Genomic DNA, 44306 nt, shown 5'->3' with positions numbered 1-44306 from the left:
GCCTAACGCTTAGATTTAAACTAAAATGCCCGAACTATTCACAGACGACTGCAACCTTCTCACTTGCTGCAGTATTGGCTGGAACTGGATGGTCGATCAGTCGGATAGGGGACTCATACAGTGCTGACAAAGCCTCTTCATCGAGTAACTTATCCGCGCTGCCTTCAAACGCAATCTGACCTTTTTTCAGGGCGACAATGTGCGTCGCGTAACGAAGCGCTAGGTTCAAATCGTGCAAAATAACGATCACCCCAACATCTTCTTTTTTGTTGAGTTCAGACAGTAAGCCCATTAGCTGAAATTGATGATGAACATCCAATGCAGAGGTCGGTTCATCAAGGATCAATACCGGTGACTGCTGAGCTAATAACATAGAGACCCATGCTCGTTGACGTTCTCCTCCTGATAGATCATCCGCCAAAGCTTGTGAGAATTCAGTGACACCGGTTCTTTCCATCGCTTGTTGGATAATCGATTTGTCTTCTGAATTCCAACGACCTAGTACGCCTCTCCATGGGAAGCGTCCTAAACGAACCAGCTCTTCGACTGTTAAGCCAGCAGAGGCTGGGAGCTTTTGCGGTAAATACGCAATCTGCTTGGCTAAGTCTTTGCTTTTGAATGAAGAGAGGGAAGCGCCGTCTAGTTCCACGCTGCCATGATCCGGTGACATCTGCCCTGAGAGTAAATTAACGAGTGTAGATTTACCTGAACCATTATGGCCAAGAACGACGGTCAGTTCGTTGGTCGGAATCGTGAGGTCTTCGATTGAGAGAATCGTTCGTTCATCACGAACAATTTTGATGTTTGAAAGCTGAAACATGTCAGTCCTGTGCCTAGACCAATAAAGCGCTTCAGTGAAATTAAACGAGCTTTATTGGCTTTTAAAAATAGAGGGTGTTATTGAGCTGTTTTTTTGTTGTCGGGGTGTCTTGGGCAATCGTCGCAATACTTTCTAGAGTCGCACTTATAAACTAAGCAGCAGCTGATTCTGATCAGTTTTAGCATCCCCGAATCAGCGTCTATTTTAAGGCTGTCTAAATGATTTTCAGCTAACTGGCATGCTTCTAACCAAAGCTTAGCTTGTTCAGTGATATAATCGTTGGTTAGGCTCGGCTCGTGCTGCTGTAGTTTTATCAAGCTGCCTAGTAACAGATCAGCAAGTAGATGATTGGTAAACCCCGGACGAATACGTGTCCACTCACTAATCTGGCTACGATAAAACTCTGTGAGTGCAAGAATAGCTTCGCCTGCTTGTGGAATCAGTTCTTCTGGTGAACCGTGTTGATGATCACCGTTAAAGAAACGGTAGCCTGTGACAAATTCTTTGTACCTAAACTGGCCGATGTTCTTAATATCAGGCAGTGAGTGAAGGCCGTAGATAGATATAAAGGTCACGTAGATTGGTTGCCAGCAAACCAGATCCCACGTTCGGGTTAACCAATAGGCTTTGCCTGCTTCAGGGTGGCTTTGTGCAAGGCCATCGTAAACTCGTTTGATTTCTTTATGGCTATCATCATTCGTTATTGCAATGCTCTTGCTATGCAGAGTACCAAAGCTTCCACTTAAATAAGGTGTCACTTGTTTTGAGTGAGCGAAGATTTTCTGATGTAGAGACGGGGCTCTCCGACGAGTGATAATATTGTGCAGCTGGGAAAGCATCATAAACCATTAAATGAGAATCAGTAGCGTTATCATAACGGACATAATCGAGGATAACCATACAAAATGGAGCATCTACTCGGTGCCTCTGTCTTTTGGTCATTTTATAGAACACACATGAGTGCTTCTTTTTTTGAGTGATAAAAGCCGCTTTAAATGATAAAAGTATTGGTGAATCGAATATGTCGCTGCTAACTATAGAGAATATGAAAGCTTAAATATGAACACACCTGCATTTGGTCGTATCAGTCGCGTTTTGACCTATATCCATTCGAACCTTAGCTCCTCGCTATCGTTAGAAGATATTGCGACACAAAGCTGTTGGTCTCGTTGGCAGCTTCAAAGAGTGTTTCAAGCCGAAACAGGGCTTACTGTGGCTAACTATGTGAGAGAGCTAAAGTTAAGCCAAGCTGCAGAACACCTGCTTGATGGAAAAGAGCGCGTGATAGATATTGCTCTTGGGCTCGGGTTCAATTCAGAAATAAGCTTTAGCCGCTCGTTTAAGCAGATGTTTGGGTCTAGCCCAAGTCAGTATAGAAAAGCAGGCAAAAGAGTCGGACTAAGAAAGCCGATACAAGTATCTGAAACAGCGAGTACTTCTGAAAAAGGGGCGTTAAGCTTTGTGGAAGTGCGCATTGATGAAAGAGAGTCTTTCCTAGTGAAAGGCATGACATCTGAAATCAGTGGTTTGTTTTCACTCACGCAAGACTTCGCTCAGAAAGTCCCTCAGCTATGGTCACGTTTAGAAGGTGAAGTTGAGATCCCTGACGACAACGTGCTCCAGTTCATTGGCGTGGTTGACCTGACTCAGTCTTGCTTTGACGGGACTAATATTCACTATTGGGCAGGGGTAGAACTTCAGGAAGGAATTTCAATCCCGCAACTACCGAGTTTAATTTCTGAAAAGTTAGAAGTGCTGACCATCCCCAAGCAAACCTATGCGGTGGTGAAGCACTGCGGGCCTATCGAGAACCTGCGACATACCTTGAGTTGGTTTGTGCTGAATTGGATGCCAAGTTCCGGCTATCGTGGTCTTGATGGTTATGAGCTTGAAGTGTACCCATTTGGCTATCAAGCTCATGCCGCTAATGCAGAAATGGAGTACTGGATCCCTATTATTAAATCGTAGTCATATCCTCGTCATTCCCTTCTAGCAAAGCCTTCCTATCAATAGGGTCAATTGTCTTTTTAATCACCAATTGACCGTTTTCTACTAAAAATAGGTCAAGTTCTTTTTGAATTTGCACCAAATTGTTAATTATCCCACCTCTAGATACATACAATGCAAATGAGATTTATTATTATTTATATTAAGCATTGGTACCGAGGGAATTATGACCACTCACACTCGTTTTAAGTATTCATCATTGGCAGTAGCGTTGCTGACTGCGTTCTCAGCGCAAGCATTGGCGGAAGAAACCGTTACTGCGGCAGATTCGAATGTAGAAACTGTCACTATTATGGGTAAAGCCTATCGTAATACAGCAACTAAATCGGCACTTGAGCCAGAAGAAACACCTCAAGGTATTACAGTCATTGATGAAGAACAGTTAGAGCAACGAGGTGTAAAGTCTCTTAACCAAGCGCTTAGATACGCGCCGGGTGTTGTGACTGAGCAAAAGGGCGCATCAGTAACCATGTACGATACGTTCTCGATTCGTGGGTTTAGTAACAATCAGAGTTACTACGATGGTTTGATTCTGCCGTTCCTGACTGGATGGAACCTGCAACCTCAGATCGACCCTATTGCGATTCAGCAAGTTGAAGTGTTTAAAGGCCCTACGTCTGTGTTGTATGGATCGATGCCGCCGGGTGGTATGGTCAACATGATCGCGAAGGCACCGCAAGAAGACGGGTCGACAAAAGTGGGTGTATCTACAGGCTCAAGAAACTTGATGGAAGCGTCAATTGATACTTCAGGTCAGTTAGGTGACAGTGACTTTTCATATCGTTTAGTTGCACTCGCTCGTAAACAAGACAGCCAAGTTGATAACGCTGAAGAAGAGCGTTATGTGATTGCTCCATCGCTAGATTGGCAGGTATCTGATAGAACACTTATTAACTTCAATCTTTACTATCAGAATGATCCGTCAATGGGTACTAACTCTGCAATGCCGCTCGAAGTATTGAAGGCAAGTGATCCATCTGTGTCCATGGGCGACAAGAACTGGAGTACTTTTGAACGTGAAGTCTTGATGTTAGGTTACAAAATTAACCACCAAATCAATGACAACTGGACTTTCCTTCAGAACGCTCGTTATTCCGATGCGTCGCTATATCAAGAAAACACCTACCATCGCGGTACGAATTTTAACGCCGCAACTGGTAGCTTAATTCGAAATGTGTATAGCACGGATGAAGACTCTCAAAGCTTTGTTATCGATAACCAAGTTTCAGGCCGCGTCGAAATTAGTGGCTTAGAGCACAATTTACTATTCGGTGTCGACTACCTAAAGCTAACAGGTGACTCTTTGTACAAAGAGTTTGATGCAAACAGTAGTTTCGGTGATTTCAACGCATACAATCCAAATAACGACCTTTTGGATAAAAGTCAGCTTCAAGAGAATTACCGTGAATCCCACGACATCACGACCGAGCAACTGGGCTTGTATTTCCAAGATCAAGTTCGCTACGACGCGCTGGTTTTACTTGCTGGTGGACGTTACGACATGTTCAAAGCGAGTGACGATAAAACGAGCACTTACCCAACAAGCGATGGCACAGAAAAAGCGGATCACAATCAGTTCTCTTACCGCGTAGGTGCTTTGTATGAGTTAGATAATGGCATCTCTCCATTTGTAAGTTACGCGACGAGTTTTGAACCAGCTGCTGGTACTGATATTAACGGTAACTCGTTGAAACCTCAGCTGGGTGAGCAAGTCGAATTCGGTGTGAAATACCTGTCTGCTGATATGGCACAGCAACTTACAGCATCATACTTTTACATTACTAAGAAAGATTCAATTGCTGCCGATCCATCGGATCCAACGTATCGCTCTAAGATTCAGTTAGGCGAAGTGCGTTCTCAAGGTGTCGAAGTCGAAGGCAGATGGTTTGTAACGGAAGATTGGGATGTTAATGCGAGCTATACGTATGTCGACATGGAAGTGACTGAAGATGCGAACCCAGATCTAGAAGGCACTACACCAATCTATGTACCGACACATGCCGCTAATCTATGGAGCAATTACTATGTCTATGGTGGTGCTTTATCAGGAACTCGCTTCAGTGCAGGTGCTCGTTACATGGGTGAAATGGAGATGGATGCAACGAATACTCAAGGAAAAGTACCATCATATACGGTTGTCGATTTATCCGTAGGTTATGACCTAGGGGAAGCAAGTGAAACTCTGTCAGGTGCAACGGCTAACTTGCTGGTTAACAACCTGTTTAATGAAGAGTACTACACCTGCTACGACCAATCGAACTGTTGGTTCGGTGCAGAGCAGTCAGTAGAACTCAGCGTGAACTACGAGTTCTAATTCATTTGAATACATAAATCTAAGCAGCCTGTGTAGGCTGCTTTTGTCGTTAAATAAACACTTAAAAAGTGACAGTGATTATATGAAAGCCAACTATTTTACTTCTCGTTTTCCTAAAGTGAGTTCGTTCATTGTCTCATTGAGCTTGTTGTTATCAGCTCAAGCGATGGCCAACTTTCAAGTTGAAGACAGTGAGGGTGTTAAAACCCTTGAAGCTCAGCCTGTTAGAGTGGCTGCGCTGAACTGGGACATTGCTGAACAAGTGATTGAACTCGGTGTAACACCAGTGGCAGTGCCTGATATCGCTGGCTATACCGATTGGGTTGTTCAACCTGCGATTCCAGAAGGCGTGGCGGACATTGGCACTCGAACTGAGCCTAATTTCTCTGCTTTGAAGAAGCTAAACCCTGATGTGATTCTTATCGCTTCACCGCAGAAAGATCTCCAAGGTCGCCTCTCTGAAATTGCGCCCGTGCTTTACTACCAAACGTACAGCGAACAGCACAGCAATGCAGCGGCTGCTATTGAGAATTTCAAGAAGATCGGCCAGTTGCTTGGTAAAGAAGAACAAGCGAACCAAAAGCTGGCCGCAATGGATGAGCGTATCGCTGTTCTAAAAGCTGAGTTAGATAAAGCGTATCCGGGCGACAAACCGAAAGTGACCTCTTTCCGTTTTGCGAGCACTACATCGGTGTTCATTTATGGCGATAACTCGATTCCACAATATGCACTTGAGCAGCTTGGCTTTGATAATGCGATGGATCTTCCTGCAAGTCAGTGGGGCATCAGTCAAAAACGCATGACCGAGCTCAAGAACGTGAAGAACGGTATTGCACTTTACTTTGAACCTTTCCCGTATCAAGACAAGTTAGATCGTTCTCCGGTTTGGAAGAGCATGCCTTTCGTTCGCAATGGTCAATTTAGCCCAGTCGCAGCAAGTTGGAGTTACGGCGGTGCCATGTCGATTTTGTATAACGCAGAAGCCATGGCGCAATCGCTGCTGACGTTAGCGGAGCAGTAATGAAATCCAGTGGTTTTATGATGGGGGCTGCGTTGCTTTGTGCTGCCCTTGTTCATTTATGGTTAGGGCAGTCGGAATTTGGCCCTATTGGTGCGTTGCTTCAGCAAGTCTCACAGATCAGTGACATCGCTACATTCAACTCAATGGTCGATGATTCATTCGAGCTGATGGCGTTAGCCTATGTCAATTTACCTCGCTTGGTGATGGCAATCTTGGTTGGCGGCACACTTGGCACCATCGGCAGCTTGTTTCAACAACTGACGCAGAATCGCATGATGTCTCCACTGACACTCGGTACATCATCGGGTGCATGGCTTGGTTTGGTTATTCTGAATGTGGTCGCGCCGATGTTGGTCGCTCAGTATTCAGTTTGGTTTGCACTAGTCGGTGCGCTGTTTGCGATGGGGCTGATTGTTTCAATTGTCGGCATCAAAAATATGAGCGGCTTGCCAATTGTATTGGCGGGTATGGCGGTCAACTTATTGCTAGGGGCATTTGCAACGGCGATTATTCTGCTTAACGACCAGTACGCACAGAATCTGTTTGTATGGGGAGCGGGCGACCTAGGGCAAAATGGCTGGGAACAAGTGCTGTGGTTGATGCCTAAGCTGTTGCCGATTTTTGCCATATTCTTGTTGGCGCCACGAGTTCTGACTCTGCTTTCCATCGGCACAGAAGGGGCAGCAGCGCGTGGCCTTAACATCGGAACGACATTCTTTGTATTGATGGCGGTTGGCGTTTGGTTGGTGTCTGTGTCGATTACCTCAGTGGGCGTGATCAGCTTTATCGGCTTGATTGCTCCGAACATTGCTAGGCATCTCGGTTTTCTAAAGGCGAAATCTGAACTCATCGCAAGCTGTGTATTAGGTGCGTTACTGCTGTGTGTCACTGACAGCTTGGCGATCTTCTTGGCGCAATGGTCTTTGGATATGATTCCAACAGGGACGGCAACCGCAGTGATTGGTGCTCCAGCTTTGATCATTATTGCTCGCAAGCAAATGTCTGCTCAAGATCAGCTGTTTTTCTCAATGCCTAAAGGACCAAAGTCTATTTCATCTTTGGCTTACTTCTTATTGGGCACGATGATTTTCGGGTTGCTGGCGTTGAGTTCATTGTCTCAGCCTTCTTCTGATATGGGCTACTTTGTGATTCCAGACGCATTTGAATGGTCTATTCGTTGGCCTAGAATGTTAACCGCGATATTCGCTGGTGGCGGCTTAGCGGTGGCGGGTGTGATTTTACAAAGATTGGTCTACAACCCGCTCGCAAGCCCAGATATTCTTGGTGTGTCGGCGGGTGCGGTTCTGGCGTTGATTTTCAGTAGCTTATTCATGGGCTATTCGATTCACTCGCTAAGCCCGTGGGTTGCGTTTCTGGGCAGTGCGATTGCACTCTGTTTGTTATTGTTCCTTGGCAAGAAGCATCAGTTCGCGCCATCGATTTTGATCCTCACTGGTATTTCGCTGACCGCGGTATTGGAAGCTTTGGTGCAATTCTCTCTAACGCGAGTGGGTGAAGGGAAATACACATTATTGGCTTGGTTAGCAGGGTCTACCTACCGTGTGGAGCCTGAGTCTGCCACTATAATGGCTGTCGTGATAACGGCTTGTATTGGTGTTGCTCTGTTACTGAGCCGTTGGGTGACCTTAATTGCGACTGGCCGACAGTTCGCGAGTGCCAGAGGGCTGAATATCAATATCGCCTACGTGGCATTGTTGTGTATTGTTGCGATCTTATGTTCGGTCGTGACAACCACCATGGGGCCAGTCGCTTTTGTTGGCTTGTTAGCTCCGCATATCGCTGCAATGGTGGGGGCTCGTTTGGTTCGAGAGCAGATCATCTTGTCGTTTTTAATTGGTGCTGCACTCATGCTATTCGCAGACTGGTTAGGGCAAGTGGTGGTATTCCCAGCGCAGCTTGCAGCAGGCACCTTAGTTTCAATTATTGGTGGCAGTTACTTCATATTCTTGTTATTGAAATCTCGAAGAACATAGCTTCTCCCAAAACTGAGAGTCCTTGACTATCAAAGCTATTGGTATTCAAAACTACTGGTAATCAAAGCTATTGGCGAAAAAGATACGAATGAAAAGCAGTGAATGGAGCGATCCATCACTGCTTTTTTATTGATGTCGTTTGTGTAAGGGGGCGGTGTTAAGCAACACATGTCTCGCTTCTTAATGTGCAAGTTTGGCATATGTTAATAAAATGTATAACCTAAAGGTCTGACCACTTATAAGGTAGCCACCATGCCAAACCTCGATCGTATTACTTGTTCTATCGATGAAAACCAAATTGCGACGGTTGTGTTGAATCGACCCGATAAGCTCAATGCTATTGATATGGCAATGTTTGAAGCCGTTAATGACATGATAAGTGAGCTCAAGAAGAACAGAGATATTCGAGCTGTTATTGTTAAAGGCAGTGGTTCAGATTTTTGTTCTGGTTTAGATGTTAAATCGTTATTGAACAGTAAAGTTGGGGCGATGAAGCTTTTGTTCAAATGGTTACCGACATTACCTAATGCTGCGCAGCACTTTTCGCTTGGTTGGCGAGAGATCCCATGTCCTGTCATTTTTGCGATTCATGGTCGTTGTTGGGGAGGCGGCCTTCAATTAGCCAGTGGTGGTGATTTTAGGATGGCCAGTCCAGACGCGACTTTCTCGATATTGGAAGCCAAATGGGGTTTGATTCCTGACATGGGAGGCGCCATCGCATTTCGAGAGTTAATGCGTAAAGATCACACCTTAGAAATGGCGATGACCGGTAAAGAGATCGACTGTGAAACAGCGAAAGACTATGGCCTGGTAACCAAGATTGCCGAAGACCCTTACGCTGAAGCTTATGCGTTGGCACTTGAGTGTGCGAATCGGTCGCCAGATGTCGTCGCTGCTAATAAGAAACTCTACAACAAGACTTGGTGGTCAAGCCCTGGCATGGCCGTGTTTTACGAGACCTGGTATCAGATAAAGGTAGGGTTAGGCAAGAATAGAGCAATCGCTGCTCAACGTGAAATTCATCGAGACAAGCCACGTCCATACGTCGCGAGAAAGTTCAAATAGCGTTTGTACAGGAATAACGGATATTCCATTTGTTTATGGGGCTTTGCGGTAACCTTAGAGCAATTTAATGTCTAAGGCTAAATGAGCAATCTGATGAACAAAACTTTTATTTACTCGCTAGCTGCCACCGCAATTTTTACAAGCTTAAATGCTTTCGCAAGTGGTTTGTTTTTACAAGAAGCTGTCGTCGCCAATGCTGGTACTACCGGCGCTGGTGACGGTGTTTACACTCGCTCTGCCGCGGCGATGTGGACTAACCCAGCAACCATGTCTCACATGGGTGAAAGCAAAACCACGATCAATACCATGGCGTTCGATCTTGAGATGAAATATCAAGATAACCAAGATTCTAGCGATGATGGAAAAGGGCACTCAGTTCTTCCCTCATTTGGTGCCTTCCACGCGCATCAAGTCACAGACAAATTACACCTTGGTATTGCGCTTGGCGCTGTTGGTGGTTCTAGCCTCGATTACGGCAGTGAATGGGCAGGCGCCGCCCTTCTAGAAGATATCACGCTCACTGCAATGCAAGTGAATCCTGCCTTGAGCTACCAAATTAACGAACAATGGTCTGTTGGCGCGGGTATTCAATTGAGTTGGGCTGCATTACAACAGTCATCTTCTCTTTTTACAGCTAAGCAAGATACAGACTGGGCTTATGGTTATAACCTTGGCGTAATGTACACGCCAACAGATAAACTAAAGCTAGGGGCAAGCTATCGCTCTAAGCTCGAACATGAATTTAACAATGACGTAAATGTGTTTACTGGTGGACAGCGTTCATTAAGCACTGGTCTTGATGTTCCTGAACTAGTTGATGTCAGTGCAAGCTATGCATTGAATTCTCAATTAGATTTATTGGCAAGCATCCAGTTTCACCGTTGGAGCCAATGGGATAGTACGGTTTTAGATCTAGGTACAAACCAAAACGGCAATCTGCCGATTAGCCAGACTTTAGAGCGCGATTGGGATGATGTTTGGAAATTTGCGGTTGGTGCTGATTACCAACTTAACTCAGACTGGCGTTTAAAAGCGGGCTTCTCTTACGAGACCTCGCCACAAGATGATCCGTCAATGCAATGGGTTGACCTCCCTGTTGGCGAACAGTATCGCTACTCAGTAGGTGCTTCAACGTATTGGGATGATATCTTGATCGATGTGTTCTACGAATACGCTGACTTGGGTTCGGTTGAAATGGATCGTCTAATGGTTGATGGTTCGTTCGATGGCCGTATCCACTTCGTTGGCGTTAGTGCGACCTTCTAATGACATTACGTAATCTATTACTTGTTGCTGCGGCAATGCTTGGTTCGACGGGTGCTTTTGCTGAAGAGAAGCACCCTGATGATCCGACTAAAATCGTGACAAAAGCTGGCGTTGCTTATAACGAAGATTTGCAGTTCTCAGGCTCTATTGGTTTAGATGAAGCGCGAATGATCAATGCTCGTGTCAATGCGGACGGTGAAGAGTGGCGATTAGGCGGTTCATGGCTGTTGCCGATGGGTATCGTGAATTTCAACTTTAGCCGTTCTGAATATGACAACGATGCTTTTAAGAACAACTACAGTATTGGCACATTTATACCACTGAGCTATTTCGATATTGAGCCGTTCGGTTGGCAAATCTTCCCTATGGCTGGTTACAGCTATAATGACGGCGAAGTAGCTGTTTTCGATGACGATAATGTTGGTTCTGACTATGTGTTGATGCCGAGTTCAACACACGGTGGCTACATTGGTGCGTTTGGCTTAAAAACGATTACTGATGAATGGTCTATCATGGGCTTCGGTGGCGGTTCAATGGGCTCTGATGATTATTCAGGGTATTGGGCAGGCGTCGGTGCTAGCTACAAGTTGAGTGACGCTCAATCATTCAACTTCTTCACTATTTTTGCTGAGGATGACTTTGGTGAAAATAACAGTGTTGGTGCGTCTTACACCTATGAGTTCAAATAGTTATTCTCATATATCGTCTTAGATAAAAAGAACTGAGTGTAGGCTCACTAATTTAGGGAATCTACACTCAGAATTTATCGCTTTTCTATGAGCTTTCTAGTGTTGAGGTCGTGTTAGCAAGCCGCTTCGTAACGTTCAAAATAGCTCTGCATTACCGCGTTCATCGCTTTAGTGATATTTGCGTATTGAGCTTCTTCTAGGTTCGCGAGAGACACACGCAGAGACCACGTTGGCGCATCAAAACCCGCACCCGGCATCACAATCACGCCATGTTCTTCTGCAAGGCGTACCAAGAAATCAAGCGGCTCATACGTTTCTTCTAACCATGTGAAGAAATCGTTGCTGTGAATCGTTTGAGCAATCTCTTTGAGATCAATCTCCACGTAATAGAACGCACCGGTTTGATCGCCTTCAGCAACGATTGGCGCGGCTAAGTTCTTCTGCATTAGAGTGTGGTAGCGACGACGCACAATTTGTTTTGCGAGTCGCTTGTACTCTTCGCCATCCTTCATCAAAGACAGCAGCGAGAACATTGTCATTTGAATCTGCTGAGGTGTTGAAAGACCGGCGGTATGGTTCAGTGCTACTGCACGGCTGTCTGCCACTAAACGGTCAATGAACTTAATCTTACTCGGCTCAAGTGCAATGCCTTGGTATCGCTGAGATAACGTGCTTCGAGTGTCTTCTGGAAGATCTCGAATCATGCGGTCGAAATTATTGTCTTCGTGTACGCCAATCACGCCTAAACGCCAGCCTGTTGCACCAAAGTACTTAGAGTACGAATACACTAGAATCGTGTTCTTCGGAGCTAGCATCGCTAGTGATGTGAAGTTATCAGCGAAAGTGCCATAAACATCATCAGTAAGAAGGATGAGGTCAGGGCGGCGGTTAGCAACCTCTGCAATCTTATAGAGTGTCTCATCGCTTAATCGAACCGAAGCAGGGTTGCTTGGGTTAACGAGGAAGAAAGCTTTAACACTTGGATCGTTCAGTTTTTCTAATTCAGAGTCTGGGATTTGCCACGCAGACGCTTCATCCGCCATGATTTCTACTTTGTTGAGCGCGTAATCTTCTAACTCTGGCATTTCAATATACGGGGTGAAAATCGGCGCACCAATCGCGATGGTGTCACCAGGGTTCAATAGTCGGTTACTCTTTAGCGTGTTGAATATGTAAACCATGGCCGCTGTGCCACCCTCAACAGCAAATAGGTCAAACTTCCCAGCAGGTAATGGCTGCGACCCCGCCATTTCTTGCTCAATGTATTTACGAGCAATGAGTTCCGAATATTTGAGCATACGATCGGGCACTGGGTAGTTGTTACCTAGAATCCCCTCAACCCATTCATAAATAAGCGCATCACCGTCTACCTGATATTGATCCGTAATAAACTGGAAGGCTTCAATGAGGAATTGTATACCTTCTTGGTCTTCGTATTTTTCACAAAACTGAAGAAAGCGTAGGCTAATATCCTGTTGAACTCCCATTCCACCAAAGCCTTCATACCCTGAGAAATTCGATTTTGATTCTTCTAGTGCAAACATACCTAATTGGAAAAAGGCTTCACGTGGCGCTGTCGCGACCCAGTTTGGGTTACCACGACCAGCGTTGATCATGGTTTTTTCATGTGAATGCTGAGCAAGGTCGATCAGTGTGTTTTTTACTTCGAATGGGCTTAGTGTTTCTAGGCGTTTTTCATCTGTGCGTTTCATAGTCGTTTCTCTTTAAATTTGTTTAAGATCCAAGCTTGTTGGATAGATAAGTAAGTTAATTTCTTTGAGCAGCTAGCCTGCTTGGCTAGCTACTGTGTTAAATCGTTAATTAATAAGTTGAATCATCAATTGGCTGATTCGATGTTGATTACGAAATTTTGGTAATTAGGTTGATGATGATCGGACCCCATAAGGTGAGGAAGATATTGGCAACCGCATAAGTCATCGTGAAACTCGGTACTGGTGTGCTGTTTTGTGTTTTTTCTAGTAGCGATGCGAATGCAGGGTTTGCACTGCGGCTACCCGCGATAACCGCTAGCGCTTCTACTGGGTTTTTGATTTTGAGTACGTAGTAGTTGAATAGGAACGTCAGTACTTGAGGAATTAGAGTGACCAACACACCTAGCAGTAAAAGCGTTACGCCATTCTCTTTGATTGCCGTCAGCGCTGGAGCGCCTGCATTAATACCAACAACCGCAACAAATACTGCAAGGCCGAATGTCTGCATAAAGTTGGCTGCGCCGTGGTTAACACTGCCTAAACGAGGTGTACGCATTCTTAGGTAGCCCACAAGTAGGCCGGAAACCAGACAACCTAAACCTGAACCTAGAGCGATATGAGAACCACCGATAGTGAAACCAATCTCTCCAATCAGATAGCCAAGCACCATGCCGAAAGACATTGTTACGAAGTCAGTAACACTAGGCAGTGGGCTGTTGTAGCCAATTTTTTTGATGACTTTAGCTATGTCTTCTTTTTGTCCAACTAAGGTGATTTCGTCACCAATGTGCAGTTCGGTTTCTGGCAAAGTCGAAATATCATGGCCCATGCGTGATAGCTGAGTGATATAAACACCACGACGAATACGTGCATTCGTTTCATCGTGAAGCTTACGTAGCGTAATACCCGCTAGTTTCTTATTCGTGAGTACGACCTTCTGTTGTGTTTGGACAACATTGCTTTCTTCACTAAATTCACCGAGTTCGATACCCAGCGAGGTCACTTTAGGAAATGCTTGAGTCAGACCAGTTAGGTAAACTTTGTCATCCGCCGCTAAAATAGGGTTCTTCGCCAAATCTAACGTTGATTCTGTGTCTTTCTGTGAGCGGTAGATCGCTTCAATAGTGAGGTCGGCATCGAATGCTTCTTCTAACTCGACAACACTTTTTCCAACAAACATAGAGTTCGCGGTCACTTGATAAGCACGAGAAGATACGCGATTCAATGCAGAGAATTCACCCTCGTTCAGCTGCTTGCTGCCTGCGCCCATTTTTTCCGCAAGCTTCTTCGCTTCTTTGGTTATGTTCCAACCCATTACCATTGGAATGAGTGACATCATTAGAATCGGACCAAGAGAGCCGAAGATGTAGGTGATCGAGTAACCCACAGCCACGTTTGTTTTAAGTGTTGAGGTGACATCTGGCGCTAGGTTCAGCTGATCGATAGCATTACCTGCAGTACCTATGATTGCCGATTGGGTTAAGCCACCAGCCGCAAGGCCCGCCGCTAAACCTTTATCTAGTCCTGCCCATTTAGAGAGCAACACAACCGTGATTAATCCTACAAACGTCATCACAAACGAAGCGAATAAGCGTGTTAGCGATGAAAGGCGGAATGACGAGAAAAACTGCGGACCGCCGTTGTAACCCACCATAAAAATAAATAAAGCAAAGAAGATGCTTTTTACTTCGTTAGAGATCGCGATACCGCCGATCTGACCAAGTGCTACAGCAACAAGCAGTGAACCTGCGATTCCACCTAATTCAAACTTACCGATTTTAATTTTACCGATTAAGTAACCGAGACCGAGTGATAAAAAGAGCGCTATAAACGGATAGTCTCTAAGTTGTTCAATAATAAATGACATAGTAATCCTTGAATGAAATAGCATCATCATTGACTCGCTATTTCATTTTTTAATTTGGTTTAACGTTTGATTAAGCATTAATCAACATTTGGTTGATGAACTGATCTAATGCTTTATTTTTAATAATCTGGGCTTCATCCAGTCTTCTACTTTTTATGATGCAGTCGCGATGGTTTTTTATGGTCATGCATTTTATCTTTGTGATGTTTATCATGATGACCATCAGAATGGTGATTGACTAAATGCTTATGACCTTCTGGGTCGCCACCATGTTGACCAGAATGAGAGGGTTGATGTTCTCTATATTCTAAATGGTCTTTATTATGTTTATGGGTAACATCTTCTCCATATATACGTTTCATCTTTTCTTTAATAGCGACTTTAGTGTGATTAATTTGATTCGACATAGTTAACTCGTTTATTTGTTTAAGGAACGATGAGAATTATATCGATCGAGAAAATAGATAAATCATGTTCAAATAAAATAGCAATAAAACAAAAATTGAGTGCCGATTGATGTTTTTATCTTAAGCATTTGATTTTTAAGGTTTGATTTTTATTTTATATAAGATTGGGTGGATGTTATATGAGTTTGATTTATTGGCAGTGTCGATAGGTAGAATGACCAGACTTAAAAAACAAGGTGAACACATGAGTAAGTATAAAGGCGTTATTGTCGGGTCGGCTCTTTTTATATTACTGTCTTTTGTATTTGGCTTTCATTATGTAAAAGGTGAAATGATCAAAGAGAAGGTCGCTAATTTTAAATTGCCAGCTATATCTGTAACAACGGAAAAAGTAAATCAAGATACTTGGGACAAAAGTTTAAAAGTCATTGGTAACATTCATTCTAATCAATCTATTGATGTGACGAGCCAAATGTCAGGCCAAGTAAAAGAGATTCTCTTTACTTCAGGTCAGAAAGTAAATAAGGGTGATGTTCTTATTAAATTGGATGATGCGTTATTGAAGTCCAACTATAAGAGCCAGCTATCCAAAGTTGAATTGGTAAGAGTCGAATTGATGAGAAATAAATTGCTCCTTAGAAATAACAGTGTTTCAAAAAACTCGGTTGATAAGCTACAAGCTCAATTTAATGCTGAAGGTGCAAAGCTGGAATATATTGCTACGCAAATTGACTACATGAAAGTGAAAGCGCCATTTTCTGGCAGCGTTGGGATTCGTAATATCGATGTGGGTGACTTTATTAATTCAAGCACAGCGATTGTCGAGCTGGAAGACAAATCAAAGCAATATGTCGATTTCTCTATTCCAGAGCTTTATTTACACGATGTGAAGGTAGGGCAAGATTTACAGTTTTATTCAGAAGCAACGAACGACGAAGTCTTTCACGGCACGATTTCTGCCATTGAACCGAGCTCAGACAGCAACACGCACAATATCGAATTGAGAGCCATGGCTAACCAAGCCGTGCCGTTAGAGGCGGGTATGTATGTCGACGCTACGTTAATCACATCAGAATCGGACACTATCGTGGCAGTACCTTCTGTTGCGATCAGTTACACCTTATACGGAAACACCGTGTTTGTGTTGGATACGTCGACTAAAAAGGCCAGCGAACATTCGAGCAACGATGCATCACCATTTTACGAGTACAAGGTTGTGCAGCGCACTGTTGAAGTCGGCCCTAAACAAGGTGGCTATGTTGGCGTGGTTTCGGGCTTGAAAGAGGGGGATGTGGTTGTGACTTCAAACCAACACCAACTCAAGAATAGTGGATGGGTTCTGGTTAATAACCAACATCCGTTGATTACTGACAAAAGTACTAAGCAAAGTAACTAGGAAACTCCCATGACATTTACTGATGTATTTATCAAACGTCCAGTTTTGGCTACGGTATTAAGCCTTGTACTGTTGGTGTTAGGCCTTAAAGCCTTCACCTCACTGCAAGTGCGTCAATATCCAGAAATTGAAACAGGCGTTATTACCATTACAACGAGTTATCCAGGTGCCAGTGCATCCAGCGTTCAAGGGTATGTGACGCAGCCACTGCAGGCAGAAATTGCTCAAACAGCGGGCATTGATTACATGACATCGGATAGTGCTCTGGGTAAGTCGGTTATCACGGTTTATTTGAAGCTAGGGTATCCGTCGGATAGTGCTTTGACCGAGATTTTGTCTCTCGTGCAGCAAGTGAAATATAAGCTGCCGTCGGGTGTATTGGACCCGAGTATTCTTAAATCGACGTCTCAATCTCCGATCTTATATGTTTCATTTTCGAGTGACACATTGAAGACGGAGCAAGTCTCGGACTATGTGAGCCGCGTAGTTAAGCCGACTTTCTCTACTGTTGAGGGGGTGTCAAAGGTCGACATATTGGGGCAAGAAGATTTTGCAATGCGAATCTGGCTGAACCCACAACGGCTGGCTTCATATGGTCTGACGGCTGAAGATGTTCAAAACGCGCTTCGTGCAAATAACATTGTGAGTGCGGCGGGCAAGTTGCAAAACCCTTATATCGAAGTTGATATTAACGCCCATACCGATTCAAGTTCAGTAGACGATTTCAAGAACATGGCTTTGAAAGCGCACGACGGGCAACTGGTGCACTTAAAAGATGTGGCGACGGTTGAACTAGGCGCAGCAAACTATGACTCAGACGTTGAATTCAATGGTGTGACTACCGTATCAACGGCGATCAGTAATACGGCAACATCGAACCCATTGACCGTTGTTGAAGGCATTTACGAATTGCTTCCGCAGATCCAAGCAGGCTTACCTGAAGGTATTAAAGCGGATGTGATCTATGACTCGACTAAGTTTATCGAAACCTCAATTGATGAAGTAGCAAAAACCTTAATCGAAGCCGCACTGATCGTAGTCATCGTTATCTTCGCCTTTTTGGGCTCAATGCGAGCGATGTTGATACCACTTGTAACGATTCCTTTGTCATTGATTGGCTCTATGTTCTTCATGTTGAGCATGGGCTTCAGTATTAACCTGTTGACGCTGCTTGCCATGGTATTGGCAATATCGCTGGTGGTTGATGATGCCATCGTTGTAGTAGAAAACACATTTCGTCACTTAGAAGATGGCACCAGCCCAATTAAGGCCGCAATAGACAGTGCCCGTGAAATTGCAGGCTCGGTTATCGCGATGACCATTACATTGGCCGCAGTGTATGCGCCGATTGGTTTCATGGGAGGACTCACCGGCAAGCTGTTTACTGAGTTCGCATTCACTTTGGCGGGTTCAGTACTCATTTCGGGTTTCATCGCCTTAACACTAACGCCGATGATGTGTTCAAAACTGCTTAATAAATCGGTTCTCGACGGAAAATTGGTTAAGAAGATCGATGCAGTGATTGAAGGCGTAACAGAGCGCTACCGAAAAGTGCTCGAACATGTGTTGAACAACCGTGTTTATATTTGGCCAGTGGTAGGAACGTTACTGATCAGTCTGGTGTTCATGTTTATGAATACTTCATCTGAGCTAGCACCTGAAGAAGATCAGGGCGTGATGATTGTTATGGGGCAAGGTCCTGCACAAGCGAATACCGATTACATTCGCCACTTTACTCCGGCTCTTATTGACTCTATCAGCAAGAACGATGAAGTCGAAATGACCATGCTAGACAACGGTTACATGAACAACAATGCGTTCTTTGGCTTGGGTGTTTTGAAAGATTGGGATTCGCGCGAAGCAACAGCAAAAGAAGTAATGCAACGTTTCGAAAAAGAGAGTTCTGTATTACCGGGTTTGCAGGTGTACACCTTCTCTCCACCTGACTTGCCAGGCACACCGCAAGGCTTGCCATTCCAGATGGTTCTGAAAACGCCAACGGGTTCTTATCAGGATCTTTATCAGTACGCTGAAAAACTGAAAGAGTACGCACAGAAGAGTGGCAAATTCATCTATGTACAAAACGACCTGAATTTTAATAAACCACAGGTAGAGATTCGCATCGACCGCGATAAAGCTGCTCAGATGAACGTGAACGCACAAGACATCGGTACCGTGTTGTCTCGCTTTATCAGTGAAGGCTTCGTGAATTACTTCTCGATGGATCAGCGCAGCTACCAAGTTATCACTCAGGTACCTAACGAGAACCGTAACTCTTGGGATGACTTGAAGAACTACCACGTACGCTCTAACACCAATGAGATGGTACCGCTGGCGTCATTGATTGAAATTAGCCAATCAGTACAGCCATCGAAAGTGGATCAGTTTCAACAGCTTAATAGCGCCATGATTGAAGCGAAAATGATGCCAGGAATCAGTATCGGTGAAGCCTATAAAGTGATGGAAGAAGGGGCAGCGAAGATATTGCCTAAGTCTTATACGACGGACACTTCAGGCCAATTGAGACAGTTCCTACAAGAAGGCTCTTCACTGGTTACGACGTTCTTCCTTGCTCTTGTGATTATTTACTTGGTGCTGGCGGCTCAGTTTGAAAGTTTGCGAGACCCACTAGTGGTATTAACCAGTGTGCCATTGTCTATCTTTGGTGCCTTAATGCCACTGTATTTGGGCATTGATACGCTCAACATATACACCGAAGTGGGGCTGGTGACCTTGATAGGCTTAATCAGTAAGCACGGTATTCTGATTGTGGAGTTTGCAAACCAAATGCAACAGGAATTGAAATGTAGCCGACGCGAGGCCGCTATTCGTTCAGCGACTGTTCGAATGAGACCAGTATTGATGACCACAGCTGCGATGGTTGTCGGTGTCGTACCGCTGCTCATTGCAAGCGGAGCCGGTGCTCAAAGCCGTTTCTCGATTGGTTTGGTTATCACGGTTGGTATGTCGGTGGGCACATTGTTCACTCTGTTCGTTGTACCAACGATATACACCTACTTGGCTGCGGATCACCGCGGGCAAGAGCAAGAAGTTTAGTCCGTTATCTGGCTGCTTACTTTACGCGGCCAATAAACATAAAAGTTTAATCAACACGAGTCCCATTTTATGAGCCTTATCGCTCAGGGATTCGTGCACTCAAAATTTAGAAAACTAGAGGTTCACATGAAACTACATTACCTATTCCCATTGTTCGTTTTATTCACTGCTGGCTGTTCAAGCAACATGCCAGATAAACAAGAAATCCAGAGCGTCGACTCAAATCATTATTTTATTGATAGCCAGTTTGATGATGATAGGAAAGGCGTTTCTTGGATAGCGAAAGACAGCGCGTCACTTCACTTTAATCAATTTGAATTTACAACCGTTAGCATGAAAAGCTCGGGTGTTGATCAGCATGTATCAAAGGAGGTTCAGTCTCAATTTAAAGCACAGATCCATAAGAAAATGGATGAGAAGTTGGCTGAGAAATTACAGGGCTACAAGAACGTAGTTTTGGAGAACAAGGAGCTTGATATTAGCGTGAAGTTATATGATATCAATGACATTCCTGAAGACATGCGTGTGACTGAGTTTATCCCAGTAGGTTCGGTTATCGGCGCTGTAAAATACGCAGCAGGTACTCGTGATCGCTCTATTCGTATATTGGCGAGTGTGGATCTGAAAGATCATGATTCATCTCAGCTCATTGGTCGCCGTATTTTCGTCGTGAACGATAATGGCGTACTTGAGAACGACAAATCAGAAATCACCATCGAGATGCTTGATAAAAACGTTGAGCAAATTACTCAGCAAGCGGTCGACTTTGCGTTTGAAGTGACTTACCAAGATAAAGACCAAGGGTAGAGTGATGCGAGCTCGTAAACAGAACAGCGCTAGTAAACGCCTTGGGGTTGGTGAAAGGCTAGCTGGACACAAAAACACGCTTGCTCTACTGGTTATCGGCCTCGCTGTGAATGCTTCAGCGTATGCCAATACTGGCGGTGTTGATGAACGAGCAAGCTATGAGCAATGTATTTTGTCTTCATTGGCCAAAGCAACCAATCAACAAAGTATTGAGTGGTTAAAGCAGCAATGCGCATCCCAAGAAGCCGTTACATCAAACAAAACACCCGAAAATAAGTTCTCGGGTGAAACCAGCGAAGTCGGTTTAGACTCAATCAGCGAAAGTGCACTTGAGTCTAAAGTCCCGCGATTGAAGATGGAGTACACAACTGAAGATAACCCGTTTGTTATAACGCCTTATCGTTTGAACTACATTTTGCCAGTGACTCATATGACCAACGTGAATACACAGCCCTATGGGGATGAGCGATTCGGAGGTAAAGCGGATGACCTCAGCGATGAAGAGATCAAACTGCAGTTAAGTTTAAAAATTCCAGTGGTTGATGATGGTGTGTTTAATCAAGCGGACAAAATCTATTTTGGTTTTACGCTCAAATCATTTTGGCAGGCGTACTCTTCTGATATCTCGGCACCATTTAGAGAGACTAACTATCGCCCAGAGATCTTTTACGAAACGCCTTTGAACATCGAGTCAGCTGATGGTGTTTGGTTTTCGCGTTTGGGTTTAGAGCATGAATCTAACGGACGAACGGCAGAGCTTAGTCGTAGCTGGAACCGCGCTTATGTTGGACTAGGGTATACCGAAGATGACTTTGCGGTTTATTTCCAGCCTTGGTATCGAATCCCAGAATCGAGCAGTAGCGATGATAACCCTGATATTCAAGATTATCTCGGTCACTATGAATTGTCTGGCGCCTACAAATGGGATGGTTTTGAGGTTTCAGCATTGGGTCGCTACAACTTTCAAACCGGGTATGGTGGAATACAGACATCACTCAGCTTTCCTCTGTATGGCCGGTTACAAGGGTATGTCCAGTACTACAAAGGCTATGGAGAAAGCTTGATTGATTATGACTACAACAGTGAAAGAATTGGTGTCGGTATTCTGCTAACCAATGCCTTATAGCGGTTATCGCTTTTTTATCAACGATTGAGCGATTAACGATTAACGATTAACGATTACTGATTTCTGTGAGAACCCAAAAACACACCGCCTGAGTAAGCGGTGTGTTTGCTATATTAATAGCTAACGGCTAATAGCCTATAGTTAATAGTTAAGAGCTGTTAATCATTGGTTGATACCTAATTTGGATTCAATCTCGGTGATGTTACTTTTGAAAAACAGTGTTTGAGCGACTTTCAAAACCACAGGGTGGCCAGATTCTAATATCGCTTCATAGTAATACTCTTCCGCCATTGAAGGGTTGCCTTGAGATTCTTCAATTTTTGCCAAGATAATCATAGACATCACACTGTATTCATTCCTCGGAATCAAGCTTAGATAGTATTCGGCTTGGTCAGGGTTATCTTCAGTGAGGAAGTAGGCTGCTAACGCGTCATAGACTCGATAAGAGTTAGCATTGTTCTGAGCATTGAGTAACTGTTTTTTGAATTTCTTATTGAGCGCTTCAACCTGCTTATTCTTATTCTTCGATCTCATTATAAAAATGTCGGCAAGCTCATACATGTAACGGTTCGACATAACGAAGTGGTTGTCGGGTTCTAGCTCATTGGCTTGAGCGATCTTAGACAAGGTGTCGGTTCTGTCTAACGTCATGAAGGTGAGCCCGAGCGCTTCAAGGGTGAGCTTTAAGGCCTCTTCTTGTTTGGGTAACTCAGAGATTTGCTGCTTCAATATCGATTTTTGAATATCCAAATTAAATGAATCCAATAGATCATCGAGCATTGAACGCATGGTCGTGTGGAGTGAAGCTGGGTCAATCAGGTAATCTCGACCTAGGTGTCTGAAGTTAGAAATTCGGTTGAAGTAGGTGATATCAAGGTATTCTCTGTCGCCATCAATTTCACTCTTGAAACTGATCACGTTGGCTGAATTCGGCACCAAGGTTTCATCGACTACGACACGGAAATCGCGATAGGTGGTCAAGTAGCTCATTAATTTATGGATGATCCCACGCTTAAAGGCATCCGTCTTCAAGTTGTCATCGATACTTACGTAAATGTATCTAGGTTCTAAAGATAAGTAGTGCACAGATTCGTGTGCTTTGTGGGCATCTAGGTTTTGACTGTCTGCTGTTTGATTAAGACGATTTTGTTCCGTTGATTGATTTGAGTAAGCGAGTGGTTGGTTTGATTCATTAGCGGCGGTATTTAAACTGCTCAAATCGAAGGCGTCCGATGTAGGGCTGGTCGGTTTTAACGTCCACCAAATAAGTCCAAGCGCAATAACTATAGCGCCCCCAAACATCACAGCACGAGACGTTCTTTTCTGAGGTTTATTTTCTGCGATAGGCGCTTGTTTGTCGTTAGCCGTCTTATTTACAAGTGGCTGTTGAACGGACTGTGCTGTACTCGAATTGGTATGGCTTGGATCGACATAGCTCGAATCGCTAGGTTGCGGATCAATAGGCTGAATAGGCTCTTGTGAAGCAGGTTTTTCTGAGGTTGCATCGATTGAACTCTCTTCAGATTCTTCGAGTACGGTTTTGGCCTCTGAGCCTTGATCGCTTATTAGGTTCTCACCAGTAACCGATTCTGCTTTTGGTTCAACTTGTTGTTTTTTATCCTCATCCAAAACTGGCGATGTATCTGGTGCGTCTGATTGAGTTGAAGGAAAGGAACCAAAAGCATTAGGTGCATGATTCATGTCTGCAACTGACACGGTATTTGTGGTGACACTTGCAGGTACTAAGATGGTTTTGTGGACATCAACATCGAGTTTATAACCGCGTTTGGGCACGGTGATGATGTGTCCCATTGAATGTCGTTCAGCCGCTTTGAGTATTTTGCGCAGTTCAAAAATGGCTTGCGTGATCACCTGATCCGTCAAGATTGAGCCATTCCAGACTTCATTAATCAGCTCATCTCGTGAGAATACGATCTTAGGGTTTTGGCAGAAAAAGTTGAGTAGCTTGGACAAGCGATTGTCGATGATCACGTCTTCATCATTCATGATGAGTTTGTCTTCATCAGGAATAAATAACCACACGTCGAAAGAGTATTGAATGCGTTCTTTTTTCATAACCACCGAGACTAAGTCATTGTATTAAAATTACTTTAGTAGACATGTTTGGGCAATTCAATTAACCAATGTCTAATTATGATAAGTGGACGTGCTTTTGAGCGGATTAGTGAGAGCCAGCAAAAAAATAAAAATAATATTGAGACTTATTCTCATTTGTTGATCTCGATAAAGGAACGGTTTAAATTGTCTGGTTAGTATCACTACAACATGAATATTATGAGGTTTTTTATGAGTACGGTCGTTGTATGGGGAGCAGGAAGTGGACTGGGTGCTGCAATTGTTGAGCATTTTCACAAACAAGATTATCAAGTGATAGCGATTGCGAGAAACCCAGAGAAGAACACGCGCTTGGCTGAACTTGGTATCACCACACTGCGTTGTGATGCTACCGATAAAGAACAGCTTGAATCTGTGGTCGCTCAGTTACCTAAATCGACACTGGTCGTTTCTAGTATGGGCAGCTTCAGAGCTGACATTCCCGTTGATTACATTGGACACCGACATCTGACTGATGCGCTTGAAGCCAATGGTATTGCTCGATTTGTGCTGGTAACGTCGTTAGGTTGTGGTGACTCTTGGCAGTATTTGTCGGAGCGATCTAGAAAAGGGTTTGGCGCAGCGGTTCGTGAAAAGTCGTTGGCCGAAGCTTGGCTAAACTCGAGTTCTCTGGATTACACCATCTTACGTCCGGGTGGCTTGTTAGACGGCGAGGAGACTGGCAACGGTGAGCTGTCCCAGCAGGTCGAAGTTCATGGTGTGATTTATAGACAAGAAGTGGCGCGCCTTATTGAAGCCTTGTTAACCAATGAAGCGAGCATTGGGCAGACCTATCAGTGTGTTGATCCTACGGTTCAATATGGATAACGCTGTTAAGTCTGATTTTTAGTAAAGCCTTCAAGCTATAAATCTATAAATCTATAAAGCTATAAGCTTATAAATCCCTGAAGTCGTTTAGCTAAACTAAGCGGCTTTTGTTTGCTTCCTCAGTTTTCTCTAATTTCTCTTTTCTCATCTTTTGCTGTCTCTTTCTGCCTTTTTCTCATCTGAGAGTGGCGCTCTCTTAATCTAGATTAAGTTTTCCCTAGTTTATTCTCTGTAGTATCCGCCTGAATCAGTGCCCATGCTTGATGGGTAACTCGCGTAACACGATTTTGAGAGGAAGACACTTGAGCACTTTGTTTACAGAAACCCACATTGGCAAGATGACACTAAAGAACCGCTTCATGAGAAGTGCAACGTGGGAAAATATGGCCACCGAAGATGGGCATATGACAGATAAACTGTACGCTATCTACGAAGAGTTGGCTCAAGGTGAAGTCGGCCTGATCGTGACGGGTTACGCGAACATCGTTGAAGAAGAAAAGCCGAATGCGGGCATGATGGGTATGTATAACGATTCATTCATTGAAGAGTATCAGAAGCTGACTCAACTGGTGCACGACAACGACTCTAAAATCGTGATGCAGTTGGCTTATGGTGGCACCAAAACCACACATGATCTTGGTGAACGAGTCATCTATGCACCAAGTGAGGTTCCAGAAAAAGGAACTCAAACACTAGGCAAAGCGATGACCAAAGGCGAGATCAACTACATTGTTGATGCCTTTGCTCAAGCGTCATTAAGAGCACAGAAGTCAGGTTTTGATGGCGTTGAAATTCATGCCGCTCACACTTACCTGATTAACCAGTTCTTAAGCCCTTATTACAACCAACGTGAAGATGAATACGGCGGTTGCTTAGAAAACCGCATGAGATTTTTGTTAGAGATCTATACCGCGACACGTAAGCTGGTGGGTGATGATTTCCCTATCTTAGTTAAGCTTACAGCTTCGGAGTTTTTTGAAGGTGGCGTCACCTTTGAGGAAACACGTATTGTGTGTAAAAAGCTTGAACAAGTGGGCGTGGATGGCATTGTCGTGTCAGGTAATATTCATGGTAAAGCAGACACTATGATTGGCGAGTCGCACGATGGTTTTACCATTCAAGCTGAAGGCTATTTCCATGAGTATGGTCACGCGATCAGCCAAGACGTTAATATCCCAGTGATCACGGTTGGCGGCCTAACGGATTTTGATGCTATCGAAGCGATTGTAAACAACACGGGCATTGAGTACTTCGCGCTTTCAAGACCGCTGCTTTCTGAACCCCATTTAGTTAAGCGTTGGAAGGAAGGGGATAGAAGCCCTGTTGAATGCGAACGATGCTCTAAATGCCGTACTAAGCGCGGTAACTTTTGTGTGGTGGATAAAGACAGAAAAGCACAGCTTGCTCGAATGTAGTCGCTGAACCCAGCTCCAAGCGTGAGCCGAAATTTATAGCCGAGTCTAAGTTTGAGCCTGTGTAATCGCGCAGGCTCTTGTTCATGCCGTATTCTACGAAACGATATTTGAAACCTTATTAATCACATCTTCCTGTCAAATTGGCGCGATTAAACAGATACACTACGTCTGTAAATTATCCCACCAAGTTATCGATAAAAACTGAGCAAACTTTGAAACTACTTCCTCTTCTTAAGCAACCTCGAATCCACTGACGTCTCTTTAGTTTTAGCGACATTGCTATGATTTAAGCGTGATACTCACTATTCATCCCAGTGAACCCTGTGTTTATAGGGCGTTAGTTTGTGCACCTTGGATTTGCATCGTCGAACATTTTGATAGTTAACGAATAAAACTAAATAGATCATTCAGAGGTAAAAATGCAAAAGAAGCATTGGTCCAAATTCGAGTTGCTGCATGAAGTCGTAACCAACCCCAATATTTATGTAAAAGGTCAACACAGTTATTACAGCGATTGCTGGGATAATGGTTTTGAACAATCGGTAGTGCGCTATTTACACGGCGACGAAGTCAGCCGCCAGTGGGAGCCTCGATGGGAAATCGACGAACTCTATATCGGTGATTATGTCTGTATTGGCGCAGAGGTCGTGATTTTGATGGGCGGCAACCATACACACAGAGTTGATTGGTTTTCGCTGTATCCATTTATGGATGTCATCGACGATGCCTACATTGGCAAAGGTGACACTCACATTGAAGATGGGGTGTGGTTAGGCATGAGAGCGATGGTGATGCCCGGTGTGACGATTGGCGAAGGCGCTGTGGTTGCAGCGAATAGTGTGGTGACTAAAGACGTCGCTCCATACAGCATTGTCGGTGGTTCTCCAGCTAAAGTCGTCAAATACCGCTTTGATGAGTCCGTTATTGACGAACTCATGTCATTCAAAATATACGAGTGGCCCTCAGATAAATTTGAAGCGCTGAAACCGTATTTATGTAACTCAGACTTTTCAAAATTAAAGCAGGCGATAACGGATTACGACAATTGTTTGTAAGGAGCACTTGTAACGAGCGTTTTTAAGGTACGGGTATAGCCACAGATTTGTGTAGAAAGATCTGTGTCATATTTATATTGAAAAACACGTTAAATCAGTCCGTTACCTTGCAATACTGAACATGGTGTACCAATCTTATTTCATAAGCATGGATAAGGATTGTGTATGCCCGCAAGTTCAATGAAAAACAAAGGGGTGGTGGGGAAAGTCCTACTGCCTTCTTTACTCATAAATCTTCTCTCTCTCGCCGTTCCGTTAACGGTTTTACAAATTTACGATCGTATTTTACCTAACCAAAGTTACGGTACTGCCACTTTGTTGTTGGCGGGTGCAGCGTTGGCTGTTGCCATGGAAGCATTGATCCGGTTTGTGCGTACTTGGCTTTTGTCAGCCGCGGCCAGCAATACCGAGAAAGCGACCTATCAAACCTTGGTTGAAAGAGTAACAACGGCTTCATCAGGCCATCTTCGCCACATTGGTGTTGGCGGCGTGGAAGAGGGGCTGGGCTCAGTATCAAAAGTCAAAGATTGGTATTCCGGTGGTGTGATTGCAGGCTTTATTGATTTGCCTTTTGCATTGATCTTCTTGGGCTTGGTGGCTTACATCGGTGGTGAGCTGGTGGCGATACCTTTGGCAGTTTGGCTGATTACTCTTGGAATCGTTTGGTTATCTTCTATTCGCGTTAAAAGCTTAAGTGAAGAAGCTTCCCAAGATGAGCAGGAGCGAAAAGCGTTCTTGATTTTACTGAGCCAAACCATTCAGGGAATCAAACGCCAGGCCGTTGAGTCTCGAATCTTCAATCAGTTTAAATCCCTCAATAATGTTCGCTCTCAGTCTAAAGCGAGAGAAGAAGAACAGAATGCCTTCGCCCAAGAATGTATTCAGCTTGCTGCATTAGCCACGTCAGTTTTACTCGTGATTACGGGGAGCTTGTGGGTGTTGGATGGCCAGTTAACCACTGGTGGATTGGCGGCATGTTCTATCTTATCGGGCAGAGCCGTCGCACCTTTAAGTGCTCTGGTTGGGGTTAGAATCAAGCTTAATTCAATACACAGTGCCAATCAGGCAATAGAAAAATTGAGTGACTTATCACTATCGGACTCTTCAGATTCTGAGCAAGTTGAGAACCACTTATCTGACTTTGAGACGTTGGAAATCAAGCAAGCGACCGTTGAAAGATACGGTGAACTTGCTCATGCAGATGTCACACTGAATAAAGGTGAGTTGATATTGTTAGAGAGTGAGGATCGCCACACCAACAGTCATTTATTGTCGTCGATTGCAGGTATTGATGATCTAAAAGCGGGTGAGTGCTTCATTAACGGAGCTGCAGTTTCAATCGCATCCGTAACCAATATTGCGGCCTACTGTGGCGTTAAAGGGCAGTTGGTGTCGGGTACTATTCTCGACAACTTGTGTGGCTTTGACCCTGAGAAAACGCAAAGCGCCAGTGACTATGCAAAGCGTTTGGGTTTAACCAAGGAGATTACTCGATTACCCGATGGACTAGAGACACAAATTGGCCATACGAGTGCTTCTTTGTTGAGTATGGGTAACGTGAAAATGCTCAATATCGCGGCTCAATTGGCAAGTGATAAACCCATAATCATGTTGGAAAGGCCGGATTCTTCACTTGATTTAGACGCCCTTGGGAATCTAGCTAAGGTGTTGGAAGAAGAAGTAAAGGCAGGACGCACGATACTGATGGTGAGCTACCATTCGAAGCTTCGCGAATTGGCTAATCGAATCATTACAGTGGAAAGTCGAGCTATTACGGTCGACAGCGAGAGCAATCAGGAGGCCGTCGTATGAATCGTTTAGATATTGGTAACCCTTCAGGTACGAACAGCCGTGCAGATACCAGCGGTCGACAAGAGGTGATGAATCATTTAGAAACCGAGAGCCTTTCCGTTCTTAAGCAGTTGGAAGTTAATGCTAATATCCAGTTGTTCGCACATCAATGGGTCGATGAAAATGGCATTGAATCAATCGACGATATGTTTGCCTTGTTCGACAGGCTTGCACTGCCTTATCGCTTGGTTGCCAACCTAGATGAAGTTGGTGAACATAAATTGGTCTTACTGGTACTTGGTGAACATGAGCTGGTCTCTGGTCATTTAGAATCCAAGCAATTTGTTGCCTTTAATGCCAATGACGACATTACCCAGATCCCACAGTTTTGCATCGTTATCGAAGGGCCACCATTAGAGAAGGCCTCTCCTGATTGGGTTGGCGAAAGGTTACATGCGTTTCGTCCCATCATTCCTAAATTGTTGTTGGTCAGCTTTATCACTAACTTATTTGCGCTTGCCGTTCCTTTCATCACGATGTCGATTTATGACCATGTGATTGGTGGTGATGCAGGGCATGAGTTGCAAGGTATCGCCATTGGCGCGGCGTTGTTGTTTGTGATGATGGGTTGGTTGAGAACATTGCGCAGCCGAGTGTTTGCTTCAGTTTCGAACCGAGTAAGTCGTGAGATTTCTCAATCCCTTGTGCAGCGTCTGCTTCGTAATAGCTATGCTCAAAATCAGCAAACAGCTTCTTCTAGTCAGCAAAACCAAGTGATGTTGTCAGAGCGTATTTCAGGTGTGCTATCGGGGCTATTAGGAAATGCGTTATTTGACCTACCATTCATTCTTATTTTTGTACTTGCGATAGGTGTTTTAGGCGGGTGGTTGGTACTGGTTCCAGTCGTCTCTTTAATCCTTTATTACTTGCTAGCAAAACGCTCGATACGCTCTAGCAGTAAGCGCTCAATGCAATCGACAGTGGCAGGTACGAATCGTCAAAACATGACCAATGAACTGTCATCCAAACTCGCCTTTATTCGCAGTGCTGGATTCTCAGAGCACTGGATTCAACGCTTCAAAAAGGCCAATCTTCTTGCTTCAACAGTGACCTTTAATCAATCGGTTCTCCAGAGTCGGTACACCTCGATTTACTATTTCATTGGTGTGGGTTCGACACTCGCCGTGATGGGGTTAGGAATAGGACTTATTTTTGAACAAGTGATGACGCCCGGTGGTTTGATTGCTTCAATGATGTTGATATCTAAGGTGACGGGTCCTGCTCAGGTGTTGGCAAACAGCGCGATGCGTTTTAATAGCTTTAATCAATCCAAGTTGCAAGTGAACCGTATCTTGTCTCAGCCGTCTGAGCGTGAATTCAGTTACCAGCATCACCCGTTACCTGTCGTAGCGCCTAATTTGAAATTAGACCAAGTGACACTGCGCTATCCCAAACAGAGTCGCCCGGCCTTGAATGGTGTGAGTTTTGATATTGAAGCCGGTGAAATTGTCGCGATTACCGGCCCTTCTGGGAGCGGTAAATCAACATTAATTGAAGTGCTGTCTGGCTTGCAGCCTATCCAAAACGGGATGGTCGAGCTTGAAGGCGTTAACCTCGTTCAATACGATCCGCAGCTTTATCGCCACTGGTGTTTCATTCGAGCCGCATATCCTGATTTGCTTACGCTGAGTATTCGAGAGTGGCTAAACGACGGTCACAAAGTCGAAGATCAGAAAATGATCTCTGCAATTGAAATGGTGGGCGGAAAGCGTTGGTTCGAGACATTATCAGGTGGGCTCGATACTTCCATCAGTAGTATTCAGCCGGACAGCCTTTTTGACATGTTGTCTGGCAGCGTCGCGCAGATCCTCATTGATGCAAAAGCGCTGGTTTATGACTACCCAATGTTCTTAATGGATAATCCTGTGCCTGATGCTCACCCAAATGCTAAACGTATATTTGGTGAGTTTGTGCAGTCGAAAAAAGGAGAAGCAACGGTGATCTACACGTCCCACGATCCGGATTTAATCAAGCTTGCCGATAAAGTGGTGGTATTAAATGAAGGTGCAGTGGTTTATGCCGGTCCATTAGAGCCGGAGCAGTCTTCGAAGCAGGAACAGCCTTCAGAGCCTCAAGCTTCTCAAGAACCGCAGTTATCTGAGCAACCGTTATCTCAAGAGCTACAGCCGTCAACTCAAGAGGCGTCTGCTCAACAAAATGCAGCCCAACAAGAACAATCAGAGTCTAAGCAAGGAGTCGCTAATGACTAAACAATCTATCGAGAAGGGCAAGCGCTACGGTGAACTTGTTGAATCACAAAATACGGCTCGTACATTGGCGCTGGCTACATGGTCGGTTGCCTTATGTGTTATTGCTTTTGCCACTTGGTCTGTAGTCACTCAAGTTGATGAAATCGCCAAAGCCAAAGGTGCTGTGATTCCGGAAGGCGAGAAGCAAGTATTACAAAGCGCGATTGGCGGTAAGTTAAAGCAAATTCTCGTTAAAGAAGGCCAGTTGGTAGAGAAAGGCCAGCCGCTTGTTGAGTTTGATGCCACTTTCCAGCGTACCGCCCTTGAAGAGCTAAAGTCCCAACAAGTGACGCTTCTAGCCAGTGTGGAACGTATGAATGCGCTGCTTGAGCAGCGTGAGCCTAACCTTGCTGAGTTTGAGGTCGATTACCCAGAGATCGTCAGCCAACAAAAAGCGCAGCTGAACGCGCAAAAAGCCCTCTACTTCCAAAAGCGTGTGGTGCTTGAGAAAGAGAGCGAGCAAATTGCAGAGCAGCTTCGTAGTGTAGAAAAGGCCTTGCCGAGTTATGAGAAAGAGTTAAATGCGACTAAGCAAGAGTTGAACATACTAGAAAAGGGTTATAAATCGGGCAACATTTCACGTTTACGTGTGCTTGAAATGCGACAAAAATTGGCCAGTATCGAACAGAAAATCGAAGAAGCTCGTGGCAAGAAGTCGGTATTGATTAGACAAGCTGACAGTAATGACCAAAAAATCATACAGCTTCTGGCGGAAGCGAAAGCTAAAGTGAGCGATGATCGTTCTAAAGCCGTATCTGACTTATCAGCATTGAATGCTAGAGTTCGTTCAAGCCAAGCTAAATTGACCAACACCATGTTGGTGTCACCGCTACAAGGCTTGGTGCAAAGCCTGCCAAGCACACAGAACGGAGGTGTTATTCAGCCGGGTGGGACAGTGGTTGAAATTGTTCCTGTTGGTGGGAAAGCAGACTTTAAAGCGCGTTTGTCACCAAGAGATATTGGTTTTGTGAGTGTAGGGCAGCCGACTCGTATCAAGATTGATGCGTTCGACTACAGTCGCTTTGGCGCATTGAAAGGCATAGTAGAGAGCATCTCTCCGACAACCAGCAAGAATGAGCGAGGCGAAATTTTCTACGAGGTCGTAGTCTCGGTCGACAAACCTTACTTTAGAGATAACCCGGAAACATTCGCAATTTTGCCTGGCATGACAGGAGAAGTCGACATTACCACTGGCGAGAAGTCCGTATTCCAATACCTTTGGAAGCCGATTTACACCAATGTCAGTGTCGCGTTTGGTGAAAGATAGTTACCTTAGTCGTGAAGGTTGATTTTTAACGTCACTCTCAAAGTAAAACCAAAAGGAAGGGAGCACATTATGTGCTCCCTTCTGTTTAGTATCGTTATCGGTTAACTATTTGGATCAATATCCGGCAGCCCATCTACGTCGTTGTGATGATGGTGTTCATCATCTTGATTGTGGTTGACGTTCGCATCATGATGTTCAAGCGCATCTGACATGTCCAAGTGCGCTTGGTCATGTGTCGTTGCATCTTGATGGTCAACTTGCGCTAGTACGATGTCCATGTCCGCAGGTTGATCGTGAACCGTTGTCGATGTCGGATCGGGTGTAATGCCCAATGCATCCAGATAAGCGGCTGCACCATGGTGGCTGACATCGTGATGCTGAGAATCAGCGGCACCAACATGCTGCTGCTCATTTGGAGTATTGCTGTCATCTACGATGGTAACAGAAGCCTCAAACGTTAGAGGTGAATCCGGTTCATCGTGCTGAACTGGCGGCGGTGGTGGAGGCGGTGGGTTTACATGGCTTTGAAGATGCCCTTGTAAGTCTTCAGTGGTCACAGCGGTGACACCCGTGACTGAGTTGTGCGTTGTTACCTCTGTCTCGAAGTAATGATGTCCATTGTTCATTGCATGATCTGACACTACCACAAGGTGACCATTGGCCGGTACTGTGTAACTGCCGTCATGGTTAGCATTTATGTTATGCCCATTACTTTGCAGTGTTAGCCCTTGTTGTAAGTGGGTGAGTCGAATACTGGAAACAGACTCATCACCTGAAGATAAGTGCGCTTGAATATTAACTGGTACTTCATAGTGGTCATGAGTGACTAGAGGGAAGTTTGCTGGCAAATGACCTTTTAGCACCGTACCGTCACCAAGAATGATGTTTTCGATGCTTTCCAGCTCCATCTCTTCGTGCCCATCACTGATTTTCTCACCATGGTCATGTAAGCGTGGGGCATTATTGCGATTGTAAGCACCTAAAATGAGGGTATCGCTACCATGTCCACCTTCTATTTCCTTATCAGTCAGTCTTCCTCCTAGGAATAAAATATCATTTCCACCTTCTAGTTCAGCCTCCTCATGAAGTCGTCCACTTACGATGATGATGTCGCTATGACCATGACCTTTTATCTCATGGCTACCGCTAACTGTCGTTGCATGTGCCCTTATAGAATGTGCGTAAGCTTGTAGGGTGCTTGGGGTAATACCAGCAGTAACATGGTGAGTATTTCTTGTATCGACCGTGACACTGATTGTTGGTGGGGCGTAGGGTACAGGGTCGGTATGACCATTAATGGTCATCGTAATTTCTTGCGGTACTTTTTGGCCATGGCCATCATCCACAAGCAAGGTAAACTTGTCTTGCAACGTGTCATTATCATTGAGGGCATTAACTGTAGGGTTACTGTTATCTAAGTGATACACCCAAGTGCCGCTATGCGCATCAAAGACAACATGGCCATAGGCAGCACTATGTGTTGGATCTAGTGCAACGCTGGTTGTGTCTCCATCTACGTCGTTGATTATTAACTGGCCTGCAGGGTTTAGGTTCGAATCTTCATCGACTGAGTGTTGGCCTGTAATATGACCCGCTTGCGGCTTTTCTGATACTGTCGGTAAGTCGTTGGTTCCGGTAATGGTGATCACGATATCGTGCTGCGTTCCATCTGCAGACTGAATTGTGATGGTTTCAGTATCGGTTTGCCCTTGACCGAGCTGCTGAACGATAGGGTGTTTATTGTAAAGGTCGTAAGTCCAGTGGCCATTGCTATCAATGTGCGCATGCCCATAACCTTTACTTCCTACTATTCCCACACCGCTTTGAACCGCGATAAACCCAGCTGTTCCATCAGGGTTACTCGCTGTCAACGTACCTGACGCTTGAAGTGTTGTGTCTTCTTGTGCCGCCCCTGTGGAGTCTCCACCGAATGTTGCAGGGTCAGCAACATCAGCAATATTAATGAATATAGAGCCTTCTTTTGAATCTATATGACCATCGTTTGCTGTAAATTGCACCGCACCCAGCCCGTTGGTATTAGAACTAAAATAGTTGTGAGTTGGGGTGAAGATGAGTGATGAAATATCGGATGCACTGACGTCGTCGCCAACATTCACCGTGGCGCCATTCAGTGTTAACACGCCATGGGCGACATTGGTAATCGTGATATGGTTTAACGCATCCCCATCAATATCGGAATATTTAAAGTCTGCAGCGGTGAACGCATGAGGTTTATCTTCTAAAGAGCTAATGAAACTCGAGCCAACGATAGGTGCATCATTCACTGCATTGACGTTCAATATCATCGTTGCACTTGCCGAGTTTTGATGACCGTCATTCGCAGTAAACGTAAATTGCGCATAGTTGGTGGCGTTTTCATTATTGATCGGCGTGAAGGTTAAATGGCCAGCGTCTAATTCAGCCTTGCTGATTTGCTGGTTGGCGATTACAGCTTTCCCGTTTAGAAGTAATAATCCATGACTCGGTATGCTGTTAATAGTCACGAACTGCAATGCGTCGCCATCCTGATCACTGTAACCAAATTCACTGGTCGTAAATGTTTTGGAGGTGTCTTCATTTGTAGAAACGGTTTGCCCTGTGACCGCAGGTGGATGGTTGTCATCAGTGCCTTGAATGGATATGGCAAGGTGAGCGGTTGTAAGGTTTCCGTGGCTATCGCTTGCTGTATAAGTGATGCTGTCCACTAGAGGCGTTGATGTAGAATTAAGTTGCTGAATCGTACTCAGTTGGTTATCCAGCGTGTAGGTATAGCTGCCGTCTTTGTTTAAATGGAATAGTCCGTAAGTGCCTTGAATGTCGCCAGTTGTCGTGACAGTAGCGGCATCGGCGTCGTTACTTAGTAGGTTACCGGATACTGGAATTGTAGAATCTTCGATTGCCGTGTTGCTGTCGTCACTCGCACTAGCTGTTGTGTCTAATACATAGTTCGAACTAGCTGATGATTGAGCTGTGACGGTATTACCTGCAGTATCTGTACCTGCTACGCGAATAATCAAGTTTCCATCGGGTAGCGAAGATAAGTCGATGCCAACAAACTCTTGATACTGATGGTCAGGGTGGCTAACGCTTGTACCCGTCCCTTGTCTCTGCACCGTTTTCAGGTCAACAAGAAGAGGCGCGCCACCGCCGTCACTGGTAATTTCGAGAAGCGTTACTTCTGAATCTTTAGGCAAGTACACTTGCACCATCATACCTTGACCGTGTTGGTCTACCTGAGCGGAATTGACTCGAATATCAATTTGAGTATCTAACGTATAGCTCAATGAAGTTGAAGGGGAGACGTTACCCGCTACATCTGTCTGTCTCACTTGAACGTTGTTTTTCCCTTCAGCCGGAGTAAATTGAGTGCTCCAATGCACACCGTTGTCGATAGAATATTCGACCGTAGCACCTTGTTCTATTCCTCCGACACTCAGGTCTCCAACATTCGTAATTTTATCTGAAGAAGAGCCACCTGAATCTGAGGTTAGAGAGACGCTTGGCGCAGTAGCAGTGTTATCTAAAGTAAAAGTTAAAGAACTGCTTGTGGATATGTTACCCGCGGTATCGGTTTGTCTAACCTCAACGGTGTTACTTCCTGTTTGTGGTGTAAACGTATTGCTCCATGTATGCCCACCGTCAACGGAGTATTCAATAGTTGCACCTGTCTCTTGGCCGCTAATTGTCAGCGCACCATCGCTAGTGATTAAGTCGGAAGTGCTACGTCCCGTGTCATGAGTTAATGAAACTTGTAGTGGGGCGATGTCAGTATCAACATGTACTGAAAGGGCTGGCGATGTTGCCGGTAGTGTTGAAGAAGGCGCTAATGCTTTGGCGGATAGATTATGATCGCCATTCGGTAAGCTGCTTACTACAACGTTATATTGGCCAGAGGCATCAGATACCGCGTGTCCAACGGGTGTTGAACCATCGTAAATGGTGACTTTCGAGAATGGAATATCAGTGTGTCCGGTAATCGTTGGCGTAGTGTCGTTGGTAAGGTTGTCAGTGTTCGACGAACCCGAGTCACTCGTTGATGCCAAATCCAATGTCACCGAGTTTGTTGGCGCTACGTTGGTGACCATTTGCATGGTTGGTAGTGTCGTTGTAACTGTAGGTTGTTGAGGCACTGTGGTTGATATGACTAGGCCACCCGTTGGTGACATGGTGACATGCCCCGAGGCATCAAAGGTAATGAATTTCGAATCTTCCGTATGGCCGTCACTGACTTTTACTTCGAATACATCGACACCATGATAGGAGTTGGTGGCAGAGTTATAACTCATTCCTGTGATAGACGTATTTGGTGTGTAGATGTAGTCACCAGTGTTTGGATCTACCGACAATGAACCGAATTGCCCTGTTGAACTGACAATAGAGAAGGTATGAGTGTCATTAACGTCTACATCGGCCTCTGTTAATGTGCCTGTCGTTGATGATGTTTGGTTAACGCCGAGAATCGGTGCGTCGTTGGTTCCGGTAATGGTGATCTGAATTTCATGCGGGGTTCCGTCCACACTGTGAATTGTGACCGTATCTATTGCCGTTTCTCCCTCTGCCAGTTTTTGTACAGCAGGGGAGAAGTTATCCATATTATATTGCCAACTACCATCTTCTGAGAGCAGCACGTGTCCACCAAGTTTGGTGTCATAACCAATGCCTGCATTGTTTTGAGCGTGTACCATTGAGTCAAATTTATCTTCACCTGTATCAGCATCACTGATGGTGAGTTGCCCCTTGGTTATGAGCCATTGCATGCCAGTGAATTGGTCTTCAGTGACACTGCCTGTGTCACCTCCTGAAATAATCGCTCCATCATTGGTTCCGTGAATAGTAATCTGAATCTCTTTTGAGGTGCCATCAATAGTATTTACCGTCACAGTCTCTAGAAGTGTGTCATGCTCTCCTAAAGCATTGACTGCCGTATTTGTAGGATCAAGGTGGAACGTCCAGTGGCCATTTCGGTCAATTGAGAGGTCGCCAAAATTGTGGGTACTCGCGATATGACTCTGTGCCCAAAACCCACTCTGTCCATAGTCTTTATCATCAGCATTAAGTGTTCCAGATACAGAGGTTTGAGAGTCTTCGTAAACAGCCCCTGTACTTTGCCCCGTGATTATTGGGGCATCCTGGGTTCCAGTGATGGTCACTTTTATCACATGTGCTGTACCGTCAGCACTATGCACAGTAAACACATCGGGTGTTGTTTCTCCCTGATGCAGAGATTGAACACGAGGATCAAGTGAATACGTCCAATGACCAGATGCATCTATGGTATAGGTACCAAGTTGGGTTGAACCTGATGTCGCAGTAAAATGACCCTCTCCACTATCCGGATCAGTAACGGTGAGGTTTCCCGATGTTTGTAAATGCTTGTCTTCAGTTACCTGTCCCGAGTCTTGGCCTGAAATGATCGCCCCATCATCATTTCCTTGTACCAACACTTCAATATGTTTGGTTGCGGTTGAGCCGTCAGTAGATATCGCAGTGATATCAAAGCCTTCTGCCTTGGTCTCACCTTGTTGTAGCGCATTGGCTTTTGAGTGGTCTAGGTCATAATGCCATTGCCCATTGCTATCCACATGAAGAGTGCCGTAAGCGCCAACAGAGTTACCTGCAGTAAAGGTGACTGAATCTTGACTGTCGGAATCGTGCGCGAGTAGGGTGCCTGAAATAGAGGTAACCTTGTCCTCAACAGCCGTTCCCAATGCGGCCGTTAATGCGTCAGGCGTATCAATAATCACATGATCATCGGTGCCTAAGATTTTGGCTGTCAGCGGGATTCGTGTTCCATCTGCGGTGATAAGAGTGATCGTATCAGTCAGAGAATCGCCGTGACTCAGTGATTGAACTTCAGCGTGACTATTATCCGCACTGTAGCTCCATTTGTCGTGGCCATCGGTTGAATGAGTGAAGTTGAAGGTACCGTGTGTGCCTGCAAGATTCATCGCGAAATTTGCTGGTACCGTGTGTTTAATGCCGTTGACCTCTATTTGAGTAACTTTCGCTTCTGGTTGCGAGTCAATATCCTGAATATCGAGGTTTTTCCAGCCTGACCATAACTCATTGGTGTTTGTTCCCGATTTGAGATGATCTTCAGTTACAAAGTTGGAGGCGAGTGTCGGTTGCAGTGTGGCAGCATCATTGCTCGGTAATAGCGTGGCAGATGCGCCAGTATGAGTAACGCCACCATGAGCATCTTTGACGTCATAAGTGAAATGTACTTTACCGTTGAAATCATGGTCTGGAGTGAAGGTAAATGTACCATCTTTGTTGTCGACGAGAGTGCCGTGATCCGCATGCAGATTGGCTATAGTGAGTTGTCCGGCATCGTTCGTATCTACATCTACGGTGTTTGCCAATAGCTCAGATGCAGTGATGGTTTGCGCAAGATCTTCTTTACCGCTGTTAAGTTGCACTTCACCAGAACAATACGGACGGTCGTTATCGCCATGAATGGTGATAATGATATCATGTGTGGTGCCATCTGCAGATTTAACGGTGACAGTATCGGTTAGTGATTCCCCTTTCCCCAGATGGTCAATAGCTCTGCCGGTTACATCTTGGCCGATGGAAGCAAAGTAGCTCCAATCCCCGTTAGTTTGAAGTATGACACGACCATGTGAACCATAATAAACGCCTGTTTGGGCATAGCTTTCACCTGCATCAGCATCAACTATCGATAGGTGGCCATCGGTATGAATTTCATCGTTCCACAATTTCCCTATGTTTCCATGCATATGATCAGGTGAACGGTCATCAACATAGCCGCCAGTCATACTACCGTCTGGTGCGGTGAAAGTGTGTCCTTCATGGACATCGCCGGTATCAACACCTGATATAACGGCTTTATCTCCCACCGCATCAATATGAAGTGTGTTGGTAGCCTCTGCAGAGTCGGTATGCCCATCGTTAACAGTATATTTAAACTGAACATCGCCATTAAAATCTTGCGCAGGAACGAACTGAAGTTTACTGATGTCAGCTGTAGGGATGTGTTGCCCCGCTGTAACATCGTGTCCATCAAGCACAAACTTACCTTGTGTTGCTGATGGTAGACCTGTGATTGCTATGGAATGTAACGTATCGCCTGTGTCGATATCACTGAATCCAAACTGACTGGCTTGCATTTGGTAATGTGTATCTTCAGTGCCATGTGCAAGTGTCGTCGCAGTGATGGTTGGCTTATCATTGGTGCCTGTCACCGTTATTGTTATATCGTGGGCAGTGTGGTCTGCAGAGTAAACACGATATACAACTTTTTCTACTTCACCTTCAGCTAATGATTGCAAGCGACTATTGGCTACTTCATATCCCCAAGCGCCACTTGGTGTAATGCGTAAAAAACCACCAAAGGGATCGTGAATCGCCTGTTCTCCTAATAACAGATTGACCTGAAAATGGTCTTGCCCTGCATCAGGATCTGTCACACTCAGCAAACCCGATGCGGCGACAGGGTGTAATGAACTAGGACCAACATTATGATCTTCTTTAATTGAACCAGTATCATCGCCTGAAATCACAGCAGAATCACGGGTGGGAGTGAGAGTTATTGAGGCTGATGTAGCGACACTTCCACCATGTGCATCCTGCACATCATAGGTAAAGGAGACTTTGCCGTTGTAATCTTGGTTAGGGTGAAAGGTGAAGGTTCCGTCGTGATTATCGGTAATCTTTCCATGATCCGCGATAAGATTTGCTACAGAGAGTTTCCCCGCATCATTGTGGTCGATGTCTGTAGCGTTGGCGAGTAAATCAGAAGCATGTAGAACGACATCTGTATCTTCAGTTCCAGCCGTAAGTGTAACTGCGGAGCTAACAACTGGAGCATCATTGTCACCTTGGATAGTGACTTGAATTTGATGAGGCGTACCATCAGCAGAACGTACAGTAACAGTATCAATTAACGTTTCACTACTACCGAGAGATTGAATCTTTGCGAGGCTATTATCAATTTCATAGCGATATGAACCATTGGATTGAAGAATGAGTTTTCCACCTTCCTGTGTTGTATATCCGGTATCCCATGTGCCTGTTTGTTGGTTTTGATGAAGATTCCCATCAAAATGATCTTCTCCAGCATCGGCGTCAGTAATGGTCAATTGGCCGTTGTATATGATCGTATTACCGGAGTTTAGGGTAAGGTTATGATCCTCTTGAACAGTAAAGGTGTCTTGTCCGCCAATTGTTGCACTGTCATTCGTTCCGTGTACAACTAACGTTAGAGTCTTCGTATCCGTACCACCATTATGGTCATCCACTTTTACCTGAACATGTATAACTTGGTCATTGTTTACTCCCAAGTTTTGATAACTTGCATGGGAGGGGTCAAAAGTGTAACTACCATCATTGTTAAAGGTTAAGCCATCTACAGGTTTATCAATAGTGAATGTATGCGTGTCTTTTGTATCCACATCCGTGGCATGCATCTGACCAGATAAAAGGGTTCCACCTTCAGTTACCGATTGTGATTGGGCAGAGAGGACGGGTTTATCATTGGTCCCCTCAACGGTAAACTCCACTTTGTGTTGAGTTCCATCAACGCTGTGAATGGTATACTCCTCTTTGAGTGTTTCACCCTCTGAGAGATGTTGTACTAAATAATTACTTATATGATAGTAATAGTTACCATTACTATTCACCTGAAGATCTCCACCATGAGACCCTTGATAAATACCACCATAGAGCACATCTGGGAATTGCGACTGTGCAGGACCATCAGGGTCAACAACATGGAACACACCAGAAGCTCCAAGGAGATGCCCACTCGAGATATCCACATTGATATCCTCTTTAACCCCAGAACCGGAGCCTGTAATAACCGCTGCATCACTGGTTGGTGCTAACGTCATACTCGCTGAAGTCGCTGTACTGCCAGCATGTACATCTTTTACATCATAGCTAAAAGAGACTTTCCCATTGTAATCTAGGGCAGGATGAAAGGTAAAAGTACCGTCATGATTATCGGTGATTTTGCCATGGTCGGCGGTGAGGTTGGCCACTGAGAGTTGCCCTGCATCATTGTGGTCGATGTCTGTAGCGTTGGCTAGTAAATCAGAAGCGTGTAGAACGACATCTGTATCTTCAGTTCCTGCAGGAAGAGTTGTTACCGAAGAAACCTTAGGGTCATCATTTGTACCGTGGATTGTGATCTGAATTTCATGACTTGTTCCATCGACACTGTGGATTGACACCTTATCGACAAGAGTCTCTGTTGACCCAAGATTTTGAATTTCTGGTTTACGATTATCAATTGTATAAGTATAAGTACCATCTTGTTGTAAAAGTACCCACCCACCCATTTTTGTATCATAGCCAATTCCGTGATAGGTGTGGCCTCTTTGAATATCAAACTGAGCTTCACCTTGGTCGGGGTCAACAATATCTAATTTTCCATCAAAATGAAGATTATATTGTGTATCAATATAACCACGATCTTCTGTCACATTCCCTTGATCAATTCCAGTAATAGTCGCAGCATCGCCAGTTGCTTGTAAGTGTAAATTCGCGCCTGTTGCAGTGATACCCCCATGCGCATCTGTCACGTCATAGCTAAAATGAACTTGTCCGTTATAGTCTTTGGTTGGAGTAAAAGTGTAGGTGCCATCTTTGTTATCAACAACAGAACCGTAATCGACTAACAGATTCGCAATGGAAAGTTTGCCTGCGTCATTCGCATCCACGTCGACAGTATTGGCTAATAAATCAGCTTTGGTGAAAGTAAGTGCTGTATCTTCTGTGCCTGTGGAAAGTGTTACTTCAGAACTGATATAAGGTCTATCATTATCACCATGAATGGTAATGACTATGTCGTGACTTGTACCATCTTTAGAATAAACGGTAATGGTGTCGGTGAGGGTTTGATTTTCACCTAATTCATCAATAGTCGTGCCGACGGTTGTGTTACGATGACTAACCCAATCAACGCTGCCAACAGTAACATGATAATGCCAAGTACCATCTGGGTTTAATATTAAGTGCCCATACTGGCCATGGTAAGAGTTATTCCAAGCTCCCCCTTTAGAGTCAAACTGAGATTCCCCAGTATCTGGGTCAACAATATCCAACTTGCCATCAGCTGATAGTCCAGCTTGTCCTAGCTTCACCAAACCAGGTTGAGCGTAATCTGGTGACATATCACCGAAACTGCCATGACCTTCATCGACATTGCCAGTTGTAGTTCCAGTGATTACCGCTGCATCATTGGTGCCATTCACCGTAATCGTAATTTGATGTGGTGTGCCGTCAGCAGAATGGACAGTAATGGTATCGGTAGCGGTTGTTCCTTTGCTTAGCGCTTGAACGGTTGGGTTCTTATTATCTAAGTCATAAGTCCAAGCACCAGAATCTGTCAGGTGCAGCGTACCAAAGGTGCCTACGATATCAGTGTTGGAGAAGTGTGCTTGACCGGCATCAACATCAGTCACAGTCAGTGAGCCAGAGGTTTTAAGCTGAGATTCTTCGGTTACCACGCCGGTACTTGTTCCGCTTATCACAGCTTTGTCATTGGTTCCGTTAATCGTGACCTTGATCGTCGAAGGGGTGCCATCGATGGACGACACCGTGAAGGTCTCTTCGACCTTATCGCCGACGTTTAGCTGATTAAACGCGCTGTTCGCGGTAAATACCCAGTGACCATTGGCATCAATAGTCAGGTCACCATTGGTGCCTGAAATAGAATCTGGCGTAAACTCATTGTCTGGATTATCGACGTCGACACTGGTTAGGGTGCCTGATGTCGTTACTGCTTTGTCGGTCTCATCAATGGCGACGGTCGCACTGCTGACAGTAGCGGCGTCGTTAGTGCCGTTAATCGCCACTTTGATGGTTGACGCTGTGCCATCAACCGACGATACCGTAAAGGTTTCTTCGACCTTATCGCCGACGTTCAATTGATTAAATGCGCTGTTGGCGGTGAATGTCCAATGACCATTAGTGTCAATAGTCAGGTTACCGTTGGTGCCTCTAATGGAATCCGGTGTAAATGCATTATCTGGATTATCCACGTCAGTACTGGTCAACGTTCCTGATGTCGTTACCGCTTTATCAGTCTCATCCACACTGACTGTTGCGGTACTGACTGTCGCTGCATCGTTAGTGCCGTTAATCGTCACTTTGATGGTTGACGCTGTGCCATCAACCGACGATACCGTAAAGGTCTCTTCGACCTTATCGCCGACGTTTAACTGATTAAACGCGCTGCTCGCGGTGAACACCCAATGACCATTAGCATCGATAGTCAGGTCACCGTTGGTGCCTGAAATAGAATACGGCGTAAACGTATTATCTGGATTATCCACGTCGGTACTGGCCAGCGTTCCTGATGTCGTTACTGCTTTGTCGGTTTCATCAATGGCAACGGTCGCACTGCTGACAGTAGCGGCGTCGTTAGTACCGTTAATCGTGACCTTGATGGTCGATGGTGTGCCATCAACAGACGACACAGTGAAGGTCTCTTCGACTTTATCGCCAACGTTCAATTGATTAAACGCGCTGTTGGCCGTGAAGACCCAATGACCATTGGCGTCAATAGTTAGGTCACCGTTGGTGCCTGCAATAGAATCCGGCGTAAACGTATTGTCTGGGTTATCAACATCGGTACTGGTTAGCGTGCCTGAGGTTGTTACCGCTTTGTCAGTTTCATCGATGGCAACGGTCGCACTGCTGACAGTAGCGGCATCGTTAGTGCCGTTAATCGTCACTTTGACCGTTGACGTTGTGCCATCAATAGACGAGATAGTGAAGGTCTCTTCGACCTTATCGCCGACATTCAATTGATTAAACGCACTGTTCGCGGTGAACACCCAATGACCATTACCATCAATAGTCAGGTCACCGTTGGTGCCTGAAATAGAATCCGGAGTAAACGCATTATCTGGGTTATCCACGTCGGTACTAGTCAATGTTCCTGAAGTAGTTACCGCTTTGTCAGTCTCGTCCACACTTACCGTTGCGGTACTGACTGTCGCTTTATCATT

The 44306-nt window shown here is 44.9% G+C and carries 24 protein-coding genes; 17 read left to right on the top strand and 7 right to left on the bottom strand.

What is annotated here, in order from left to right; translation table 11 throughout:
• Positions 1 to 34: 34 nt before the first annotated feature.
• Both H5300_RS12450 and H5300_RS12445 read right to left on the bottom strand, forming a co-directional pair.
• A complete protein-coding gene (locus H5300_RS12450) occupies positions 35 to 820 on the bottom strand; it encodes an ABC transporter ATP-binding protein (RefSeq protein WP_182796084.1) in 786 nt (261 codons plus the stop codon).
• Between the two features lie 77 nt (positions 821 to 897).
• Positions 898 to 1659, bottom strand: a complete 762-nt coding sequence (locus H5300_RS12445; protein ID WP_182796083.1) for a siderophore ferric iron reductase — start codon at positions 1657 to 1659, stop codon at positions 898 to 900.
• 220 nt (positions 1660 to 1879) lie between these two features.
• Here H5300_RS12445 and H5300_RS12440 point away from each other — a divergent pair, with 220 nt between their 5' ends.
• The 7 genes from H5300_RS12440 to H5300_RS12410 all read left to right on the top strand — a co-directional run bounded on the left by H5300_RS12440 (position 1880) and on the right by H5300_RS12410 (position 11176).
• On the top strand, positions 1880 to 2788 hold the full coding sequence (locus H5300_RS12440) for an AraC family transcriptional regulator (RefSeq protein WP_182796082.1): 909 nt from the start codon (positions 1880 to 1882) through the stop codon (positions 2786 to 2788).
• A 205-nt stretch (positions 2789 to 2993) separates the two neighbouring features.
• Positions 2994 to 5141 (top strand): TonB-dependent siderophore receptor, encoded by a 2148-nt coding sequence (locus tag H5300_RS12435; protein ID WP_182796081.1) that lies wholly within the window; start codon positions 2994 to 2996, stop codon positions 5139 to 5141.
• Positions 5142 to 5223: 82 nt separating this feature from the next.
• On the top strand, positions 5224 to 6162 hold the full coding sequence (locus H5300_RS12430) for an iron-siderophore ABC transporter substrate-binding protein (RefSeq protein WP_182796080.1): 939 nt from the start codon (positions 5224 to 5226) through the stop codon (positions 6160 to 6162).
• Positions 6162 to 8156, top strand: a complete 1995-nt coding sequence (gene fhuB / locus H5300_RS12425; RefSeq protein ID WP_182796079.1) for a Fe(3+)-hydroxamate ABC transporter permease FhuB — start codon at positions 6162 to 6164, stop codon at positions 8154 to 8156. Before H5300_RS12430 ends, fhuB begins: the two co-directional genes overlap by 1 nt.
• A gap of 252 nt (positions 8157 to 8408) precedes the next feature.
• Positions 8409 to 9221: a crotonase/enoyl-CoA hydratase family protein gene (locus H5300_RS12420; protein ID WP_182796078.1), complete on the top strand. Its 813-nt coding sequence runs from the start codon at positions 8409 to 8411 to the stop codon at positions 9219 to 9221.
• Positions 9222 to 9314: 93 nt separating this feature from the next.
• Entirely contained in the window at positions 9315 to 10487 is a 1173-nt protein-coding gene (locus tag H5300_RS12415; RefSeq protein WP_182796077.1) for an OmpP1/FadL family transporter, read from the top strand.
• Positions 10487 to 11176, top strand: coding sequence for a hypothetical protein (locus H5300_RS12410; RefSeq protein ID WP_182796076.1), 690 nt, complete (start codon positions 10487 to 10489; stop codon positions 11174 to 11176). Before H5300_RS12415 ends, H5300_RS12410 begins: the two co-directional genes overlap by 1 nt.
• 113 nt (positions 11177 to 11289) lie before the next feature.
• On the opposite strand, the gene H5300_RS12405 is transcribed toward H5300_RS12410, so the two are convergent.
• The 3 genes from H5300_RS12405 to H5300_RS12395 all read right to left on the bottom strand — a co-directional run bounded on the left by H5300_RS12405 (position 11290) and on the right by H5300_RS12395 (position 15162).
• Entirely contained in the window at positions 11290 to 12888 is a 1599-nt protein-coding gene (locus tag H5300_RS12405) for a bifunctional aspartate transaminase/aspartate 4-decarboxylase (RefSeq protein ID WP_182796075.1), read from the bottom strand.
• Between the two features lie 148 nt (positions 12889 to 13036).
• Positions 13037 to 14755, bottom strand: a complete 1719-nt coding sequence (gene aspT, locus H5300_RS12400) for an aspartate-alanine antiporter (protein WP_004731520.1) — start codon at positions 14753 to 14755, stop codon at positions 13037 to 13039.
• 146 nt (positions 14756 to 14901) lie between these two features.
• Entirely contained in the window at positions 14902 to 15162 is a 261-nt protein-coding gene (locus H5300_RS12395; RefSeq protein WP_182796074.1) for a hypothetical protein, read from the bottom strand.
• Positions 15163 to 15334: 172 nt separating this feature from the next.
• Between H5300_RS12395 and H5300_RS12390 the strand changes: the two genes are divergently transcribed.
• The 4 genes from H5300_RS12390 (at position 15335) to H5300_RS12375 (ending at position 21548) form a co-directional block, all read left to right on the top strand.
• Positions 15335 to 16558 (top strand): efflux RND transporter periplasmic adaptor subunit, encoded by a 1224-nt coding sequence (locus H5300_RS12390; protein ID WP_182796073.1) that lies wholly within the window; start codon positions 15335 to 15337, stop codon positions 16556 to 16558.
• Positions 16559 to 16567: 9 nt separating this feature from the next.
• The gene (locus tag H5300_RS12385; RefSeq protein WP_004731516.1) at positions 16568 to 19615 is read left to right on the top strand and encodes an efflux RND transporter permease subunit; all 3048 of its coding nucleotides are present in this window, start codon (positions 16568 to 16570) and stop codon (positions 19613 to 19615) included.
• A gap of 126 nt (positions 19616 to 19741) precedes the next feature.
• Complete coding sequence (locus tag H5300_RS12380) at positions 19742 to 20422, top strand: DUF3313 family protein (RefSeq protein WP_017081484.1); 681 nt, start codon at positions 19742 to 19744, stop codon at positions 20420 to 20422.
• 4 nt (positions 20423 to 20426) lie between these two features.
• A complete protein-coding gene (locus H5300_RS12375; protein WP_108166413.1) occupies positions 20427 to 21548 on the top strand; it encodes a phospholipase A in 1122 nt (373 codons plus the stop codon).
• Between the two features lie 162 nt (positions 21549 to 21710).
• On the opposite strand, the gene H5300_RS12370 is transcribed toward H5300_RS12375, so the two are convergent.
• Positions 21711 to 23624, bottom strand: coding sequence for a winged helix-turn-helix domain-containing protein (locus tag H5300_RS12370; protein ID WP_182796072.1), 1914 nt, complete (start codon positions 23622 to 23624; stop codon positions 21711 to 21713).
• 231 nt (positions 23625 to 23855) lie between these two features.
• On the opposite strand from H5300_RS12370, the gene H5300_RS12365 reads away from it, so the two are divergent.
• The 6 genes from H5300_RS12365 (at position 23856) to H5300_RS12340 (ending at position 32328) form a co-directional block, all read left to right on the top strand.
• Positions 23856 to 24491 carry an SDR family oxidoreductase gene (locus tag H5300_RS12365; RefSeq protein WP_182796071.1) on the top strand — a complete coding sequence of 212 codons (636 nt, stop codon included), beginning with the start codon at positions 23856 to 23858 and terminating at the stop codon, positions 24489 to 24491.
• Positions 24492 to 24793: 302 nt separating this feature from the next.
• A complete protein-coding gene (locus H5300_RS12360; RefSeq protein WP_182796070.1) occupies positions 24794 to 25906 on the top strand; it encodes an NADH:flavin oxidoreductase in 1113 nt (370 codons plus the stop codon).
• Between the two features lie 419 nt (positions 25907 to 26325).
• A complete protein-coding gene (locus tag H5300_RS12355; protein WP_182796069.1) occupies positions 26326 to 26961 on the top strand; it encodes a CatB-related O-acetyltransferase in 636 nt (211 codons plus the stop codon).
• Between the two features lie 165 nt (positions 26962 to 27126).
• Positions 27127 to 28773 (top strand): ABC transporter ATP-binding protein, encoded by a 1647-nt coding sequence (locus tag H5300_RS12350; protein ID WP_182796068.1) that lies wholly within the window; start codon positions 27127 to 27129, stop codon positions 28771 to 28773.
• Positions 28770 to 31022, top strand: a complete 2253-nt coding sequence (locus tag H5300_RS12345; protein WP_182796067.1) for an ABC transporter transmembrane domain-containing protein — start codon at positions 28770 to 28772, stop codon at positions 31020 to 31022. Before H5300_RS12350 ends, H5300_RS12345 begins: the two co-directional genes overlap by 4 nt.
• Positions 31015 to 32328, top strand: a complete 1314-nt coding sequence (locus H5300_RS12340) for an HlyD family type I secretion periplasmic adaptor subunit (protein ID WP_182796066.1) — start codon at positions 31015 to 31017, stop codon at positions 32326 to 32328. The genes H5300_RS12345 and H5300_RS12340 overlap by 8 nt, the downstream gene beginning before the upstream one ends.
• 101 nt (positions 32329 to 32429) lie before the next feature.
• On the opposite strand, the gene H5300_RS27935 is transcribed toward H5300_RS12340, so the two are convergent.
• Positions 32430 to 44270 (bottom strand): VCBS domain-containing protein, encoded by an 11841-nt coding sequence (locus H5300_RS27935; RefSeq protein WP_310736123.1) that lies wholly within the window; start codon positions 44268 to 44270, stop codon positions 32430 to 32432.
• Positions 44271 to 44306 lie beyond the last annotated feature (36 nt).

Origin of the sequence: Vibrio sp. SG41-7, from assembly GCF_014164465.1 — a bacterium.
Taxonomy (GTDB): domain Bacteria; phylum Pseudomonadota; class Gammaproteobacteria; order Enterobacterales; family Vibrionaceae; genus Vibrio; species Vibrio splendidus.
Note: the sequence above shows the minus strand (reverse complement) of the source record. Positions and strands in the feature narration are given on the sequence as shown.

Excerpts from the sequence above, each read along its gene's own strand:
- H5300_RS12420 (WP_182796078.1), top strand. The coding sequence starts at position 8,409 with ATGCCAAACCTCGATCGTATTACTTGTTCTATCGATGAAAACCAAATT.
- H5300_RS12415 (WP_182796077.1), top strand. The coding sequence starts at position 9,315 with ATGAACAAAACTTTTATTTACTCGCTAGCTGCCACCGCAATTTTTACA.
- H5300_RS12370 (WP_182796072.1), bottom strand. The coding sequence starts at position 23,624 with ATGAAAAAAGAACGCATTCAATACTCTTTCGACGTGTGGTTATTTATT.
- H5300_RS12410 (WP_182796076.1), top strand. The coding sequence starts at position 10,487 with ATGACATTACGTAATCTATTACTTGTTGCTGCGGCAATGCTTGGTTCG.
- H5300_RS12435 (WP_182796081.1), top strand. The coding sequence starts at position 2,994 with ATGACCACTCACACTCGTTTTAAGTATTCATCATTGGCAGTAGCGTTG.
- H5300_RS12350 (WP_182796068.1), top strand. The coding sequence starts at position 27,127 with ATGCCCGCAAGTTCAATGAAAAACAAAGGGGTGGTGGGGAAAGTCCTA.
- H5300_RS12365 (WP_182796071.1), top strand. The coding sequence starts at position 23,856 with ATGAGTACGGTCGTTGTATGGGGAGCAGGAAGTGGACTGGGTGCTGCA.
- H5300_RS12345 (WP_182796067.1), top strand. The coding sequence starts at position 28,770 with ATGAATCGTTTAGATATTGGTAACCCTTCAGGTACGAACAGCCGTGCA.
- H5300_RS12440 (WP_182796082.1), top strand. The coding sequence starts at position 1,880 with ATGAACACACCTGCATTTGGTCGTATCAGTCGCGTTTTGACCTATATC.
- fhuB (WP_182796079.1), top strand. The coding sequence starts at position 6,162 with ATGAAATCCAGTGGTTTTATGATGGGGGCTGCGTTGCTTTGTGCTGCC.
- H5300_RS12390 (WP_182796073.1), top strand. The coding sequence starts at position 15,335 with ATGTTATATGAGTTTGATTTATTGGCAGTGTCGATAGGTAGAATGACC.
- H5300_RS12375 (WP_108166413.1), top strand. The coding sequence starts at position 20,427 with ATGCGAGCTCGTAAACAGAACAGCGCTAGTAAACGCCTTGGGGTTGGT.
- H5300_RS12340 (WP_182796066.1), top strand. The coding sequence starts at position 31,015 with ATGACTAAACAATCTATCGAGAAGGGCAAGCGCTACGGTGAACTTGTT.
- H5300_RS12355 (WP_182796069.1), top strand. The coding sequence starts at position 26,326 with ATGCAAAAGAAGCATTGGTCCAAATTCGAGTTGCTGCATGAAGTCGTA.
- H5300_RS12445 (WP_182796083.1), bottom strand. The coding sequence starts at position 1,659 with ATGCTTTCCCAGCTGCACAATATTATCACTCGTCGGAGAGCCCCGTCT.
- H5300_RS12385 (WP_004731516.1), top strand. The coding sequence starts at position 16,568 with ATGACATTTACTGATGTATTTATCAAACGTCCAGTTTTGGCTACGGTA.
- H5300_RS12395 (WP_182796074.1), bottom strand. The coding sequence starts at position 15,162 with ATGTCGAATCAAATTAATCACACTAAAGTCGCTATTAAAGAAAAGATG.
- aspT (WP_004731520.1), bottom strand. The coding sequence starts at position 14,755 with ATGTCATTTATTATTGAACAACTTAGAGACTATCCGTTTATAGCGCTC.
- H5300_RS12450 (WP_182796084.1), bottom strand. The coding sequence starts at position 820 with ATGTTTCAGCTTTCAAACATCAAAATTGTTCGTGATGAACGAACGATT.
- H5300_RS12405 (WP_182796075.1), bottom strand. The coding sequence starts at position 12,888 with ATGAAACGCACAGATGAAAAACGCCTAGAAACACTAAGCCCATTCGAA.
- H5300_RS12430 (WP_182796080.1), top strand. The coding sequence starts at position 5,224 with ATGAAAGCCAACTATTTTACTTCTCGTTTTCCTAAAGTGAGTTCGTTC.
- H5300_RS12380 (WP_017081484.1), top strand. The coding sequence starts at position 19,742 with ATGAAACTACATTACCTATTCCCATTGTTCGTTTTATTCACTGCTGGC.